Annotated in this window: 51 protein-coding genes (2 of these 51 running past the window's edge); 30 read left to right on the top strand and 21 right to left on the bottom strand. The window is 61.9% G+C overall.

Features of this window, described 5'->3' with window-relative positions:
• Both kdpA and SAZ10_RS14560 read right to left on the bottom strand, forming a co-directional pair.
• Positions 1 to 1,587: the 5' portion of a potassium-transporting ATPase subunit KdpA gene (kdpA, locus tag SAZ10_RS14565; protein ID WP_318609965.1), read on the bottom strand. 126 nt of this gene lie to the left of the window's left edge; only the first 1,587 of its 1,713 coding nucleotides appear in the window; the start codon lies at positions 1,585 to 1,587; the stop codon falls past the left edge of the window.
• Between the two features lie 13 nt (positions 1,588 to 1,600).
• Positions 1,601 to 1,690, bottom strand: a complete 90-nt coding sequence (locus SAZ10_RS14560; RefSeq protein WP_318609964.1) for a K(+)-transporting ATPase subunit F — start codon at positions 1,688 to 1,690, stop codon at positions 1,601 to 1,603.
• 1,159 nt (positions 1,691 to 2,849) lie between these two features.
• Between SAZ10_RS14560 and SAZ10_RS14555 the strand changes: the two genes are divergently transcribed.
• On the top strand, positions 2,850 to 4,070 hold the full coding sequence (locus tag SAZ10_RS14555) for a serine hydrolase domain-containing protein (RefSeq protein ID WP_318609963.1): 1,221 nt from the start codon (positions 2,850 to 2,852) through the stop codon (positions 4,068 to 4,070).
• Between the two features lie 232 nt (positions 4,071 to 4,302).
• Here SAZ10_RS14555 and SAZ10_RS14550 read toward each other — a convergent pair whose 3' ends face one another.
• Positions 4,303 to 5,184: an aldo/keto reductase gene (locus tag SAZ10_RS14550; RefSeq protein ID WP_318609962.1), complete on the bottom strand. Its 882-nt coding sequence runs from the start codon at positions 5,182 to 5,184 to the stop codon at positions 4,303 to 4,305.
• A gap of 258 nt (positions 5,185 to 5,442) precedes the next feature.
• Between SAZ10_RS14550 and SAZ10_RS14545 the strand changes: the two genes are divergently transcribed.
• A complete protein-coding gene (locus SAZ10_RS14545; protein WP_318609961.1) occupies positions 5,443 to 5,700 on the top strand; it encodes a DUF2934 domain-containing protein in 258 nt (85 codons plus the stop codon).
• 25 nt (positions 5,701 to 5,725) lie between these two features.
• Here the strand turns inward: SAZ10_RS14545 and SAZ10_RS14540 are convergent, their stop codons facing one another.
• A complete protein-coding gene (locus SAZ10_RS14540; protein WP_318609960.1) occupies positions 5,726 to 6,427 on the bottom strand; it encodes an LssY C-terminal domain-containing protein in 702 nt (233 codons plus the stop codon).
• A 471-nt stretch (positions 6,428 to 6,898) separates the two neighbouring features.
• Between SAZ10_RS14540 and SAZ10_RS14535 the strand changes: the two genes are divergently transcribed.
• Positions 6,899 to 9,169 carry a PAS domain S-box protein gene (locus tag SAZ10_RS14535; protein ID WP_318609959.1) on the top strand — a complete coding sequence of 757 codons (2,271 nt, stop codon included), beginning with the start codon at positions 6,899 to 6,901 and terminating at the stop codon, positions 9,167 to 9,169.
• Between the two features lie 284 nt (positions 9,170 to 9,453).
• Entirely contained in the window at positions 9,454 to 10,248 is a 795-nt protein-coding gene (locus tag SAZ10_RS14530) for a DUF899 domain-containing protein (protein WP_318610130.1), read from the top strand.
• Between the two features lie 150 nt (positions 10,249 to 10,398).
• Here SAZ10_RS14530 and SAZ10_RS14525 read toward each other — a convergent pair whose 3' ends face one another.
• Together SAZ10_RS14525 and SAZ10_RS14520 are read right to left on the bottom strand one after the other, a co-directional pair.
• Entirely contained in the window at positions 10,399 to 11,049 is a 651-nt protein-coding gene (locus SAZ10_RS14525) for a cysteine hydrolase (protein WP_318609958.1), read from the bottom strand.
• A 167-nt stretch (positions 11,050 to 11,216) separates the two neighbouring features.
• Entirely contained in the window at positions 11,217 to 11,693 is a 477-nt protein-coding gene (locus SAZ10_RS14520) for an Lrp/AsnC family transcriptional regulator (protein WP_318609956.1), read from the bottom strand.
• Between the two features lie 119 nt (positions 11,694 to 11,812).
• Between SAZ10_RS14520 and SAZ10_RS14515 the strand changes: the two genes are divergently transcribed.
• Genes SAZ10_RS14515 through SAZ10_RS14495 form a run of 5 tightly spaced genes read left to right on the top strand, consistent with a single transcriptional unit; the run spans position 11,813 to position 17,956 of the window.
• On the top strand, positions 11,813 to 13,027 hold the full coding sequence (locus SAZ10_RS14515; protein WP_318609955.1) for a diaminopropionate ammonia-lyase: 1,215 nt from the start codon (positions 11,813 to 11,815) through the stop codon (positions 13,025 to 13,027).
• A 46-nt stretch (positions 13,028 to 13,073) separates the two neighbouring features.
• Positions 13,074 to 14,246, top strand: coding sequence for a Xaa-Pro peptidase family protein (locus SAZ10_RS14510; protein WP_318609953.1), 1,173 nt, complete (start codon positions 13,074 to 13,076; stop codon positions 14,244 to 14,246).
• Between the two features lie 56 nt (positions 14,247 to 14,302).
• Positions 14,303 to 15,145, top strand: coding sequence for an ABC transporter substrate-binding protein (locus SAZ10_RS14505; protein ID WP_318609952.1), 843 nt, complete (start codon positions 14,303 to 14,305; stop codon positions 15,143 to 15,145).
• 54 nt (positions 15,146 to 15,199) lie between these two features.
• Entirely contained in the window at positions 15,200 to 16,699 is a 1,500-nt protein-coding gene (locus SAZ10_RS14500; RefSeq protein WP_318609951.1) for an amino acid ABC transporter permease/ATP-binding protein, read from the top strand.
• A gap of 18 nt (positions 16,700 to 16,717) precedes the next feature.
• The gene (locus SAZ10_RS14495) at positions 16,718 to 17,956 is read left to right on the top strand and encodes a Zn-dependent hydrolase (protein WP_318609950.1); all 1,239 of its coding nucleotides are present in this window, start codon (positions 16,718 to 16,720) and stop codon (positions 17,954 to 17,956) included.
• 156 nt (positions 17,957 to 18,112) lie between these two features.
• On the opposite strand, the gene SAZ10_RS14490 is transcribed toward SAZ10_RS14495, so the two are convergent.
• Positions 18,113 to 18,322, bottom strand: coding sequence for a hypothetical protein (locus SAZ10_RS14490; protein WP_318609949.1), 210 nt, complete (start codon positions 18,320 to 18,322; stop codon positions 18,113 to 18,115).
• 351 nt (positions 18,323 to 18,673) lie between these two features.
• Positions 18,674 to 19,081, bottom strand: a complete 408-nt coding sequence (locus SAZ10_RS14485) for a hypothetical protein (RefSeq protein ID WP_318609948.1) — start codon at positions 19,079 to 19,081, stop codon at positions 18,674 to 18,676.
• Between the two features lie 342 nt (positions 19,082 to 19,423).
• Between SAZ10_RS14485 and SAZ10_RS14480 the strand changes: the two genes are divergently transcribed.
• From SAZ10_RS14480 to SAZ10_RS14440, 9 genes are all read left to right on the top strand, one after another.
• Positions 19,424 to 20,692 carry a septal ring lytic transglycosylase RlpA family protein gene (locus SAZ10_RS14480; protein ID WP_318609947.1) on the top strand — a complete coding sequence of 423 codons (1,269 nt, stop codon included), beginning with the start codon at positions 19,424 to 19,426 and terminating at the stop codon, positions 20,690 to 20,692.
• A 192-nt stretch (positions 20,693 to 20,884) separates the two neighbouring features.
• Complete coding sequence (locus tag SAZ10_RS14475; RefSeq protein WP_318609946.1) at positions 20,885 to 22,018, top strand: D-alanyl-D-alanine carboxypeptidase family protein; 1,134 nt, start codon at positions 20,885 to 20,887, stop codon at positions 22,016 to 22,018.
• 81 nt (positions 22,019 to 22,099) lie between these two features.
• The gene (gene tmk, locus SAZ10_RS14470) at positions 22,100 to 22,789 is read left to right on the top strand and encodes a dTMP kinase (protein ID WP_318609945.1); all 690 of its coding nucleotides are present in this window, start codon (positions 22,100 to 22,102) and stop codon (positions 22,787 to 22,789) included.
• Between the two features lie 8 nt (positions 22,790 to 22,797).
• Positions 22,798 to 23,844 carry a DNA polymerase III subunit delta' gene (locus tag SAZ10_RS14465; protein WP_318609944.1) on the top strand — a complete coding sequence of 349 codons (1,047 nt, stop codon included), beginning with the start codon at positions 22,798 to 22,800 and terminating at the stop codon, positions 23,842 to 23,844.
• Positions 23,845 to 23,931: 87 nt separating this feature from the next.
• A complete protein-coding gene (gene metG / locus SAZ10_RS14460) occupies positions 23,932 to 25,479 on the top strand; it encodes a methionine--tRNA ligase (RefSeq protein WP_318609943.1) in 1,548 nt (515 codons plus the stop codon).
• A gap of 7 nt (positions 25,480 to 25,486) precedes the next feature.
• Positions 25,487 to 26,281, top strand: a complete 795-nt coding sequence (locus tag SAZ10_RS14455; protein WP_318609942.1) for a TatD family hydrolase — start codon at positions 25,487 to 25,489, stop codon at positions 26,279 to 26,281.
• 2 nt (positions 26,282 to 26,283) lie between these two features.
• A complete protein-coding gene (locus tag SAZ10_RS14450) occupies positions 26,284 to 27,102 on the top strand; it encodes an MBL fold metallo-hydrolase (protein ID WP_318609941.1) in 819 nt (272 codons plus the stop codon).
• A 4-nt stretch (positions 27,103 to 27,106) separates the two neighbouring features.
• Positions 27,107 to 27,577 (top strand): YbaK/EbsC family protein, encoded by a 471-nt coding sequence (locus SAZ10_RS14445; protein WP_318609940.1) that lies wholly within the window; start codon positions 27,107 to 27,109, stop codon positions 27,575 to 27,577.
• Between the two features lie 68 nt (positions 27,578 to 27,645).
• Complete coding sequence (locus tag SAZ10_RS14440; protein WP_318610129.1) at positions 27,646 to 28,338, top strand: ROK family protein; 693 nt, start codon at positions 27,646 to 27,648, stop codon at positions 28,336 to 28,338.
• A 45-nt stretch (positions 28,339 to 28,383) separates the two neighbouring features.
• Here SAZ10_RS14440 and SAZ10_RS14435 read toward each other — a convergent pair whose 3' ends face one another.
• Positions 28,384 to 29,157: an IclR family transcriptional regulator gene (locus SAZ10_RS14435; RefSeq protein ID WP_318609939.1), complete on the bottom strand. Its 774-nt coding sequence runs from the start codon at positions 29,155 to 29,157 to the stop codon at positions 28,384 to 28,386.
• Between the two features lie 309 nt (positions 29,158 to 29,466).
• Here SAZ10_RS14435 and SAZ10_RS14430 point away from each other — a divergent pair, with 309 nt between their 5' ends.
• The 5 genes from SAZ10_RS14430 to SAZ10_RS14410 all read left to right on the top strand — a co-directional run bounded on the left by SAZ10_RS14430 (position 29,467) and on the right by SAZ10_RS14410 (position 34,329).
• Positions 29,467 to 30,342 carry a sugar ABC transporter permease gene (locus tag SAZ10_RS14430; protein WP_318609938.1) on the top strand — a complete coding sequence of 292 codons (876 nt, stop codon included), beginning with the start codon at positions 29,467 to 29,469 and terminating at the stop codon, positions 30,340 to 30,342.
• 7 nt (positions 30,343 to 30,349) lie between these two features.
• Positions 30,350 to 31,192, top strand: a complete 843-nt coding sequence (locus tag SAZ10_RS14425) for a carbohydrate ABC transporter permease (RefSeq protein WP_318609937.1) — start codon at positions 30,350 to 30,352, stop codon at positions 31,190 to 31,192.
• Positions 31,193 to 31,229: 37 nt separating this feature from the next.
• Positions 31,230 to 32,504 carry a sugar ABC transporter substrate-binding protein gene (locus tag SAZ10_RS14420; protein ID WP_318609936.1) on the top strand — a complete coding sequence of 425 codons (1,275 nt, stop codon included), beginning with the start codon at positions 31,230 to 31,232 and terminating at the stop codon, positions 32,502 to 32,504.
• A 75-nt stretch (positions 32,505 to 32,579) separates the two neighbouring features.
• Complete coding sequence (locus tag SAZ10_RS14415; protein WP_318609935.1) at positions 32,580 to 33,323, top strand: ribonuclease activity regulator RraA; 744 nt, start codon at positions 32,580 to 32,582, stop codon at positions 33,321 to 33,323.
• 46 nt (positions 33,324 to 33,369) lie between these two features.
• Positions 33,370 to 34,329 (top strand): mannonate dehydratase, encoded by a 960-nt coding sequence (locus SAZ10_RS14410; RefSeq protein ID WP_318609934.1) that lies wholly within the window; start codon positions 33,370 to 33,372, stop codon positions 34,327 to 34,329.
• A 586-nt stretch (positions 34,330 to 34,915) separates the two neighbouring features.
• On the opposite strand, the gene SAZ10_RS14405 is transcribed toward SAZ10_RS14410, so the two are convergent.
• Together SAZ10_RS14405 and SAZ10_RS14400 are read right to left on the bottom strand one after the other, a co-directional pair.
• Positions 34,916 to 38,071 (bottom strand): multidrug efflux RND transporter permease subunit, encoded by a 3,156-nt coding sequence (locus tag SAZ10_RS14405; protein WP_318609933.1) that lies wholly within the window; start codon positions 38,069 to 38,071, stop codon positions 34,916 to 34,918.
• On the bottom strand, positions 38,072 to 39,067 hold the full coding sequence (locus SAZ10_RS14400) for an efflux RND transporter periplasmic adaptor subunit (protein WP_318609932.1): 996 nt from the start codon (positions 39,065 to 39,067) through the stop codon (positions 38,072 to 38,074). It lies immediately after the preceding gene.
• Between the two features lie 819 nt (positions 39,068 to 39,886).
• Here SAZ10_RS14400 and SAZ10_RS14395 point away from each other — a divergent pair.
• The 4 genes from SAZ10_RS14395 to SAZ10_RS14380 all read left to right on the top strand — a co-directional run bounded on the left by SAZ10_RS14395 (position 39,887) and on the right by SAZ10_RS14380 (position 42,328).
• On the top strand, positions 39,887 to 40,801 hold the full coding sequence (locus SAZ10_RS14395) for an alpha/beta hydrolase (RefSeq protein WP_318609931.1): 915 nt from the start codon (positions 39,887 to 39,889) through the stop codon (positions 40,799 to 40,801).
• A 140-nt stretch (positions 40,802 to 40,941) separates the two neighbouring features.
• Entirely contained in the window at positions 40,942 to 41,280 is a 339-nt protein-coding gene (locus tag SAZ10_RS14390; protein WP_318609930.1) for a metalloregulator ArsR/SmtB family transcription factor, read from the top strand.
• Entirely contained in the window at positions 41,277 to 41,753 is a 477-nt protein-coding gene (locus SAZ10_RS14385; RefSeq protein ID WP_318609929.1) for an SRPBCC domain-containing protein, read from the top strand. Before SAZ10_RS14390 ends, SAZ10_RS14385 begins: the two co-directional genes overlap by 4 nt.
• 14 nt (positions 41,754 to 41,767) lie before the next feature.
• A complete protein-coding gene (locus tag SAZ10_RS14380) occupies positions 41,768 to 42,328 on the top strand; it encodes a DUF1993 domain-containing protein (protein WP_318609928.1) in 561 nt (186 codons plus the stop codon).
• Here the strand turns inward: SAZ10_RS14380 and SAZ10_RS14375 are convergent.
• The 3 genes from SAZ10_RS14375 to SAZ10_RS14365 form a co-directional block, all read right to left on the bottom strand.
• Positions 42,289 to 43,395 carry an NADH:flavin oxidoreductase/NADH oxidase gene (locus SAZ10_RS14375; protein ID WP_318609927.1) on the bottom strand — a complete coding sequence of 369 codons (1,107 nt, stop codon included), beginning with the start codon at positions 43,393 to 43,395 and terminating at the stop codon, positions 42,289 to 42,291. The genes SAZ10_RS14380 and SAZ10_RS14375 overlap by 40 nt on opposite strands.
• Positions 43,396 to 43,544: 149 nt before the next feature.
• Positions 43,545 to 45,053 carry a winged helix-turn-helix domain-containing tetratricopeptide repeat protein gene (locus SAZ10_RS14370; RefSeq protein WP_412535217.1) on the bottom strand — a complete coding sequence of 503 codons (1,509 nt, stop codon included), beginning with the start codon at positions 45,051 to 45,053 and terminating at the stop codon, positions 43,545 to 43,547.
• A gap of 91 nt (positions 45,054 to 45,144) precedes the next feature.
• Positions 45,145 to 46,056: an agmatinase gene (locus SAZ10_RS14365; RefSeq protein WP_318609925.1), complete on the bottom strand. Its 912-nt coding sequence runs from the start codon at positions 46,054 to 46,056 to the stop codon at positions 45,145 to 45,147.
• A 242-nt stretch (positions 46,057 to 46,298) separates the two neighbouring features.
• On the opposite strand from SAZ10_RS14365, the gene SAZ10_RS14360 reads away from it, so the two are divergent.
• The gene (locus SAZ10_RS14360; protein WP_318609924.1) at positions 46,299 to 47,465 is read left to right on the top strand and encodes an MFS transporter; all 1,167 of its coding nucleotides are present in this window, start codon (positions 46,299 to 46,301) and stop codon (positions 47,463 to 47,465) included.
• Positions 47,466 to 47,571: 106 nt separating this feature from the next.
• On the opposite strand, the gene SAZ10_RS14355 is transcribed toward SAZ10_RS14360, so the two are convergent.
• The 3 genes from SAZ10_RS14355 to SAZ10_RS14345 all read right to left on the bottom strand — a co-directional run bounded on the left by SAZ10_RS14355 (position 47,572) and on the right by SAZ10_RS14345 (position 51,175).
• Positions 47,572 to 48,753 (bottom strand): hypothetical protein, encoded by a 1,182-nt coding sequence (locus SAZ10_RS14355; RefSeq protein WP_318609923.1) that lies wholly within the window; start codon positions 48,751 to 48,753, stop codon positions 47,572 to 47,574.
• A gap of 21 nt (positions 48,754 to 48,774) precedes the next feature.
• The gene (locus SAZ10_RS14350) at positions 48,775 to 49,788 is read right to left on the bottom strand and encodes a succinylglutamate desuccinylase/aspartoacylase family protein (RefSeq protein ID WP_318609922.1); all 1,014 of its coding nucleotides are present in this window, start codon (positions 49,786 to 49,788) and stop codon (positions 48,775 to 48,777) included.
• A gap of 67 nt (positions 49,789 to 49,855) precedes the next feature.
• Positions 49,856 to 51,175, bottom strand: a complete 1,320-nt coding sequence (locus tag SAZ10_RS14345; RefSeq protein ID WP_318609921.1) for an alanine racemase — start codon at positions 51,173 to 51,175, stop codon at positions 49,856 to 49,858.
• Positions 51,176 to 51,225: 50 nt separating this feature from the next.
• On the opposite strand from SAZ10_RS14345, the gene SAZ10_RS14340 reads away from it, so the two are divergent.
• Positions 51,226 to 52,152, top strand: a complete 927-nt coding sequence (locus tag SAZ10_RS14340) for an amidohydrolase family protein (protein ID WP_318609920.1) — start codon at positions 51,226 to 51,228, stop codon at positions 52,150 to 52,152.
• Here the strand turns inward: SAZ10_RS14340 and SAZ10_RS14335 are convergent.
• The 4 genes from SAZ10_RS14335 to SAZ10_RS14320 are packed head-to-tail and all read right to left on the bottom strand — an operon-like array spanning position 52,138 to position 56,648.
• On the bottom strand, positions 52,138 to 53,103 hold the full coding sequence (locus tag SAZ10_RS14335; RefSeq protein ID WP_318609919.1) for an ABC transporter permease: 966 nt from the start codon (positions 53,101 to 53,103) through the stop codon (positions 52,138 to 52,140). The genes SAZ10_RS14340 and SAZ10_RS14335 overlap by 15 nt on opposite strands.
• Entirely contained in the window at positions 53,100 to 54,059 is a 960-nt protein-coding gene (locus SAZ10_RS14330; RefSeq protein ID WP_412535216.1) for an ABC transporter permease, read from the bottom strand. Before SAZ10_RS14330 ends, SAZ10_RS14335 begins: the two co-directional genes overlap by 4 nt.
• 8 nt (positions 54,060 to 54,067) lie before the next feature.
• Positions 54,068 to 55,576 carry a sugar ABC transporter ATP-binding protein gene (locus SAZ10_RS14325; RefSeq protein WP_318609917.1) on the bottom strand — a complete coding sequence of 503 codons (1,509 nt, stop codon included), beginning with the start codon at positions 55,574 to 55,576 and terminating at the stop codon, positions 54,068 to 54,070.
• Positions 55,577 to 55,595: 19 nt separating this feature from the next.
• Complete coding sequence (locus SAZ10_RS14320) at positions 55,596 to 56,648, bottom strand: ABC transporter substrate-binding protein (protein ID WP_318609916.1); 1,053 nt, start codon at positions 56,646 to 56,648, stop codon at positions 55,596 to 55,598.
• Between the two features lie 240 nt (positions 56,649 to 56,888).
• Between SAZ10_RS14320 and SAZ10_RS14315 the strand changes: the two genes are divergently transcribed.
• Positions 56,889 to 56,924: the start of an IclR family transcriptional regulator gene (locus tag SAZ10_RS14315; RefSeq protein WP_318609915.1), read on the top strand. The gene runs 765 nt beyond the window's last position; 36 of the gene's 801 nt are visible here — the first part of the coding sequence; its start codon is at positions 56,889 to 56,891; its stop codon lies off the right edge, out of view.

The raw sequence follows: 56,924 nt of genomic DNA, 5'->3' as shown, positions 1-56,924 counted from the left end.
CAGCCCGCCTGTGGTCGGAAAGGTGCCGACGGACGGCGGGACCGTCTTCTTCTCGGCGAGCGCCCCCGCGATCGCCATGGCCGGAATGATCATCCAGAAGCGGCCGATCAGCATCGAGATTGCGCCTGTGATGTTGTAGAAGGGGATGTTGCCGGTGAGGCCTGCGAAGGCCGAGCCATTGTTGCCGGTCTGCGAGGTATAAGCGTAGAGGATCTCGGAGAAGCCGTGCGGCCCGGGGTTGGCAATCGAGGCAACCGCGGTCGGATAGACGGCCGCCACTGCCGTCCAGCCGAGATACATCAACGGCAGGACAAGGATGGCGAGCATGGCCATCTTCACTTCCTTCGCCTCGATCTTCTTGCCCACATATTCGGGCGTGCGGCCCACCATCAGACCGGCAACGAAGATCGCGATGATCACGAACAGCAGCATGCCGTACAGGCCGGCGCCGACACCCCCGATGATGATCTCGCCGAGCTGCATGTTGATCAGCGGGATCATGCCGCCAAGCGCGGTGAAGGAGTCATGCATGGCGTTGACGGCGCCGCAGGAAGCAGCAGTCGTGATAACAGCAAATAGCGAGGAGCCGACGATGCCGAAGCGGACTTCCTTGCCCTCCATGTTGCCGCCGGTAAGGCCCATTGCCGTGAACGCGTCATTGCCATGCGCCTCTGCCCAATAGGCGACAGTGACGCCTGCGATGAACAGCGCACCCATCACGCCGAGGATCGCCCAGCCCTGGCGCTGGTTGCCGACCATGCGGCCGAAGACGTTTGTCAGCGCTGCACCGATCGCGAAGATCGAGATCATCTGGACGAAGTTCGACAGTTCAGTCGGGTTCTCGAACGGGTGGGCGGCATTGGCGTTGAAGAAGCCGCCGCCATTGGTGCCGAGCATCTTGATGGCGACTTGCGAGGCCACCGGGCCAACCGCAATCGTCTGCTTCCCACCCTCGAGCGTGGTCGCATCGACATACGCGCCGAGTGTCTGCGGCATGCCCTGCCACACGAGGAAAAGTGCGTAGACGACACAGATCGGCAGCAGCACATAAAGCGTGCAGCGCGTGACATCGACCCAAAAATTGCCGACAGTCTTCATCGATGCCCGCGCGAACCCGCGGATCAGCGCGACGGCGAGCGCGATGCCGGTGGCCGCCGACAGAAAGTTCTGGTGCGTGAGGCCGAGCATCTGCACGAGGTAAGACATCGTGCTTTCGCCGCCGTAGTTCTGCCAGTTGGTGTTGGTGATGAAGCTGACCGCGGTGTTGAAGGAGAGGTCTGGCGCAACGGCGGTCATGCCCGCCGGGTTGAACGGCAGCACGCCTTGCAGGCGTATCAGGAAGTAGAGAATGAGGAATCCGCCGACGTGGAAGAACAGCATGGCGACCGTGTAGGTCAGCCAGTGCTGCTCGCGCCCTGCATCAACGCCGCCGGCCCAATAGAGCAGCCTCTCGACCGGCCGAAGCACGGGCGAAAGGAAGGTGCGCTCTCCATTGAAAACGCGCGTCATGTACCAGCCTAGCGGCTTCACGAGCACGACCACGATTGCGCAGAAAAGAACGATCTGAATCCAGCCGATAAGCGTCATTGACGTACGCCTTTCAGAACCGCTCGGGCCGCAGCAGAGCGTAAGTGAGATAGACCAGCAGCCCCAGCGTGATGAGGCCTGCGAGCGAATAGTCGAAGATCATGGCCGCCTCCTCTAGAGCCGGTCGCAAGCGTAGCTGTAGGCGACGGACAGCAGGAAGAAGCCGAGCCCGATGGCCAGAAGGACAAAGTCCAACATTGGATGCTCCTCGCGAGAAAAGAAGTTGAGCAGGATGGGGCCATGTTTGCCGTGGGCCCTTGATACGCGTCAAAAGGCGACGGATTGCCTGCGGCACCTCTGGACTGCGGTATAGCTACCGCCTGAACGCGTATGTTTTCGAGAAGAGTCCGAAAGCGTTGTTATAAAAATCTCATATAGATGCAGGGCAAAATCGGTGCCGTTTCGGCGCATTGTTCGCTGGAATTGTGCCCGGGGCGGCAATCGTTTCCTTCGCACTCGCGAAGTCGGGACCCGTTGTGCGGCGCGTGTTCCCTTGGAATTCCTATGGCGCACATATTCCGCGCACCGTGTTCCATTACGGTTTCAATATAACGTTCCGTGGCGATCCATCTCGCATCTTTATGACGTTGAGGCCCATCTTATCGGGGGTCGAATGAGACCGCCGATTGCGTGAGATGCGACAATGGCTCAACGTTCAAATGGGTACCCACGAGGAAGCCTCCTCTCTTCATCCTTTCCGTCTATCGCTGAACGGATTTGCGGCAATTGCACGCAAGCTCGGGCATTGAGCAACACTGACAGGATTGAGCGAATCCTCCGGTTCATGGACTCCAAAGCCTGGACCGAAGCAGCTCTCGCCCTAGTCGAACTTGAACAGCCGGACTGGAAACTGCGTCGCCTCGCATTTGAGGGCGGCGTGTGGTTCTGCTCGCTGTCTCGGTGCCCCGAGCTGCCCGCGGAGCTGGATGACCCTGCTGACGCATTTGATGAGGCGCTGGCTTTAGCCGTCCTCAAAGCGTGCGCGGAGGTCCGCGCAAGAACGGAAGCGAGGGGTGGGAACGGGTCGGCGAGGGTGCCGCGAGTCCGAGCCGCCAGAGCAAGCCCGACTTGCTGCGACAACTTTGCCTGAGAGACCCTCGCGCAGTCCCTAAAATCCTGCGATGATAGTTCCCCTGCGCCGTCTGAATTCGAAATTCGCTTAAAGTCCGATCTTGAAGTAGGCCAACTCGGAATCACCATACCGGCAGTCCCACTGCGGATTTCGTTCCGAAGCACCGCTCAAAACGATGGGGGCGCGCGAAATGAAGAAGGGGATTTTTTCCGCTCTGCTGGCCGCCGGCTTGACTTTGGTCGCCACCGTCTCGCTGGGCGCCGAGCCAACCCAGGTCGAAAAGGTACAGGCAACGCTTAACGAGTGGCTAGCGGGGCGCGGGCCCATCGAAAAGGTCACTGGCGTCGCTGCCTATATCAGCTTCGGCGACGCCGGCCCGGCAATCGAAAGCTTCGCGGGGAAAGTGGGCCGCGGCTCCGTTGCCGGCCCGGTCGACCAGGATACTCTCTACCAAATGGGGAGCACGTCGAAGTCGTTCACCGCCGCGGTGATCCTCAAGCTCGAAGTCGCGGGAAAGCTGTCGATCGATGACCCGCTCGGGAAATGGTTGCCCGACTATCCGGCTTGGAAGGATGTCACGATCCGCCACCTCCTCGATATGACGGCGCCTATTCCAACCTACTCGGAGACCGAGTGGATGTCTCGCATCTGGGCAGACGAGCCCAGACGGGACCTCACATTCAAGGAGCTTGTCGACGCCGCCTGTCCGAGCGCGACCAACAAGCTGCCGCCGGTCGAGAAGGGCTATTTCTACTCCAATACCGACTACATCCTCGCCGGCATGATCGCCGAGAAAGTTGGCGGCAAGTCGTACCGCGATCTCGTTCATGAGCTCGTCATCGAGCCGAATGGCCTCAACTCGACATTCTACGAAGCCGGGACGTTTCCGGAACCTGTCATCAAGCGTCTGTCGCATGGTTACTTTGCGAACCAGGCGTGTGCCGACTACCAGCCTGGCTGCAAGCAGCCGTGGAGTCTGCCGATCGTCGGGCGGGACATGCGCGAGGCCAGCCTGTCCTGGGCACAAGCTGCCGGTGGCGCGATTTCGAGCGCACGTGACGTCGACCGCTGGATGCGCGCAGTTTTCCGCGGGAAGGTGGTCCCCCCGAAGCAGCAGCACGAGTGGATGCAGCTCGTTTCGACGAAGACAGGCGAGCCGATTGCCGACGTCTCTGCCAACGATCCCACCGGTTTCTCCCTCGGTCTGGCCAAAGGGATGCTCGGGCCCCTGGGCCCACGGTGGTTCTACCAGGGTGAAACCCTCGGCTATCGCACCCTCTACGTCTGGCTCGAGGACGAGGACGTGATGATCACGGTCCAGACCAACAGTCAGCCTCCTGAAGGCACCGATAAGCTCAGCGAGCTGGTCGGCGCGCTATACGACATCGTCAAAAAGCCGGAGGCCAACTAAGGGGGGCGGAGATCAGTCGATGCGGCTGGCCTTGGAGTACCGCACCATCCGACCGCTTCGCGGCCACCTTCTCACATAAGGCAGAAATGTATCAGCAAATCTCCGACGATCGAGATTTGCCGCGAGCTGAATGCCAGGCTCTCCCTTCTCCTCCCGTGGGAGTAGGTGGCTCGGCGCGCACCGCCGAGACGGAGGGGTACTTCGGTGGGCGAGTCCGACGGCGGACCAGCCCTCAAGTGCGGAACGGGCGAGGCGAGGCTATGTCGAGTTTGGCGAATTCATCGGCGGTCAGCGTTAAGGAGGCGCCGGCGACATTCTCTTCGAGATGGGCGACGCGGCTGGTGCCGGGAATGGGCAACATCACCGGGCTGCGCATCAGCATCCATGCCAGCGCAATCTGGCCGGGCGCTGCGCCCTTCGCTTTTGCGAGCTCGTCCACGACGCCGCCCGGCTTGGCGAGGTCGCCTGCCGCGAGCGGGAACCAGGGAATGTAGCCGATCCCGTTCGCCTCGCAGTAGTCGAGCACGTCCTCGTCGGCGCGATCGGCGAGATTGTAGCGGTTCTGCACGGTGGCAACTGGAAACACCTTCCGAGCGGCTTCGATCTCATCTACCGTCACCTGGCTCAGACCAGCGTGACGGATCAAACCCTGGTCGATGAAAGAGCGGATTGCATCGAACTGCTCGTCTTGCGGCACCTTCCGATCGATGCGATGGAGTTGCCATAGGTCGATGCGATTTACCTTGAGGCGGCGCAGGCTCATCCGGACGCACTGACCGAGATAGTTGGGATCCCCGACGGTTGGCCACCCACCTTCCGTGATGCCGGGCCGCACGAGGCCACCTTTTGTGGCGATCAGCAGCCCGTCATAGGGATGTAATGCCTCAGCGATAAGATCCTCGCTGACAAAAGGACCGTAGCTGTCGGCCGTATCGATGAAATTCACGCCGATCTCGGGCAGACGCTTGAGAACGCGGATCGCTTCCGCGCGGTCCTCGGGTTCGCCCCATATGCCGGGGCCGGTGATGCGCATTGCACCGAAACCGAGGCGGTTGATGCGGATATCTCCACCAATCGTGAACTGGCCTGATAGCTTGGCGTCGACCTGCGGCATAGCACGGTTCCTTTCGTGTTGATCGCAGAATGTAACGCTCGCTGGCCGTGTGCCCAGCCTGAGCCGGGAGCTAAGGCGCGGCAAATGTGAGGAGATGTGCCGTGCTGGCGATGTGCATGAACGGCTTCGGCGTGGGGTACCAGCACAAGACGTCGCATGCGCCACTGCAAGCGTACTTCGAACCGGCTGGCTAGATCTCGTTGCATGCGACGACGTTTTAGCGCAAGCTAATTGGATAATCCGTCAGAGGAAGGGAATATGGCCGCCCACAAGGAAGAACGTATTCGGCAGCGGGCACATGCAATCTGGGAACGCGAGGGCAAACCTCACGGCTCCGATGCACGGCACTGGGACCAGGCTACCAGAGAGATTGAACAGGAGGATGCGGCGTCCGTCGCGCCGCCAAAGCCGAAGAAAACCAGGTCGGCCGCTACCAAGGCCACCGAAACCAAAAAGACTGCCGCCGACCCTAAGACTTCCGCAAAGCCGAGGCGAAGGGTTTTGAAGGCGGACTAACGGGGCTGCCTGTCGAATTGCCCGTCTACGGCCGAAGGACACCTATCATTGTCTTTCCGTCGGTGAAATAGGGATCGCCGCCGCCGTTGCGGCCAGTTTTGGTCGGTCCGACGCCCTCGATTTCATACGATGACGCGATCTGACCGGCTGCCGTCAGATCGCGTATGACCAGATCGCGTTCGGCATCGATATCAGGCCCGATGTGATGAGTGATCTGGCCCGTATCGTGGCTAAAGCCAACGCCCCGATCGAATGTGGCCGAACCGAGCCAGAGCGGGCGACCGTCATCGCCGGTCCTATCGGTCAGCCAGAAGCGAACATGATTGCGTCGGTCGGCGCTGTGCCCGACCGGCAGCTCGAACGCCAGGTCCTGCTTCCTGCCATCATAAATCAGCGGGCTGACCGGCGCTTCGAGATCGGGCCGATCAAGAACCACGCTGAGGCCGATCTCGATCGAGGAGCGCAGGGTGATAGCATCGGCCGGATCCCAATGCGCAGCCGCAAAAGCCCGCATTACCTGTTCCTTGCCACCGACCAAGCCGACATTGATCGGATCGCCGGGTATATCATCGACAGTGGTCGTGACCATGCTGCCAAACCGGGATAGGTGGCCGGCGTCGCGAAAGATCCAGACATCCGGAACGATGAAATAGGCGACTATGAGGTACGCCAACAGGAATAGAAGAGCGGCCTGCGCGGCTCCACGAATTCTTGCCCGTTGGTGCATCGAACCGATCCCTCTGCACCGGCACCAGGTCCGGCAAAATGCGCCTGATGCAACTCGATTCCTCCCCTCGAGGGGCGGCACCGAATTTTAGCTCAGCTGCGGGCAAGGTGATACTGGAAAGCACGATCGATTGATTTCCACCTGCACTCTCAGGCCTCTGAATTCATTTTCGTGAAGCTTTCGTCGCTTAGGCGCAGATCGAGGTGAATCCGTGCGGGTTATGTGCCTCCTGTTGGGACGGCGAAGAACCGGATCGGCGGCTGGCACCAGAGCGGCTGACACCCGGATAAATCCGGACTGCCGCTCTATCTGGTTGTTTTTGCCGTATTTGTGTAACGCCAAGTGATTCCCACGTGGCCTCAAAAGGCTTTAGCGCCGGTGCACGCAGCATCTTGCCGGAATTGGCTGTAGTCTCCATCTTTGCGTGTCCGACGGCCTGCGTCCTGGCCGGTCGCCACGGAGAGCCCCGCCTTGCGAGAAGACCACGCCGGAAGCGCATCCCACGAGGCGGTCCTGGCCGCGGTGGTCCGCTCATCACTCGACTGCGTGATTGTGACCGACGAAGCTGGTCTGGTTGTGGAATTCAACGCGGCGGCCGAGGTGGCCTTCGGCTATTCGCGCGCTGAAGCGCTCGGCAGGCAGGTTGCGGAGCTCATCGTCCCGCCGCATCTGCGCAAGGCTCATGCTGACGGGCTTGCAGGTTATCTCTCCGGCGGCGCTCCGGCATTGCTGGGGCGGCGCATGGAGCAGACCGCGGTGCGGGCGGACGGCACCGAGTTTCCGGTCGAACTTACGATTACGGAAGCCTGGAGCGGCGAGCGGCGCTTCTTGACGGCGAGCCTGCGCGACCTGTCGCAGCGCCTCGCCGCCGACGCAGCCCTGCGTGCCAGCGAAGCCCGGTTCGCGGCCTTCATGAAGCACGCGCCGATCGGCATGTATCTGAAGGATACGGACGGGCGCTATCTCATGGCCAATCCGGAAATGGGAAAGGTCTTCGGCCGCCCGGCCGAAAGCGCGATCGGATTGACCGCAGCCGACGTTTTCGGTCCCGAGGCGGCGGCGATGATCGCGGAAAACGATCGCCGCGTCCTCGAATCCGGACAGCCGATCGCGGTCGAGGAGTTTCTGAGCGATGCAGTCGACTACGCCTGGAGCCTCGTCGTCCGCTTTCCCGTTCTGTGGGCCGATCAGCAGCAAGCGCGCATCGGCGGCTTCGATATCGACATCACCGAGCAGAAGCGGGCGGCCGAGCGCCTGCAGGAAAGCGAGCGGCGCTTCCGGGAGGTCACCCACCATCATCCGATTCCCGTCGTGTTCATAGATTCTCGAACCAGGCAGCTGATTGTCGCCAATCCGGCCTTCCGCGAGATCATGGGCGTCGGTCCGCATGACGACGACCGGTTCCGGCAGCACCGCTGGTTCGCCACTCGAGAAGACTACCAGCGCATCAAAGCCCTATCGCTCCAGCAGCAGCGCGCTGACGGCGTGGAGGCACAGCTGCGGCGCCTGGACGGTTCCGTGTTTCCGGTCTCGCTGAGCTGGCGGCACATCGAGATGGATGACCGGCCGGTGATCGTCGGCAGCATGATCGATCTGACGGCAACCAAGGCGGCCGAAGCCGAGCTGGCGCGCTCGCGCGAGGCATTGGCTCAGAGCGAGCGGCTCAACGCACTTGGGTCGCTGCTTGCCGGCGTCTCGCATGAGCTCAACAATCCCCTGGCGGTCGTCGTCGCGCAGACACAGATGCTGGAAGAGCTTCTGGCCGGAACCGTGCACGCGCAGCGGGCAGGCAAGATCAGACGCGCGGCCGAGCGCTGCGCCCGCATCGTGCAGACATTCCTGGCCATGGCGCGGCAGCGTGAGCCTGAGCGCCACAGCACAGACGTCAATGATTTGATCCGTGCGGTGCTCGACATCGCCGGCTACGGCCTTCGTACCGCTGGTATCGAGGTGCGATGCAGGCTCGCCGATGGCCTGCCGCCTTTGGACCTCGACCCAGACCAGATGCATCAGGTGTTCTACAACCTAATCGTGAACGCTCAGCACGCCCTGCAGGAGATACCCGCGCCGCGCTGGATCGAGATCGAAACGTCGCGCGAAGGCAGCGACATTCAGATCGTCATCGCCGACAACGGTCCCGGCATCCCTGCCGAGATCCGGAATCGCATTTTCGATCCGTTCTTCACGACCAAGGCGCAAGGGGCAGGTACCGGGATCGGGCTCGCATTTTCGCTCGGCGTCGTGCAGGCGCACAATGGTCGGCTGGACCTGATTGACAATTCGAAGGGCGCGCACTTCCGGTTGCAGTTGCCCATCGAGGTCGGCGCCTCACCAGCTGCTGTCGAAAGCGTTGCGGCACGCGCGGGCACCGGCATCGGCCGTACCGCTCTTGTGATCGATGACGAGCGGGACGTCGGGGAAACGATGGCGGAGTTCCTCGAGGGTGAAGGTTTTGCCGTCATGACCGTCGAGGATGGCGCCGGCGCCAAGGCGGCGCTTATGGGGAGCCATTTCGATGCGATCTTTTGCGATGTCAGAATGCCCAACACCGACGGGCCCGCTTTGTTCGACTGGGCCTGCAAGGCGATCCCAGGCGTTGCCGAGCGGTTTGTCTTCGTTACCGGCGACACGCTGGGCGCCGCCGCCGCGCGCTTCCTCGAGCAAGCCGGCCGGCCGGTTATCGAGAAGCCGTTCTCGCGCGATTCCATCAGGCAGGCGTTGAGTGCGTTGGTAGGGCAATAAGGCAGTAGGGCAATAGGGCAGTAGGGCAATAGGAAACTGCGACCCTGGTTCAGCTGGTTCGCAAGCACCTGTTTTGGCGATCCGCTCTCCGGCTTCTGTTCCCCTATTGCCCTACTGCCTTATTGCCCTACTGCCCCTTCCTTCCGAATCCCGTCACATTTGTAACTCTCGCCGGCCGACACCCCGACACTAAGTTCGGCTCGTGATCACACGAGCGAAAAGGCAGTGATGGTCACGCTTCGGCCCATGGGCCAGGAGCTCATCCAATGCGGAGTGCAACGACCATGACCAATTTATCTAAGAACGACCGGACAGGCAGGCAGGCGGGCATGCGAACGCCACCAGTCCTATCGCCGCAAGACTGGGAAGCGGCCCGTCAGGAGTTGCTCGTGAAGGAGAAGGCCCAGACTCGCGCCCGTGACGCCCTGGCGGCCGAGCGCAGGCGAATGCCGTGGATGGCCGTCGAGAAGGACTACGAGTTCAACGGACCCGAGGGCAGGGTGAGTCTCCTCGATCTGTTCGAGGGACGCCGACAGCTGATCGTCTACCGCGCCTTCTTCGAGCCCGGTGTGTTCGGCTGGCCCGATCACGCCTGCCGCGGCTGCTCGATGGTTGCCGACCAGGTTGCGCATGTCGCCCACCTCAATGCCCGCGACACCACCCTCGTTTTCGTCTCGCGTGCGCCACAGGCCGACATCGCGCGGCTGAAGGCGCAGATGGGCTGGGAAATCCCGTGGTTCACCGTCACGGACAGCTTCGATGCCGATTTCGGGGTGGACGAGTGGCACGGCACCAATGTCTTCTACCGCGACGGCGATCGCCTGTTTCGCACCTACTTCCTGAACAACCGCGGCGACGAGCAAATGGGAGGCACCTGGAACTACCTCGACATCACGCCGCTCGGCCGACAGGAGGTCTGGGAGGACTCGCCCGAGGGCTATCCTCAGACCCCGACCTATAAATGGTGGAACTGGCACGACAGCTATGTCGAAGGTGCCGCGCCCGACAAGAAGTGGGTCGCGGTGTCGGACGCCGGAGAGGCGGCGTTCCGGAACCAGCAAGGGAGCGCGAAGCCGTGACTCATGCTTGTTGCGGCGACCAGACCGGCACCGACGCTGGATCCGAGAGCCACCGTCAGCCGAACCGCGGCGAGTTGCCAGGAGTGCGGTCGCGAGTGTCGGAAGAGGGTATCTCTACCCTTCACGGACCGAAACTCCCAACCGGACAGCCTATCTCTGCGGAGCCTTGTTCAGAATGCTGCCGAACGTCTCCACATCGCTGATGATGGCATCGCCCGCAAAGCGAAGCGACTCCAGCGAGCGCTGAGCCGCTTCTTCATGGCCGGCACCGCAGGCGTCGGCCAGAATGACCGGAATGAAACCGAGGTCGGCGGCGTGACGAACGGTTGGTTCGATGCCGACCTCCGTGGCGATCCCTGCGATCGCAATGGAGTTTAGCCCGCAATCGCGCAGGGCGGATGCCAGAGGCGTGCCTTCGAAGGCTGACATCGCAATCTTGTCGAAGACTGCGTCATCGGGCTGAGGAGTCAGTTCGGGAACGATCTCGAAGCCCGGCGAGCCGCGCAAAAACCAGGGCGTTACCGCGTCCGGCTCCTCCTTCTTCTGCCACGCCATCGCCATTCGAAACTGCGCAGCACCCATCCAGGCTTTGGGGAGCGACAGGTGCCGCGTGAAGACGATGCGCATGCCCGCCGCTCGCGCAGTAGCAACCGCTTTGAGCGTTGCCGCGACGATTCTGTCGGCGTCCTTGATCTGGCTGCAAATGCCGACCTGCATATCATAGACAAGCAGCGCCATTCGGCTTGGATCGCACACGTCTTTGAGCGTGGTTGGTACGCTCAGGCCATGAATGTGCTTCATCGACGGACAGTCCTTTCGTTAGCTGTGGAATCTGGGTGAACGGGTGAGCAGATCAACCGAGGGCGACGCGCATGGATTTCGGCGCAACTACCTACCGACATGCGGCAATTTCCGGAAGCAGGCACGAACTCGGCACTCTGAAGAGCGGTTGCGATAGAACCAGATATCTAAAGCGGTATAGGGCCGTACGTCTTGACTTTCTCCATTGAAACGCACGTTCGAAAGCTCTTCACATTGCCCCCCTCGAAGAACAGCTGACGGGTCAGGGACGTATACTCGTCCATGTCACTGGCGTTCATGATGAGGATGAAATCGGTTTCGCCGGTCACGTAGTAGCACTGCTGCACCTGCGGACAGCTCATGAAACGTCTTTTCATCTCGTCCAGCAGATCCAGCCTTTCGTTCTCGCTCGTTACCTCAACGACAATGGTCAAAGGACGACCAAGCGCTCCCTCGTTCACGACCGAGATGTCTTTCCTGATTATGCCAGTTGCGCGCAACCTTTGAAGGCGGCGCGCGACGGCTGGCGCCGACAGGCCCACGCGCTCGGAAATTTCGCGATGCGGCATCAGGTTGTCGAGTTGCACCAGTTGCAGAATCTTGCGGTCGAACTCATCGACCTGCGCTGTCCCACTCGGCGCCATGCAAGCGTTCTCCTCATATCTCAGCACGGAAATGCACAGAAATTGCATATCGAACGCTGAATGAGAGCGCAATTATCGCCTTTGCCGAAATATTCTCTTGCGAGATCACGAGGTGAGCAATGAACTTGATACTCAACTCCCTGCCTGGGTTTGCAGAGGCGCTTTCGACGACCGAGCGTAGGTTCGTCGGCAAAGATGCGCCCGATCAAGTGCGGCCGTTCCTGTCCCTCTGGGGCAGGACCGAGCAGACGAGACTTGTTTGCCTGCCCGAAATCGCCAGTGAACTCGGGCTCGCCCGCGTTCTCATCAAGGATGAAGGGCAGAGGCTCGGCCAGGGCAGCTTCAAGTCCCTGGGAGGGGCCTATGCACTCATGGTTCTGTTCAAGCAGCTCCTGGAAAGCCATCTCAATCAGAAAGTGCAGGTGCCGCAACTGCTCTCGCCTACCGCTCGCGACTTCGCGCGTTCGGTCACTGTGTGCTGTGCGACTGATGGCAATCATGGGAAATCAGTGGCGGCCGGTGCGCGGTTGCTGGGCTGCCGATCGGTCATCTTCATTCATGCTGGCGTGAGCCAGACACGGGCCGAGGCTATAGGCGCCAGCGAAATCGTGCGGGTCGACGGGAATTATGACCAGTCTGTCAGAGAGGCTGAGCGTGTGGCCGCCGAACGCGGCTGGTTGCTGGTTTCCGATACGTCGTGGCCGGGATACGAGGAAATCCCCGCCATCGTGGGACAGGGTTACACGATCTTGGCCGAAGAGGCGCTCCGCCAGACAGGGGAGCAGGGACATGGGAATCCTACCCATGTCTTTCTACAGGCCGGCGTAGGCGGATTTGCAAGCAGCATTGCCGGCTATCTCGCCGAAAGATTGGGCAGGGAAAATCTCAAGGTCGTCATCGTCGAGCCGGACCTGGCGGCATGCTTGTTTGAAAGTGCCCGCGCGGGCGAACTCGTTTCCGTTACGCCGACTGAGCCGACGATCATGGCCATGTTGGAATGCTATCAGCCGTCGCTCATTGCCTGGCGTATACTGGAAAAGCTGAGCAGCGGCTTCATGACTGTCACCGAACAGCAGGCGAAGCAGGCCGTGCGCCGCCTGGCCGACCGGGTGGAGGAACCTATTGTCGCTGGCGAAAGCGGTGCGGCCGGGCTCGCCGGCCTCGCAGCGGCCGCATCCGACGGCGATATGCGCGCGGCGCTGGGTCTAAGCTCCGATAGTCGGGTCCTTTTGATCAACACAGAGACCGCGACGGACCCCGCATCCTATACCGACATTGTCGGACGGGCGCCGGCGGAAGTTGCGGCTGGCCGCGCGGAAAACGCGTCCGCCTGATGCAGGCTGCGCCAATCATCGAACCGAATAGGGAACCTGGACCTTGATGAATAACTACGTCGTTCCGAAGCGCGGCTTCACCCCGTCCGAATTCGAAATTCGCGTCGAACGCGCACAGCAGGTCATGCAGCGCCACCAGCTCGATGCGATCTTTGTAACCACGCCGCCGAACGTGCGCTACTTCACCGGCTTCGATTCGCAATTCTGGGAAAGCCCGACCCGGCCCTGGTTTGTTGTGGTGCCGTTGAGCGGGGCGCCGACAGCGGTCATTCCGGAAATCGGCGCGCCGGAAATGGCGCTCACCTGGATGAAGGACATCCGCACCTGGCCGGCACCAGTGCCCGAAGACGACGGTGTGTCGCTGCTGAAGACAACCTTGGAGGCTTTGCCGCGCAGATTCGGCAGGATTGGCGCCGAACTCGGTCGCGAGATGTCGCTGCGTATGCCTGTCGTCGACCTGTTGCGGTTGCGCGAAAGCCTTGGATCCGAAATCGTCGACGGCTCGCCTGCGATCTGGCAGATGCGCATGGTTAAGACCGAAGCCGAAATCGAGCATATTCACTACATCTGCAGCATTGCCTGCGACGCCTACGAGGCGCTGCCCGCGCAACTTTCAATCGGCGAGAGCGAGCGAGAGGCCGTGCGCAAGCTGCGCATCGACATTGCCCGGCGCGGTGCCGACTCCACCCCCTTCATGCCGGCAATCTCGGGACCGGGCGGCGTGCCGCAGATCGTCTGCGGCCCACACGACCGCGCGCTCGAGAAGGGCGACATTCTGTTCATCGACACGGGCTCGACGTTCGACGGCTATTTCTGCGATTTCGACCGCAATTACGCCATAGGCACCATTTCGGCCGAAGCAGCCCGAGTGCATGAGGCGCTGTGGCTGGCGACCGAGGCGGGTATCGCCGCGGCGGTGCCAGGCGCGACCACGGATGACGTATGGCGGGCCATGAACAAGATCATCGAGGACGCAGGCGCGATCGGGAACAATGTCGGCAGGCTCGGCCACGGGCTTGGCCTGCAACTGACCGAACCGCCCTCGCATCGTCCGGGCGACGGCACCGTCGTCACCGAGAACATGGTGCTGACCATCGAGCCGGGAATGGAATATGCGCCCGGAAAGATGATCGTGCACGAGGAGAACATCGCCGTCACGCGCGATGGCCCACGGCTGCTGACCAAGCGCGCTCCGCGCGAAATGCCCGTTATCCGCTGACATCGAGATCAACAACGGCCATCCAAGGATGGCCCATCACACAAAGGGGAACCAATATGTCGTCGATCGGCCAGTATGCCGCGCGAACCCGCCGCCTTCTCGCCTGCACCCTTGTGGCGGGACTTGTCGTCGGTGGAGCGCAGGCAGCGGACGTCCGGACCATCGAGCCGGGAGTGCTCCTCGCCGGTTCCGATCAAGTCTATCCGCCCTATGACTATGTCGAGAACGGGGAGACGAAAGGACTCGACGCCGACGTCATGGCGCTGGTCGCGCCGAAGCTGGGGCTGGAAGTACGCTTCGTTGATACCCGGTTCGCCAATCTCATAGCCGGTTTGCAGGCCAACCGCTTCGACATCATCGCTTCGGCTCTCTACGTGACGCCGGCCCGTGCGCAAGTGGTTGACTATATTCCCTACGCCAAGACCGGTGGCTCTTTGATGGTGCGCAGCGACGACAGCTTCGCGCCGAAAGAGCCGGAAGACTTGTGCGGCAAGCGTGTCGGCAATCTCAAGGGTGCCGCATGGGTTCCCGAGCTGCAGAAGACCTCCGATGCCCACTGCGCTTCCAATCCCATCGGCGTGCAGGAATACGCGACTTCCGCGGAAGCGGCGCAGGCTCTGCTTTCGCGCGGCGTAGATGTGGTGTTCGATGACGCAGGTGTCTCGCAGGCGGCGGTCGCCGCGTCCGGCAATCGGCTCAAGATCACCTCGGAGAAGATCCTGTTTCCGGTGGTGATCGGACTTGGGATCAAAAAGGGCAATGAGCAGCTTCTGGACGCCGTCAAGGCGCAGATGGATGCGCTGATCGCTTCCGGCGAATATGGCGCTCTGCTCAAGAAGTACAATCTGCAGATGCCGACTGCCGAGGAATTTCAGAACGCGCTTTCCGGGAAAGAGTGAGCTTTCGGAGCCGGACGTTCAGCGCCCGGCCCGACAAGACAAGCGGGAGGTAGCATGGTTTTCGATTGGCAGTACGCGATCGGTCTTCTGTGGAGCAGGGATTTTTGGCGGGCGACCCTGACCGTCGTTGAGCTCAGCATCGTGAGCTGGGCGATCAGCGTGGTGATGGGCTTCGGCGTCGCGCTTGCCAGGCAGTCGCCGAATGGCCTGCTGCGCAGGACGGCTGCGACTTATATTTGGTTCTTCCGCAGCCTGCCGCTGTTGGTACTGCTGATCTTCGTCTACAATTTTCCGCAGGCATTCCCCGCCACAGGCCCGTTCCTGTCGCAGCCCTTCATCGCGGGCCTCATCGCCCTGGTGCTTAGCGAGACCGCCTATATCGCCGAGATCCATCGCGGTGCCCTGATGGCCATCGGCAAGGGCCAGTACGAGGCTGGCCACGTGCTTGGTCTTTCCAAACTCGGGCAGCAGCGGCTCATCGTCATCCCGCAGGCACTACGCGTGGCGTTGCCGGCGCTCGGCAACGAATACATCTCCATCGTCAAATTGACTTCGCTTGTGTCGGTGATCTCGCTCGCCGAGATCCTGCTGGTGGGCCAGCGCTACTACACGCAGAATTTCAAAGTCATGGAGACGATGTTGGCCGTGGCATTCTACTACGTGCTGGTCGTCACCCTCTTCGACACCCTGCTCAAGAAGCTGGAAAGCCACCTCGATTTCTCCAAGCGCAAGGCGGCGCTGTCGGACACCGTACGGCCGGACGCGATCTGCCTGAACGAGCGCCGTCATGAGGGTAAGAGCGATGTGCCGGAAATTCACCTCGAACGGGGCGGCAAGCACTTCGGTGGTATGGAAGTGTTCCGCGATCTCGACCTTTCTATTCCGACCGGGCAGGTCGTCTCCATCATCGGTCCTTCCGGTTCGGGAAAGACGACGCTGATCCGCTGTCTCAACGGTCTCGAGACCCTCGATAAGGGCTTGGTGAGTCTGAAGGGCGTGCCGGTCCTGGCCGGCTCGGGAGAGCGCTCCGCGATACTGCCGCACAAGAGCAAGCAACAGCTGCTGGAAGTAGGCATGGTCTTCCAGAGCTTCAATCTCTTCCCGCACAAGACGGTGCTCGAGAACGTGACGCTTGGTCCGATCTACCACAATCGCGCGCCCCAGGCGCAGGTGGAGACCAGCGCGCGCGCAATCCTGGGGCAGGTCGGCATGCTTGCGCATGAGAACAAATATCCGCATCAGCTTTCCGGCGGGCAGCAGCAGCGCGTGGCCATCGCCCGCGCGCTGGCCATGGAGCCATCCATTCTTCTGTTCGACGAGCCGACTTCGGCGCTCGATCCCGAGACCGTCGGAGAGGTGTTGCGTATCATTGCGGATCTTGCGCGGTCCGGCAGGACCATGGTGATCGTCACCCATGAGATGAAGTTCGCGCTGGAGGTTTCCGACCGGATCATCTTCATGGAAAAGGGGCGCATCCAGTTTGACGGCACGCCCGACGTCATGCGCGATCGTCTGCGGCATGGGGACCGCCTCGCCGAATTTGTCCGGCTTTAGCGTACAGGTGGAACGGGAATGACAGTGGTGTCGATAAACGGCGCGCGCTTGCTCGGGCGCATCGGCGCGCTCGGCGCGATCGGGCGCGATGAGGCGGGCCGACTGACGCGGCTCGCCGCCACGGACGCCGACAGGCTCGGCCGCGACGCGTTTGTCTCCTGGGCGCAGCATGCCGGTCTCGAAGTACAAATTGACTGCATCGGCAACCTCTTCGCGATTTGGTCCAACGGGCAAGAACGTGCGCCGCTGATGATCGGATCGCATATCGACACCGTGATCGACGCCGGAACGCTTGACGGCTGCTACGGTGTGCTTGCTGGCCTCGAGATCGTCCAGACATTGAAGGAGAGAGGAGCCGTTCCGGACCGCCCGATCGTCGTCGCCGCCTTCACCAACGAGGAAGGCGTCCGCTTCGCGCCGGATATGATGGGCTCGGCGGTGTTTGCGGGCAGCTATCCGCTGGAGGCTGCGCTGGCGTCGCGGGATAGCGAAGGCGTCACGCTCGGATCTGAATTGCGCCGCATAGGCTATGCGGGCAACGAGCCACTGGGGTTGTTGAAGCCTTGCGCCTATATCGAGCTTCACATCGAGCAGGGGCCAATCCTGGAACGCGAGGGCGTCGAGATCGGCGCGGTCGACAGCCTGCAGGGCATCTCTTGGCAGAGGATCATCATCGGCGGCGAGGCCAATCACGCCGGCACGACGCCGATGACGATGCGTCACGACGCCGGCCATGCGGCCGCTCGGGTGATCGAATTCCTCAATCGGTTGGCCGTCGGCAGCTCACCTCATCTCGTCGCCACGGTCGGAAGTCTCAGCCTTGCGCCAAACGCCATCAATGTGGTCCCGGGAGAAGCGACCTTTACCGTCGATATGCGCAGCCCGGATCTCAGCGTTCTGGCCGAAGCCGAAAAAAGGCTCGCCGCATTTCTTCAAGATATGCGCGACCGCGACGGCTTCTCCATCGCCGAGACCCAGCTAGCCCGCACGCAGCCCGTGCGTTTCGAGGAAGGAATGGTGCGCCTAATCGAAAGGGTGGCACAGGCGCGTGGAATGAGCGTGCGGCGCATGACTTCCGGAGCCGGGCACGACGCTCAGATGCTGGCGGCCATCGCGCCCACGGCCATGATCTTCGTTCCGAGCGCTGGCGGCATTAGCCATAATCCGCGGGAACACACCGCCGGTATCCAATTGGTCGCGGGTGCCAACGTGCTGCTCGATATGGTGAGTGAAATGATTTCGGCACCGCTGGAATGAGCCATTCCTCGACGAGGTCTGCTCGTTCCCAAATGCGCAGTTCGATAATCAGGTTGACGCCTTCGCTGACGCACTGAACGAACTGGCGCTGGGCTCGAGGTGTACGCCTGAAAAACGTGAGACGATGGCCGGTGATCCAGCCACCGTCTCTCTGCGCTACGCCAACGGCGTCTCCGCGAGCTTGGCCAAAAGCTTCCCGCGATCATCCGCGGATTTAAGGCGGATCGTCATCGCCTCACTCTTTACCGGCACCTGAGGGGGAAGGCTTACTTCCACATCGGGTGCATGTTCGGCTGCCCAACGCTTGAAGCGCGGTATTTTGTTTGGGCCGTTGATCGGAAACGTGAAGCTGTACCTGAACGTCATGACGAGACTCCAAGATTGAGCGAGCGTCTGGGGGGCTGCGCAGTCGCGCATCAGCCCGCGCCGTGAGGCACGCCGTAAATCGATAGTGGGGTGGGGGTCTCTATCCTGGCGTCGCTCTTGCTCACGCAGGTAGCGACACCAGGCTCTCAGCCTATGAGAAGGCGGCCTCGGCAGGTCAGAAGTGCTGTGGGCGTCGCTGTCGACATGGCCTTGTTGTCGGCCAACCGAACCAGGAAGTCAAATCCGAGGTAGCTGTGGGCGCTTTGGCTCAGTCGGATAGAGCGCTGCAGCATACCCACGCCGGCCGAGGCGGCTTTTACGCCGCCTCGGATCAATTGTAGCAGGTCGGAACTATTCGGCGGGCGTCAAACTCCGGTCCGCCGCTCTTTCGCTGATGCGGCCCTTCAAGACGATCCAGCCGAACATCAGCATGCCGATCAGCACGATCAGCGACCCGACAGCTGCGATCGGGTCGCCGACTTCGTGGCCTGTATGGACAAGACCGACGCCGATCGTCAGGATCACTGTTCCCACGATCCAAGTATACGCTTGGCCTCGGGCAAGGCCGGTCCGGTCAATCGCTGGATGAAGGTGGTAGAAGATCCCGAACAAGAATAGCGAGACCCAGCCGAGCAGGTTCAGATGGGCGTGCGCGGGCATGGCCGAGTGATCTTGGGAAATTGCCATCTGGATACCCCAGACCATGCCAATGAGAACCAGCAGCACGGCTGCTGGGAAGCATATTGACGAAGCTTTCATGTTCACCCTCCCGTATTTGAGCAATTTAGCATGTTGCTCAAACTGGTGAGATAGACAAGCCGGGGGAAAGCGATCTGGCGCCGCTCCTATTTACTAAACTGTTGCACGTCTGAAGCGAACGTCATGTCGTCAGACGAGGTTACACCTCCTGTGCCTCGCTTTGAATGCCGAGCATCCCCGCCAACTTCGCGCCACATTCTCGCCGGGTTGACGCCGTAGTCGGTTAATAGTGTGATAAATAATTTCTGCGCACATGAAGGGGCTTGGTGCGCACTTATTAACAGGAGAGTGCGGCGCCGGTGCCGTGAGGGAACGGTCCGAGCGTCGGGGGACAATTTGGAAATGCCAGTATCGACGCGTTCGCGTCTCAAGACGACCAGTGCTTTCATTGTGTTCGCCGCTTCGGCAGCGTTTCTGACTGCCTGCAGTACGACACATGAAAACAGCATGCGTAACCCAAAACGCTCGAAGGAATATTTCGCGGAATCCGAATATGGCGTGAAGGCGAGCCCCCGTGTCACGACCAAGCGTTCGCGCCTGCCGCGCGGCGGCGGCCGCGACCAGCTCGGCCAGCCCTACAAGGTCGCGGGGAAGTGGTACTATCCCAAAGAAGACCGGCACTATAAAAAGGTCGGGGCTGCCTCCTGGTATGGCGATGCCTTCCACGGCCGGCTTACCGCCAATGGCGAGATCTATGACCAGACGCACCTCACTGCGGCGCATCCGACCATGCCGCTGCCGAGCTATGCCCGTGTGACGAATCTTTTGAACGGCAGCTCGGTCATCGTGCGAGTCAACGACCGCGGTCCTTATGCGCATGACCGCGTCATCGACCTGTCGCGGCGGGCGGCGGAGATGCTGGACTATTCGAATACCGGTATCGCCAAGGTGAAGGTCGAATATGTCGGCCGCGCGCCCCTCGACGGCGAGGACGATGCCTACCTGCTCGCATCCTACCGGCCGGGCAAGGGCACTCGGCCCGAGCCTTCGGACGGCCTGCCCACCGGCGTCATGGTGGCGATGAACGGGACGACGCCAAGCGCTCCTCGGACTGCGAGCGCGGCAGCGTTTCCGGGCGTAATGAGCGATGCTGCGCCAGCCGCCGAAACGGTGGCCTATACGGCAGCCGCTGCGCCGGCTGAAGCCACTCCCGTCGCGTTCGCACAGGGCTTTCCGGAGCTGCCGGCCTTCGGCCCGATCTTCCCCGACCGGCCTGCGAATGGACTCTGGCCTCAGCAGAACCAGCAGGTGGCGGGCCTGATGTCCTATGCCGACGGCCGCGTGAAGCGGGCTGCCTCGCCCTTCGATGCGATGGGTGCGAGCGCCCTGACTCCCGACAGCGTCGTCGCCTCCTTGAAACGGCAGAATTCCGACGAGGCCGCAGGTGAGGAGAACTACGTCGCGGTCGGAACATTCGCGGACAAGGCCAAGGCCGAGCAAATCGCCACAGCACTGAAGGGGGCAGGGCGGATCGGTATAGAACGCTCCGAGGATTCGACCGGCACCTGGTATTCCGTCACGGTGCGCAGCGACGGCAAGCACTCCATCGACGATATCCTGCAGGCCGCCTGGGACAACGGAGCACCTGACGCACTCGCGGTCCGCAACTAAGGTCCGTCCATGCACCGTAACCCGGCCTGACAAGCGTTTTGGCAAATAGTTCCACCGGTATCGAACTGCTGCTAGCCTTGTCATGATCGCGGCCCAGCCTGGTAGCGACGAATTCCCTGGGGCGGTCTCCTGATGATCGGGCTTCGAACAATCATACGTGCAGCTTTGCTTACGCTTTTGGCAGGGCTGACCATGAGCCATGCAGCAGCGCAGGACGTACGTTTCGACACGAAGGCCCAGCAGGCCTTCATGATCGACGCGGAGACCGGCACGGTGCTCTACTCGAAGGATCCCGACAAACTCATTCCCCCCGCCTCGCTCGCCAAGCTGATGACGGCCGAACTCGTCTTCCAGGCAGTCAAGTCCGGCCAGCGCTCCATGGGTGATACATTCGCGGTCAGCGAGCATGCCTGGCGCACAGGCGGCGCGCCGTCCCGCACAGCGACCATGTTCGCGGCACTGAAGTCGAGCATACGTCTGCAGGACCTGATCCAGGGCATAGTCGTGCAGTCGGCCAATGACGGCTGCATCATCGTCGCGGAAGGCATGGCCGGTTCTGAGGAGAATTTCGCGAAGCTCATGAACGATCGCGCTCGCGAGCTCGGCTTGATGAAGTCGGTATTCAAGAACCCCACTGGCCTGCCTGAGGAGGGGCAGTTCACTACCGTGCGTGAGCTCGTCATGCTCGGCCTGCACATCTGGAAGGAATATCCCGACTTCTACAAATATTATGCGCAGCCTGATTTCACCTGGAACAAGATCACCCAGAGGAATCGCAATCCGTTGCTTGCCATGGATGTCGGCGCCGACGGCATGCAACTCGGCTTTACAGAAGGCATTGGCTACTCGATCGTCGGCTCGGCAGCGCAGAACGGGAGGCGTGTGTTCCTCGCGATGGCTGGCCTTGCGAACGACCGCGAACGTGCGGAAGAGGCGCGCAAGCTGATCGACTGGGGAATGAAGGCCTTCGAGAGAAAGGTGCTGTTTGCCGCTGGCGAGGCAGTCGGTGAAGCGAGCGTCTATGGCGGAGTGAAGGGCCAAGTGACACTCAAGGCGAATGGCCCGATCGCGATCCTCATTCCGAGCGACAACAAAGACAAGGTGATCGCCCGGATCGTGTATGAAGGGCCGGTGCTGGCGCCGGTCGTAGAGGGCATGGCGGTCGGCAGGCTCAAGGTCTGGACAGGCAATGCGCTTACGCTGGAAACGCCGCTCGAGGCCGCCGAGAACATCGGCATCGGCGCGCTTCATCAGCGGGCATTCGACGCGATCTCTGAGCTTCTGACCGGGTGGATTCGAACGAAGTTGACAAGCTTGAAAGGCTGAACGAGCCAATTGTTTGTTTATGCAGCACGATCTTGCCTGAAGAGCCTGCAATTTTTTGCGGTCATGCCCTAAATACCGATTATGCATGGCACGCTCCATAACCGGCATTCCGGCTTTTTCATCACCTTCGAAGGCGGCGAAGGGGCTGGCAAGTCGACGCAGATCACCCGGCTTGCCGGGAAGCTCCGCGCCGAAGGCCACGACGTGGTTGTCACACGCGAACCAGGCGGCTCGCCGGGCGCCGAGGCGGTGCGCCACGTGCTCCTTTCCGGCGCAGCGGAGCCCTTCGGGCCGAAGATGGAGGCGGTGCTGTTCGCTGCGGCGCGTTCCGACCACGTCGAGCAAGTGATCCGGCCGGCCGTCGAACGCGGCGTGATCGTGCTTTGCGACCGGTTTCTCGATTCCTCCCGGGTGTACCAGGGCGTCACCGGGGAGCTCGATCCCGAATTCATGCGTGCGCTGGAAGATGTCACCGTGAACGGCATGGTGCCCGACATGACGCTGATCCTCGACATCGACCCGGAACTCGGCCTGCAGCGGGCAGGGGTGCGGCGAGGAGAGGGGATCGCAGACCGTTTCGAGAAGGAGACCCTCGAAATCCATCAGCGTCGGCGCGCAGCCTATCTTGCCATCGCGGCTGCCGAACCCGAGCGGTGCGTCGTCATCGACGCTTCGGGGTCGCCGCAAGAGGTGGAGACGGCAATCGAAACAGCGGTTTTCGCCGCGCTCGATGCGCAGGGCATTGCGGTCGCACAAGCTGTCGGCGATTGATGCTCGCCATGTACGAACGCATTGCCCCCGAGCAGCATGATTCGCTCGACGAGATCCCTGAGCCGTCCGAGACGGTTCAAGTTTTCGGCCACGATGCGGCGGCCGCGCAGCTTGCCGGCGCGCATCGTGCGGGCAAGTTGCCGCATGGATTGATCTTCGCAGGGCCGCGCGGCATCGGGAAGGCAAGCCTTGCATTTCAGCTCGCGCACTATCTGCTCGCGCATCCGTCCGAAGGAGATGCGCCGCAGATGTTTGTGCCGCGCGATCCCGGTTCGTCGCTTTACCGGCAGGTGGCGAGCGGTGCGCACCCTTCGGTGCTCCACCTGACGCGGCCATTCAACGACAAAACCAAGACCTTCAAGACTGCGCTCACCGTCGACGAAGTGCGGCGGGTCGGCCGCTTTCTGTCGCTGACAGCTCATGACGGGGGCTATCGCGTCGTCATCGTCGATCCGGCTGACGACATGAACACCAACGCAGCCAACGCGTTATTGAAGAATCTTGAAGAGCCACCCGCACGCACGATTTTCATCCTCATCGCGCATTCGCTGGGACGGCTGTTGCCGACGATCCGCTCGCGTTGCCAGATCCTGCGCATGCAGCCGCTCGGCGACGAGGATCTGATCCGTGCGCTTGCGGCAATCGGCAAAGAGCCCGGCCCGGGAGAGCGCGAACAGCTGCTTGGCCGTGCGGGCGGCAGCGTCCGTAACGCCGTCATGCTCACCGAATATGGCGGGGTCGAGATCGCGGAAGCGCTCGATAAGCTCGTGACCGTGTCGAACCTACCCGCCACTGAGACGCACCGGCTTGCGGAAGCCGTTGCCGGCCGTGACCGGGCCATCCAATTCGGCATCTTCAACGATCACGCGCTCGACATATTGGCGCGCGAAGCAAGCGCGGCGGCCGAGCGCGGGGATAATGAGCGGGCAAACAGAATATCGGAGGCCTGGCAGAATTCCCGCATTGCGATATTGGAGACGGACACTTACAATCTGGATCGCAAACAACACGTGCTGAGCATGATAGCCCGTCTAAACGACACATTTCGAATGTGACGCTGTTTTCAGCGCGCGATGGCTTTCGTCGTCGCCGCACGCTATTTCCCCGCGACTCTCTCCATTCCACGGCGGACGGCTACACTCATGGCACGCGAAAAATTCTATATAACGACTCCGATTTTCTACCCGAACGGCAAGCCGCATATCGGCCATGCCTATACGGTGATCGCCACCGACGCGCTGGCCCGCTTCCAGCGGCTCGACGGCAAGGATGTGTTCTTCCTGTCGGGCACCGATGAGCACGGCCTCAAGATGCAGCAGACGGCCGACCTGGAAGGAGTGACGGCCAAAGCGCTCGCAGACCGCAACTCGGCCGTATTCCGCTCGATGATCGAAGCCGTCGGCGGATCGAACGACGAGTTCATCCGCACCACGGAGCCGCGCCACTACAAGGCCTGCAAGGCGATCTGGGAGCGCATGGCAGCAAATGGCGACATCTATCTCGACCGCTACAGCGGCTGGTATTCGGTGCGGCAGGAAGCCTATTTCGACGAGAAGGAAACGACCGTCGGAGAGGACGGCGTGCGCCGCGAACCGCTCGGTTCGCCCGTGACCTGGAACGAGGAGGAGACCTATTTCTTTCGGCTTTCGGCCTATCAGGACAGGTTGCTCGCGCTCTACGCTGAGAATCCGGAATTCATCGGACCAGCGGAAAGGCGCAACGAGGTCATCAGCTTCGTCAAATCCGGGCTGAAGGACCTGTCGATCTCGCGCACGACATTTAGTTGGGGCGTGCCTGTCCCCGGCAACGAGAAGCACGTTATGTATGTCTGGGTTGACGCGCTCACCAACTATATCACCGCCGCAGGCTATCCGGACACGACGGGCGAAAAATGGTCATATTGGCCGGCGACGCACATCATCGGCAAGGACATAGTTCGTTTCCATGCGGTCTATTGGCCGGCCTTCCTGATGTCTGCCGGCATCGAACTGCCGAAGCGCATTTTCGCGCATGGGTTTCTCTTCAATCGCGGGGAGAAAATGTCCAAGTCCGTCGGCAACGTGGTCGACCCGTTTGCGCTCATCGATCACTACGGGCTCGACCAGGTGCGCTATTTCTTCCTGCGCGAGGTGCCGTTCGGACAGGACGGCAGCTACAGCCACGAGGCGATCGTCAATCGCACCAATGCCGACCTTGCCAACGATCTAGGCAATCTGGCACAGCGCTCGCTGTCGATGATCGCCAAGAACTGCGGTGGGCAGGTGCCGAAGCGCAGTGAGCTCAGGGAGGCCGATAGCGCGATCCTCGATCTTGCGGCCTCGGTACTTGGCCAGGCGCGCAAGGCAATGGCCGAACAGGCGATCCATGCAGCGCTCGCGGCGATCTTCAGCGTCGTCGCCGAGGCCAACCGCTATTTTGCCGGGCAGGAGCCCTGGGCGCTGCGCAAGACCGATCCGGAGCGGATGGAGACGGTGCTCTACACGACGGCGGAGACGATCCGGCGCGTGGCGATACTCTGCCAGCCCTATATTCCGGAGTCGGCAGGGAAATTGCTCGATCTCCTGGCGGTACCCGCGGACAAGCGCAACTTCGGCAATCTTCATGCCTCCGACGCGCTCGTCTCCGGTACAAGGCTGCCGGCGCCTGAGCCGATCTTTCCGCGCTATGTCGAGCAGCCGGAACAGGGCTGACCGAGCAATGCTGGTCGACAGCCACTGCCATCTCGATTTCCCGGACTTCGCCGAAGAACGGGCCGCGGTGATCGCTCGCGCGGTCGCCGCCGGCGTCGGACGCATGGTGACCATCTCCACACGCGTGAAGCGCTTTGGCGATATTCTCGCCATAGCCGAGGCATATGACGAAGTATTCTGCTCGGTAGGCACTCATCCGCACAATGCGGCGGAAGAGCCGGACATCACGTCGGACGAGCTGGTCCGGCTTGCGGCGCATCCCAAGGTCGTGGCCATTGGCGAGGCAGGCCTCGATTATCACTACGACAAGTCGCCCCGACCGGCACAAGCGGAAGGCTTCCGCAGGCACATAGAGGCTGCGCGCCAAACCGGCTTGCCGCTGGTCGTCCATGCGCGCAGCGCGGACGACGACATCGCGGCCATACTGGAGGAGGAGAGCGGGAAGGGGGCTTTCCCTTTCATCCTGCACTGCTTCTCCTCCGGCCGAAGGCTTGCCGAGGTCGGCGTTGCGCTCGGCGGCTACATTTCCTTCTCCGGCATCCTCACCTTCAAGAATTCGGACGAGCTGCGCGCGATCGCAGCCGATGTGCCGCAAGATCGCCTGCTGGTCGAAACCGACGCGCCGTATCTTGCGCCAGTGCCGCATCGAGGCAAACGGAACGAACCTGCCTACGTGGCCGAGACAGCGCGCGTGCTCGCCGAAACGATGGGCGTCAGCACTGACGAGGTCGCGCGGATAGCGACGGGAAATTTCTTTCGTCTTTTCAAAAAGATGCCGAGACCGGCTGAAGTGGTTTCCTGATTGTGAGGGATATCTTCCGCCTCACCATACTCGGCTGCGGCTCATCGCCGGGAACGCCGCGCATTACCGGCGACTGGGGGAATTGCGATCCCTCCAATCCGAGAAATCGCAGGACGCGCTGCGCTGCGCTTGCCGAGCGCATCCGCCCGGACGGCGCGACCACGCGGGTCGTGATAGACACCGGGCCCGACTTCCGCGAGCAGATGCTGGCGGCTGGGGTGAGCAGGCTTGACGCGGCGCTTTACACCCACCCGCATGCCGACCACATTCATGGCATCGACGATCTGCGTGGTTACGTGCTCGAGCAGAAGCGGCTGATGGACGTCTATTGCGACCAGCCGACACTGGCCCGCCTCATGGACGCGTTCAGCTACTGCTTCACCACGCCGCTTGGCAGCTCGTATCCGCCAATCCTGAAGGCACGGCTTTTTGAGCACGACAGGCCGGTGGTCATAGAAGGAGAGGGGGGGGCCCTCACCTTCGAGCCGTTGCCGCAAGTTCATGGCGACATCATCTCGCTCGGCTTCAGGATCGGCTCGCTGGCCTACTGTCCGGATGTCAGCGATTTCCCTCCGGAGACGGCCCAACGGCTGACAGGCCTCGACGTGCTCGTCATCGATGCCCTGCAGTACAGGCGGCATCCGAGCCATTTGTCGATCGGCGAAGCGCTGGAATGGATAGACCGCGTTGCGCCGAAGAAAGCCTATCTCACGCATATGCACATTCCGCTCGACTATGCGACTGTGATGGCTGAGACGCCGGATTTCGTCGAGCCGGCTTATGACGGACTGAGAATAGAACTGCCTCTCGAAGAGGATTGAAGTGATGGCCGGTAGCATCGAGCGCGTCGAACAGGCAGCAACCGCGGCCGGACTTCAGATCGCGGTCAGGCGCATGGGCGCCTCGACGCGCACGGCCGAGGAGGCTGCGGCGCAATGCGGCTGCACGGTTGGCCAGATCGTCAAGTCGCTGGTATTCCAAGGTGAGCGCAGCAGCAGGCTCTACCTGTTTCTGGTATCGGGTGCGAACCAGCTCGATCTCGCCAAGGCCGCCGCGCTTACCGGCGAGCCTCTGGTACGCGCAGATCCGCGCCACGTGCGCGACGAAACCGGCTTTGCCATCGGAGGGGTCGCGCCGATCGGTCACCGGATTGCGATCGCTGCATTCGCCGACGACGCTCTGCTGCAATATGATCGCGTCTGGGCCGCGGCCGGGGCGCATGATGCCGTGTTCGCAGCAGAGCCCGCGGCGCTGTTCAAGGCAGCCAATGCCAGCACGGCAGACCTCGCGCGGTAACTCTGCCTATAGCTTTCGATGCGAGGCTGCAGACCGGAAATGACGGGATCGACCGTCGGAGAGGAATGATGTCGAAGGCGCGGAAGGCAAGCGGCAAGAAGATTGTGCTCGCCATCGACATCGGAGGCTCTCATGTGAAAATCCTCACCAGCACGGGCGGTGAGGAACGCAAGGCCGAATCCGGGCCGAACATGACCGGAAGCGAGATGGTGGCCGCGGTCAAAGCCCTGGCAGAGGGCCTGAGCTTCGACGTGATCTCGATGGGCTATCCGGGGCCGGTGCACCACAACCGGCCGCTGGCCGACCCGAAGAATTTGGGTCCAGGCTGGGTCGGATTCGATTTTGCGAAGAGCTTCGGTAAGCCGACCAAGGTCATCAACGATGCGCTGATGCAGGCGATCGGCAGCTACGAGGGCGGACGCATGCTGTTCCTCGGGCTCGGTACCGGCTTGGGCGCTGCGATGATCGTCGACAATGTGGCGCAGCCAATGGAGCTTGCGCACCTGCCTTACCGCAAGAAGACCTTCGAGGACTATGTAGGCGAACGCGGGCTAGAAAAGCGCGGGCTCAAGAAATGGCGAAAGAGCGTCTTCGATGTGGTGGAGCGCCTGCGCGCCGCCATGCTGCCCGAGTATATCGTCATCGGCGGCGGCAATGTCGAGAAGCTCGACGAGTTGCCGCCGGACTGCCGGCGCGGCGACAATACGCGCGCCTTCGAGGGCGGGTTCAGATTGTGGTGGGACAAAAAGCTGGTGGTTTAGTCCCCAAGATGGCCGGCGGTAGCCAATATGAAGGTCTGATGTAGCCTAGCCAATGGCAGCGGAGATCTTCTGTGCTGTCGCAAGCGCGGCATCGAGAACGATCGATTCATAGGCTGCGTCGCGTCCGGCAAGGAAGGGCACGCTGATGGCCGCAACCACCTCGTCCGCACGATTGCGGATCGGCGCGGCGTAAGAGTTTATGGAAATATTGAACTCGCCGTGGTCGCGAGCCCAGCCCTGATCCCGAACCTGTTTGAGCTCCCTTCGAAGCTCGTCCTGATTGCAGATCGTTTGTTCAGTAAATCGGGTCAGGGTTCGTTCAAGCAACCTGTCGACTTCCGGAGCGGGAAGATTGGCGAGAAGCACCTTGCTCGCCCCTCCCGCATGGATCGGTAGATACTCGCCGACCTGGGCGTGCAGAGCGTGGGCCTTGCGACCCGGAGCAACCGCGACAACGACTACGAATCCTCGATCGTAAACTGACGCCTTGCACGTCTCGCCAAGCGAGAAGCTGAGCCCATCCAGAAGTGGCTGCGCGGTTATGGCGACCTTGCTGCTCAAAGAGCTGACGGTGACGGCGTCGGCGAGAGACAAGAGACGGCTTCCCAACACGTAATCCGAACTGTCGAGCTGCCGCACTATGTCGTGCGCCACAAGCGAATTCAGGATTCTGTACACGGTCGAGCGCGTCACGCCGGTGCTTTCGGCAAGCCGCTTGAGCCCGAGCCCATTGGGACGCCTTTCGAGCTCGGAAAGAATGGCCATCATCCGCTCGATCGCGGGATTTCGATTCTGGCGCGCGATCTCCTCGTCCTGCATCCCTTGACATTTCCCCTGCCAGCCACTTTAGTTGCGTTATCATATGAACTTATGAGTTTCAAATAATAAACTCATGAGCGGCTGGAGGGCCGGGGAGGGATGGCTGTCATGGACGTCTGCCAGACGTTCTGCCAACGATCATTTGGGTGCCAGGGCAGGCCGATTGTGTCTTCTGCGTGGCCCGTTACTGGTGCGGCCCGTCGCCCGCGCCAACTGCCGCCGAAGCGCTGCTGAGCGATGGGGGCGGCACCCGCACGGAACCGTCTGCCGGACGGCTTTATGACGCCGCCATCGCCGCAGCGACGGCATATGAGGCGGCCAGCACCTGACTGGCTCGCGGCCTACATGTTTCTCGCACCGGCCGCGGCGGTATTTGCCGCCTTCATCGCTTATCCGCTGGCTGACGGAGTCTCGACGGCTTTCTCGAACCAGATGGTTGGCAGGGAAGGCCAGTTCACTGGCCTTGCCAATTTCTCCAGCCTGCTTGCCGATGCCCATTTCCAGCGTGCGATGTGGAATTCCCTGGTGCTCACGCTGGGTGTCGTGGCTGTCAAGCTCGTGGTCGGGCTGGGCAGTGCCGCCCTTTTGTCGCAGCGCATGCCCGCGCGCGGCCTTATCCGGGCTCTCGTTTTTTTGCCTTGGGCGGTACCCGGGCTGATTGCCGGCCTGTCCTGGAAATGGATCTTCGACGAGCAGGCCGGGGTGCTCAGCTACCTTGCCATGACCCTCGGCTTCACTAATCGTCCGGTCTACTGGCTGTCCGATGCAAACCTGGGACTCTGGTCGATTGGAATTGCCATGGTGTGGCACGGACTTCCGTTCTTCACCATGATGTTCCTGGCGGGGCTCACCTCCATTCCTTCCGATCTCAACGAAGCTGCCGCAATCGACGGGGCCGGGCCTGTCCGCCGCTTTTTCTCTGTGACGCTGCCGCAGATGCGCGAGGTAATTTTCGTCACCGTCATGCTGTCCAGCATCTGGACATTCAACTCGTTCCACATGGTCTTCATTCTGACGGGCGGCGGGCCCGCCATGCGCACGCACATACTTCCCACGCTCGCCTACGAGTACGGCATCATCCAAAGCCAGCTCGGCCTGGGGTCGGCTGTGCTCGTTTCGGTGATTCCCGTCTTCCTGGTGCTTATCGTGCTGCTAACGCGGCGCATGCTGAAGAACGAGGGCTAGGCCGCAAATGGTTCAAGGCCGGACAGAAAGGCTCATCCGTCCAATCGCCACCGCGATCGGTGTGGTGCTTGCTCTCTTATGGGCTCTGGCGCCGATCTACTGGATCGTCGTTACATCCTTGAAGACGTCGCGCGAGGTCTATTCCTCGCCGCCCACGCTCTATCCGATGCGGCCTACGTTCTCGAACTTCGAGGCGGCCCTCTTCAAGTCCAACTTTCTTCAGTTCGTCTGGAACAGCGCGCAGGTCGCGATCGCCGTGACCTTGATTTCGGCAGCGATCGGCGCGCTTGCCGCCTATCCCGTCGCTCGAATGAGATTCCGGGGCCGCAGCGTCGCTGCCCGCACCATCGTCACGGCTTATCTGCTGCCGCCGTCGCTCCTGTTCATCCCGCTCTTCCTGGTGCTGCAGTCGCTTGGCCTGATGAATACCAAGCTCGGCCTCATCATTGCCTACCTGACCTTCACCGTGCCCTTCTGCACATGGATGCTGATCGGCTATTTCCGCACCATCCCCATCGAACTGGACGAGGCGGCGGTAATGGACGGCGCGAGCCGCTTTCAGACTCTGACCCGTGTCGTGCTGCCGATCGCCATACCCGGCCTTGCAGTCGTTGCGCTCTTCGCCTTCACCCACGCATGGAACGAGTTCCTCTATGCGTTGGTGTTCGTCCATTCCAACGACACCAAGACATTCACCGCCGGACTGACCGGGCTGATCATGGGCGACACCTTCATCTGGGGGCAGCTCATGGCCAGTTCCGTCATCGCCATCGTTCCCATCCTGATCATCTACATCGTGGCGCAAAAATACATCGTCGAAGGATTGGCTGCGGGCAGCGTGAAGGGATGACGAACTGTCTGGACGCTTCAACCTCGGAGGAGACGTGATGAAGAAGCTTGTAATTGCCCTCTTGGCAACGGCGGCATTCATGCTGCCGCATGGCGTTCAGGCAGCAGATCTGACGATCTGGGCGCTGCAGGCCTTCAATCAGAAGGCTGACGACCGCATAACGGAGATGGCTCAGGAGTTTGGCCGCGAGCGCGGTATCTCGGTAGAGTACACCATCGTTCCGGCAAATGTGCTCAACGAGCGGCTCGCCGCCGCGATCCAGGGCGGCGCGTTGCCCGACGTGTTCATGCAGGTCAGCCCCCAGGTGCAGTACTACGCCAATCTCGGCGTCACGATGCCGCTAGGTGACATCCTCGCACAGATGCGGTCGGTGGAGGGTGGCGTCTACGAGAGCACGGTTTCGGCCGTGATGTACGACGGCAAGGCGCTCGGTATTCCTCTAGAGGTAGATGTCGTGCCGATGTTCGCACGCAAGGATCTCCTGCAGGAGGTCGGAATGAATTTGCCGACCACCCTGGAAGAGCTGCGAGCCGCCTCCAAGGCCATCCTGGAGAAGGATCCGACCATCACGGCGTTCGGGCATCCCACCGGCACGGCCAACGATTCCGAGACGCTGACGCGCATGATCGTCTGGTCCTTCGGTGGCGCGATGTTCAATCCGGATGGCACCCAGGTGACCTGGAATTCCGCCGAGACAGTGGCTGGCTACCAGTTCATCGCCGACATGTTCGCCGAAGGCACGATCCCGCGCAGCACCTTGAGTTGGGACGATGCCGGCAACAATACCGCCTACCAGACGGGCCGCGCCGCATTCATCATGAACCCGCCGAGCGTCTATCAGTGGATGGTCGACAACGATCCCGACCTCCTCGCCGACACCGCCCTTATCCCCATTCCCCGCGGCCCGGGCGAGAAGGGGCGCTCCGCGACGATGATCTCCTCGTTCGCCTGGATGGTGAGCAAGGACACGAAGCGCCCGGATGATGCAAAGGCCTGGCTGACATACTTTTTCGAGCCGAAGCGCTACGAAGAGGTCATCAACACGGTTGGCGGGCGCTGGCTACCCATCTATCCGGCACTCTACACGAGCATGCCCTTGTTCAAGGACAATCCCGACTTTGCTCAGCTCGGCGAGATGGCAAAGAACGGTGTGGTCGACGGTTACGCCGGCCCTCCGACAGCCTGGGCGTCGGCCGTCTTCAACGCCAAGGTCGTGACGCAGTCGATTCAGCGGATGCTGGTGGACGGCGAGAGCGCCGACGCAGCGGTCGCGTGGGCGACTGCGGAAATCGAAAAGCTAAAGATCAAGTAGCCATTGTTCCGGCCCGGACTTCCATGGCCGGGCCGGACAGCGCCCCGGCTGCCCCGCTTCTCAGGATTCTATCCAGTGACTCACACACCCGACATCAAACGTCCCTCGCGTGCCCTCGTAGAGGCACTTGGCACCATCGGCAGCGCGACCGCTGCCGGAGAATTGAACCTCATGGGAATCCGCGACACCCAAATCCGCGGACCGGTCGCGCATTCAAAGGGGCGCTCGATCGCCGGCCCCGCGCTGACGTTGCAATTCATGCCCAAGCGTGAGGATATCTACGGGGCGAGCGAATACGACGACCCGGAAAAGCAATTGCATCGGCATGTGCTCTATCACGCACAGGCCGGCGACGTGGTTGTCGTGGACGCGCGCGGTGACATGGCCAGCGGTGTCTTCGGCGAGATGATGTTGACCTACTTCGCCGGACGTGGCGGAGCAGGCGTGGTCATCGACGGCTGCATCCGCGATTCCGCCGAGGCCTTCAAGCTCGACCTGGGCTACTGGATCCGCGGCGTCACCCCGAACTACCACACCCAGACCAACATCATTCCCTTCGCCGTCAACGTCCCGATCGCCTGCGGCAACGCACTCGTTTTTCCGGGCGACATCATCATTGCCGACGATGACGGTGCGGTCGTCGTGCCGATCGCGAAGGCGGAGGAGTTGCTGGAGCGGGCAAGCCAGCACGTGGAGTGGGAAGAGTTCTCCAAGCTCAGGCTCTCCCAAGGTGCCGATCTGCGCAAATATTATCCGCTGAGCCCAGAGGCACAGGGTGAATACGAGACCTGGCGCGCTGCCCAGAAGCATCGCCGCTGATCTGAACCAACTCAACGGTCACACTTTCTGCTCGAGGAATCCGTCAATGCTTGAGATCGCCGAGTTCATCCCTCCGACCCCCAGCCGTTTGTGGAAGCTGGCCAAGCAGGCGGGTGTAGACCTTGCGGTAGGCGGCCTGCCATTCGAAATACTGCAGCCGGGAGAGCGTGTATGCGACCTCGCTCCGCTCAAGCGCATGGTCGACCTCTATGAGCAGGGCGGCTTCGCGCTCAAGGTGATCGAAGCGCGGCCGCCGCTCAACAGGACCAAGCGCGGCCTGCCGGGCCGTGACGAGGAGATCGAGGTCGTGCTCGAACTCCTGACCAATATGGGTAAGCTCGGCATCCCCGTCTGGTGCTACGAGTGGATGACCGACTTCAACTGGGTGCGAACCAACCTCGCAACGCCTAGCCGCGGCGGTTCGGTCGTGACCAGCTTCAATATCGACGAAGTGCCCGACGACATCACGTCCAACCCTCCGATCAGTGAAGAAGAACTCTGGGCCAATCTGGAGTACTTTCTGAAGAAGACTCTTCCAGTGGCGGAAAGGGCAGGGGTGAAATTGTCGATGCACCCTGACGATCCTCCGATCACGCCGATCAAGGGCGTCAGCCGTATCATGCGGAGCGTCGACAACTATCAGCGGCTTGTGGATATGTTGCCTTCAGCCAGCAACACGATCACCCTTTGCCAAGGCAACTTCACACTGATGACGGACGACCTGCCTTCGGTCATCCGCAGGTTCGGCGACAAGATCAGCTTCGTGCATTTCCGTGATGTGAACGGTACTCCCACGCGCTTCGAGGAGACCTGGCACGATGCCGGCAAGACGGACATGCTCGCCTGCATGAAGGCCTACAGGGATATCGGGTTCGACGGCGTCTTGCGGCCAGATCACGTTCCGACGGTTGAAGGCGACAGCAACGAAGATGCTGGTTACTCGGCGTTCGGTCGCCTTTACGCCATCGGATACATCCGCGGCCTGCATGAGGCGGTCTATCAGTGATCCTTGCGGTCAGGCAGCTGAGAAGCGGAAGCGTCCTGGCGGCGTTGCGCGGCCAACCTCGGGAAGTTCCATAATCTATCTTATGCGACTTATGTCCGTAGCCGCGCCATCGCCGAGATCCCTATCCGTGACCCCCATAACCTGCGGTTTGACTCGCGCCTCTCTCCCAAATCGGCTGCGAGCGAGTTCGGATGCCCTTCGATGCCAACAGGAAAATCGGCAATCCGCTTGGCGAGCGGGCTTCATACCGGAAGCCTCCTCGGGCAGTCCTCTGAGCCGTCGGCTGCCACGAGGGCATCCAACGGGAAAGCCCCGTGCCCTCCAACGACCAGGAATCTGAAACGTGGCTGTCCGGGCCCTGCCCCAGGACAAGCGGACGGCAGGACTATTCGAATACCGTCGATCCGACATCCAAGGTCGCGAGCAGCTCGGAGCGATCCCTGGTCATGATGCTGTGAACAAATGTAGAACAAAGTTGTCGATGATACAGGGGTCGAGGGCAAGGAATGGCTTTGCGACGGGTCAGATACTCGCCTTCGGCAAGGTCGTATTCGCGCCACGGGTGCCCCAGCCAAACTCGTTCGCTTCACGATCCGACTGAAGAATCCGAGCTGGTCCCGGTTTTTGATGAGCGACTTCGATGGATCGAATGTTCCCGAAGCCACTGAAACACCGCGTAAAGCATCGGGATGACAAAAACCCCGACAAGAGCCGCAGCAAGCATGCCGCCGAACACCGGGGTACCCACAGCCCGCCGGCTGAGCGCTCCGGCGCCTTGGGCAATGACGAGCGGCAAAAGGCCGAATATGAAGGCGAAGCTCGTCATCATCACCGGCCGGAATCGGAGGCGTGCACCTTCGACCGCCGAGTCCAGGATCGACTTACCTTGACGCCGTTGCTGGACCGCGAATTCGACGATCAGAATCCCATTTTTGGCAGCGAGCGCCACTAGCACCACGAGACCTATCTGAGCATAGACATCGAATGCGAGTCCCGACCACTCGACAGCAAATATTGCCCCGAGGACAGCGACTGTGACTGACAGAAGCACCGGTATCGGGATATTCCAGCTTTCGTAGAGGGCGACGAGAAAGAGATAAGCGAAGAACACGGCGAGGCCGAGTACGATCCCGGTCTGGCCGCTTGCGACCTTTTCCTGCAGTGCCGTACCCGTCCATTCGAAGCTGTAGCCGGCAGGAAGAGTGGCGGCTGAAATTCGCTCCATCGCCGTCAATGCCTGGCCAGAACTGTAGCCGGGCTTGGGCGCGCCATTGATGAGCGAGGCACGGAAACCATTGTACCGGACCAGTGCCGGCGGGCCCTGGATAAGCTGCGCCTGAGCCAGCGCCCGGAGCGGGACCATTGCTCCGGTTTTGCTGCGCACGTAGACGCGATAGATGTCTGTGATGGCATCGCGAAACGGCGCTTCAGCCTGAACATTCACCTGCCAGGTGCGGCCGAAGAGGTTGAAGTCGTTGACGTAGAAGCCGCCGAACGTGGACTGGAGCGCGTTGAAGATATCGCTGATCTTGACGCCCAACACTTGCGCCTTGTCGCGATCGACGTCGAGATGGACCTGCGGCGTGTCGGCGGCGAAGGTGCTGAAGACGCCAGCAAGTTCGGGCTGCTGATTGGCGCCAACCAGCAGGCCTCGAGTCACGGCCGCGAGATCGCGCGGCGTCTGGCCTTGCAACGCCTCAAGCACGTATTGGAACCCCCCGGTGTTGCCCAGGCCGAGGATTGGCGGCAGGTTGAAGGGGAACACGATGGCGCCTTGGATCGAGGCCAACTGTGGTCGCAAGCGTGCGATGATCGCATCGACGGTTTGCGATTTGTCAGTGCGCTCGTCATAAGGCTTCAGCCGAACGACAAAGAAGGCTTGGTTCGAGGCGGCGACATAGTCGATGAAATTGAGACCGACGACTGACAAGACACCCTGCACGCCCGGAATCGGTCTAATCATGTCTTCTACTTGCGCGACGAGCTGTTCGGTTCGATTGGTCGAGGCGCCCTCCGGCAGCCGCACGGCGGCAAAGAAAGCGCCCTGATCCTCGGCCGGCAGAAATCCTTGCGGAGTGATCCTTAGCAAGCCCCACGAAGCGGCTGCGAACGCGGCCACTGCCACCAGGCCAACCACCGCCACCCGCACGAGGCGGCGAACGACGGACACGTAGCCGTCGCGCCCCCGATCAATCCAGTTCAAGACATGGCGCATGGGACCACGTTGCGTTTCCCCGCGCTTCAGCAGCACGGAGCAAAGCGCCGGGCTCAAACTCAGAGCGTTGACCGCCGAGATGACCATTGAAACCGAGACGGCCACTGCGAATTGGCGAAAGAGCTGACCGCTTATCCCGGGAATAAACGCCACGGGCACAAACACTGATAGGAGTACGAGCGAGATAGCGATGATCGGGCCGGTTATCTCCGCCATGGCCTTCTTGGTTGCCTCTGGAATCGACAGCTCGGGATTTTCTTCGATCGTCCGTTCGACATTCTCAATCACGACGATCGCGTCGTCCACGACAATGCCGATGGCGAGGACAAGAGCGAGCAGCGACACCGTATTGGCGGAATAGCCGATCACAAGCATGACCGCGAACGTGCCGATGATCGACACGGGGACGGCGATAAGCGGAATCAAGGTCGTCCGCAGTTTGCCGAGGGACAGAAACACGACGAGCCCCACCAGCACGAATGCTATCACAAGCGTGCGAATGACCTCTGCGACGGTGGCGGTCACGAAGACCGTCGTGTCGAAAAAGACATCATATGCAAGGTCGTCGGGAAAGGCCTGCTTCAACCTGTCCATTGTTTCGCGCACTTGGCGAGCGACCTCGACGGCGTTGGCGCCGGGTGACTGATAGATGCCGATCGCCGCCGCGGGCGCACCATTGTAGCGGCTATAACGCTCCTGGGTTTTGGCACCCAGATCGACTCGAGCCACGTCCTTCACGCGTACGAACGACCCATCGGGATTGGCGCGAACGACAATGTTGTCGAATTGATCGGTTCGCGTTAGGCGCCCCAGCGTCGTAATAGTCAGTTGAAATTGCTGGAATTGCGGGCTCGGAGCCGCACCGATCCGACCCAGCGCGGCCTGAATGTTTTGGCTCTGCACAGCCGTGACCACATCTGCCGGCGTCAGCTGGAAGGCTGCGAGGCGATCGGGGTCGAGCCACAGACGCAGGGAATAGTCGAGCGGGCCAAACAAGGTCGCCTGCCCGACGCCGTGGATACGCGACAGGGCATCGATAATATTGATCGTCGCATAATTGTTGAGGAACAGAGCGTCGTGGGTGTTTTTCGGCGAATAGATGTTGATGACCTGAAGCAGGGCCGCCGATTTTTTCCTGATGGTCAGGCCACCGCGCTGCACCACCTCGGGCAGGAGCGGGGTTGCGAGCTGAGCACGGTTCTGAACATTGACCGTATTGATGTCCGGATCGGTGCCGAGCGCGAAAGTGACAGTCAGGGAGTAGCTGCCATCGGCACCGCTCACCGATTGGTAATACAGTGCATTGTCGACACCGTTGATCTGTTGCTCGATCGGTTGGGCGACGGTTGCTTCGACGACCTCGGCGTCGGCGCCGGGGTAAAGTGTGTTCAACGACACTTGCGGCGGCACGATTTCGGGAAATTGCGCGACGGGAATTTCCGACATCGCGATCAAACCGGCAAAGGTGATGACGATCGCTACGACAAACGCAAGCCTCGGCCGATCAACGAAAATATCGGAGATCATCTATCCGCCCGCGATCGCTGTTTCCTGTACCTCTTGGCCCGGCCGCACTTTTTGAATACCGTCGACGATCACGTTTTCTCCTTCGCGCAGGCCTGAAGTAATCACCACGTCAGTATCCTCGTTTGGCCCCGTCTGGATTGGCCGCTGTCCCACTTTGTGCTGATTGTCGACCACCAGGACGTAATAGCCCGATTGGTCGACCTGCAGGGCCGCCTGCGGAACTACCAGCCGCGGCTCCTCCTGCCGTTCCTGAATCACGGCGGTTACCAACTCGCCGTCGATGAGTTGCCCTTCCGGGTTGGGGATTATGGCTCGCATGATGAGAGTGTCGGTCTGCTGGTCGACTTGCGGATCAGTCAGATTCCAAACGCCCCGCTGGGGATAGTCGCTGCCATTTGAGAGGCGGATCAGGATCTCGATCTTGGCAAGGCCGCCACCCTCCTTGCGGCGTGCTTCACGCAGAATCTCAAGATCGCGCACGCTGACCGGGAACAGGACATAGATCGGGTCTTGGCTGACGATGGTGGCCAGGATCCCGCTGGCCGGATTGACCAGATTGCCTACTGTGTAAGTCGTGCGGCCGACACGGCCGTCGATCGGTGAATGAATGTCGGTGTACTGGAGATTCACCTCCGCCTGCTTCAACGCAGCCTGCATCTGCAGGACCTTTGCTCTGCTGCTGTCGAGAGTAGCCTTATTCTGGTCAACAACGGACTGCGCGCTGAACTCCTTTTTCGAGAGCTCCAAGCTGCGGTTGTATTGAAGCTCGGCGTTTGTGGTCTCTGCCTCGGCGGAGGCCAAGTTTGCGTTGGCCTGGTCCACCTGCGCCTGGAACTGCACTTTTTCGATCTGGTAGAGCAAGTCGCCGGCCTTCACATCCTGGCCCTCCCGGAAGAGAGCCTTTTCGAGAAAGCCCTCCACGCGTGCGCGAACTTCCACCTTGTTGACCGCCTGGATCCGTCCAACAAATACGAAGGATTGCTTGACCCCTTTCATGACGGCCGGACGGACCCCTACCGCTGGCTTCGTTGGTTGTATCGCCGCCTGCTTCGGTTCCCCACAGCCCTCCAACAACAATAAAACACTACAAGCAGCAAAGCACATTCGGCAGTTGAGTACGTTCCTTGTGCAGGACCTCATCGCAACACTCCGCCATAACCTGCGATTTCGAAGGGCAGAACCGGAGGCTGACGATTCGACGGACCAAGAATACTGGATTGGCCGTCCACTTGTCGTACGCGAGCCTCCATTTCGCCGGACTTGCCCGACACCAAGATCGAACGCCCGCGTTCGAGCAGGTGGGCAGACCGTCGGGGTTGATCGCGGCCTGCCAGTCCCAACAACGAGCTTCGTGGAGGCTGACACCGACCAGTACCAGCGTTGATTTCGATGTGCCCGTCATGCGGCAGAGCCCGCACCACAGCCCGTCCTTTCGCATGTTCTCATGCGGGGCGAGTATGCGCCGAGCCAATGTAGACGTCTATTGTGCCTTGGAGTCGGTCCTGCTCATGTAGTCAACCGTCAGTACAGCCCGCCCGCCTACTTACGCGCCGGGCGCCCGCTTTCGGCCGATTCATTGATTTTGCGCGCACGCCATGTACGAATGGCGCGGACGCAGCTGGGGGCTGCGGAATTGTTCAGGCGAGTAATGCGGCTTGACTTCGGGATCGATTGGTTCCGGATTCTTGTCTGTATTCGCGTGCACAGCCGTAGCTGCCTTGCCAATCGGGTTGCTGCTGATACTGGGTCGAACCATTGATGCCGCGTTGCGCAGCGCGCAGCTCGGTTCAATGCTCAACATTTCAGGAGGATGACATGCGCAAGGTAATGATGGCTGCGTTAGGTGTGATGCTCTTCACCTTGCCGGCAACAGCCCGCATCGTCCCCTTCCCGCCGGAATTCAAGCGGCAGTCCATCGAGACCAATGGAACGAGCCTTTACGTCCGCGTTGGCGGCAAGGGGCCTGCCGTGCTCCTGCTGCATGGCTTCGGCGACAGCGGCGATATGTGGGCACCGCTCGCCGCAAAGCTGATGAAAGACCATACAGTAATCGTGCCGGACCTGCGCGGCATGGGGCTCTCGGCCCATCCAGATACCGGCTACACCAAGAAGAACCAGGCGGTCGACATTGCCGGCATCCTGGATCATCTGAAGATCGACAAGGTCGACCTCGTCACCCACGATATCGGCAACATGGTGGGCTACGCCTTTGTCGCCCAGTATCGCGACCGAGTCACACGCTGGGCCGTGATCGATGCTCCGCTGCCTGGTATCGGCGATTGGGACAACATCATCCGCCTGCCGCTCTTGTGGCACTTCAACTTCCGCGGCCCCGACATGGAGCGATTGGTTGCAGGCCGCGAGCGCATCTATCTTGACCGGTTCTGGAATGAGCTGTCGGCCAATCCCAAGGCGATCGATGAAGCGACGCGAGTGCATTATTCCAAGCTCTACGCTCGACCCCACGCCATGCACGATGCCTTCGAGCAGTTCGCCGCCTTCTCCCAGGACGCCTCCGACAACAAGGAGCTCCTTGCCAAGGGCGGCAAGGTCGCCATGCCGGTGCTGGCGCTAGGTGCCGAAAAATCCTTCGGCACGGCCCAGGCGGACGATCTACGCTATGTCGCGACAGACGTGACCGCCGGGATTGTACCTGCCTCCGGACATTGGATCATGGAGGAAAACCCGGACGCTACGATCAAGCTCGTCACGGATTTCCTCGCGCAATAGTCCGCCTGCTTCCCAGACCGAGCGCAAAACTACCCCTCAAGGATTCGCCATCGAACTTTGACGAGGCTGGCGGCCATTGACGGTACAGCCTGATCCGGTGTATTCAACCGAATGGTTGTCAACTAGTCGGTTGAATACATATGGCAAGCGATCCTTTGAGCGCCACGCTCTTTGCTGTGGCAGACCCAACTCGGCGGGGCCTTCTCGCCCGCTTGGCGCGAGGCGACTCGACAGTCGGCGAACTGGCGGAACCTTACGACATGAGTGTCGCCGCCATCTCCAAGCACCTGAAAGTGCTTGAGAACGCGGGGCTGATTTCGCGCGGACGGGAGGCGCAATGGCGGCCTTGCCATCTCGAGGCCGAGCCACTCAAGGCTGTGGCGGCTTGGCTCACCGACTTCAAGGAATTCTGGGAACGCAACCTGGACAGCCTCGGCGACTACCTCGACGCGGTCCAGCAAAACGAGAGGTCAGAATGAACACGCGAACGGAAATTCCCGAAAACGAGCCAGTGATCGTCATGAAGCGAACTTATGAGGCGCCGCGTGACCTGGTATGGCAGGCGATCACAGATGCTCGACATGTACGGAAATGGTGGGGCGGCGCAGGGGTCTCCAACCCGGTTTGCGAAATGGACGTGCGCCCTGGTGGTCTCTGGACGCATGTAATGCGGTTTCCGGATGGGCGTGAGCTGCATATGAGCTTCGTCTTTATCGAGGTAGAGAAGCCCGCACGGCTCGCATGGCGGTCAACAGATAGCGGAACGGTTCAAAAAGGTCCGCCCGGTGCCGCCGTCACCGTTATGCTCGAGGCACTGGGGAGTCAGACCGAGTGGACGATGGTCGCGCGTTTTCAAAGCTTCTCGGATCGCGAAGCTGCGTTGGCCATCGGCTTCACCAAGCCGATTGAAGCCAGCTCTGATCGACTCGTGGAATATTTGAAAACGATGTGACGGAGGCAAGCATCATGAAGATCTCGATGCACACCATGGCCGTCGACAGCTTCGCGCCGATGCTCGAAAGCCTGTCGTCGATTTTCGGCAAAGCCGTCAACTTCGCAGAAAAAGAGAAGTTGGATCTCGTGAATGCTCGGCTTGCCCCCGACATGTACACGTTGGCCCAACAGGTCCAGCAGGCGGCCTATTACGCACGCGACGGCGTTTCGCGCCTGGCGGGTCGTCCGGCTGCGCCCATGCCCGAAACCGAAACGACACTGATCGGCTGCGAGACGCAGATTGATGAGACTATCAGACTGGTTCGCGCCATTCCTGCAGACGACTTTGAGGGAGCCGAGACGCGGGATTGCAGCATCGAGATCTCCGACAACAAGATCATCGAAATGGACGGCCTTCGCTTCCTGAGGTCGTGGGCCCTCCCCCATTTCTACTTTCATATCGTGACCGCCTACGACATTCTCCGTCACACAGGCATGTCGATCGGCAAGATGGACTATCTGAGCCAGGTCGGTGGCTTTCTTTGCTCAAAGAGTCACTCTCGTCCGAACAGGTCCTTGAATCGTCGCGGCTGAGAGCGGAGATACTGCTTGGGCGGCCGGACCTTGGCGCCGAGTTCCGCCGCAGCGTGCCATGGCCAGCGCGGGTCATAGAGGATCGCTCGGGCCAAGGCTATCATGTCGGCATCGCCAGTTGCGACGATTGCCTCGGCCTGCTCGAACCCGGTGATCAATCCGACTGCGATCACCGGCATGCGGACGGCAGATTTGACCGCGCGAGCAAGCGGCACCTGATAGCTCGGTCCTACTGGGATGGCTTGCGCGGGATGCAGACCTCCGCTCGAGACATGAAGCGCGTCGCAGCCTCGTTCTTCGAGCTTTTCAGCGAAAGCGATCGTCTGCTCGATGTCCCAGCCACCCTTCACCCAATCCGTGGCAGATACTCTCACAGAAACCGGCTTCTGCGCGGGAAACGCGGCACGCACCGCGTCGAAGACCTCAAGCGGAAAGCGCATCCGGTTCTCGAGCGAGCCGCCATATTCGTCGGTCCGCTGATTGGAAAGCGGCGACAGGAACTGGTGCATCAGGTAGCCGTGGGCCACGTGGAGCTGGACCACGTCAAGTCCTAGTCGGGCGGCACGGACCGCTGATGCGGCAAACGCATCTCGCACCCGCCGAATGCCTTCCCGATCCAGTTCAGTTGGCGCGACTTCACGTTCGGCAAAAGGAATCGCCGATGGAGCCACGGCCTGCCAGCCCCGCGGATCTGAAGGCGGATATTGTCCACCGCCTTCCCAAGGTACCACGCTCGAGGCTTTTCGCCCGGCATGGGCGAGCTGGATCCCGATCGGCATGTCCGAGCAGCGCCGCACGCCTTCCAGTGTGCGACCCATTGCAGCCTCCGTCTTGTCGTCCCACAGCCCGACATCAGCCCAGCTTATGCGGCCTTCGGGGAGAACCGCCGTCGCTTCGATGGTCAGCAGCGCCGCACCAGAGAGCGCTAGGTGACCGAGATGAACGAGATGCCAGTCGTTCATGCATCCGTCCTCCGCGGAATACTGGCACATCGGAGCGATCACGATCCGATTGGAGAGATGAAGGTCGCGAATGCTTATCGGTTGGAAAAGTGCAGGCTGCGCCATGATCATCTCCTGGATTGCCAGCGCGAACCGAAGACATTGCGGCAGCGCATACGAGCGTCGGGTTTGTGCAGCAGATCGCGGCTGCATGACATCATATAAGACTTGGGCCGACTCCGGCGAGCCTCGGCCTATGGGCACGGCTAAGCGCTTCATTCCGGAAGACCGGCCTTGCGGTAGCCGTCGATGAAATGCTCGAGCGTCGCAGCGTCGCGGAATGGTTCCGTCGCGGCCCAGTGGCGGGTTGTGAAATGCGGGTTGCTGACGAGGAACAATTCGACCTCTGTCCGCGCCTCGTCGAGCCGGCCGAGCTTGGCAAGGCTTGCCGCCAGGAAACGGCGTGAGCTTGTACGATAAGTCTCGTCCCGGCGCAGTGTCTCGACAGCGGCTTCGTATTCGCCGGCCGCGTATTGCGCCTGGCCGAGCGTCAGATAGTACCAGCTTGCCGGAAAGGGGTTCAGCCGAAACGCCTTGCGAATGTGCTCAATCCCCTCCCCGATCCGCCCGGCCAGGATCGTGATGTCGGACAACGCCGCCCATGTATCGGCCTCATGTGGGTCGAGTTCGATCGCCTTGGCGAATTCAGCATCCGCCTCGGCGAAGCTGCGCTCATATGCAAGCAGGTAAGCCAGGACCCAGCGGCAGCCGGGATCGTCGGGGTCGATCGCCACGGCTTTGCGCGCCAGATCCAGAGCAATGCTACGGCTGGATTCGGTTGGTCCGCCGGAATGCACCCATCCCATCCAGTGGTTCAAGGCAAGCCAGCGATAGGGTTCGGCATATTCCGGGTCGAGCGAGATCGCGCGCGTGAGCATCAGATGCGCTTCCTGCGCCGACTGTGGGGTATCATCCATCAGCTTGCGTGCCCGCAGGCAGAGTTCGTAAGCCTCGAGATCTTTGGGCCGATTGCGCGGCGTCGGTGTGCGCAGCCGGCCGAGCAGCGCCTCCACGATCTTGCCGGCGACCTCGTCCTGAACGGCAAAAATGTCCTGCAGGCTGCGATCGAAGCGTTCCGCCCATAGATGATCGCCGCTTACCGTGTCCACCAGCTGTGCATTGATGCGCACGCGTCCCGCGGCGCGTCTTGCGCTGCCTTCCAGCAGGTAGCGCACGCCAAGTTCCTGGGCGGCCCCGAGCACATCCGTCGCCTTTCCCTTGCAGGCGAAGGCTGGGTTGCGCGCGATGACGAACAGGCTGGAGATCCTGGACAGGTCGGTGATCAGGTCCTCGGTCAGCCCATCCGCGAAGGACTGCTGCTCGGGATCATTGCTGACATTGACGAAGGGCAGCACGGCTATCGATGGTTTGCCGGGCGGCTGCAATGGTTCCCGTTTTCCGCTGCCGAGCTGTTCGACGGCCGCCGTGAAGCGATAGCCGACGCGAGGGATCGTGGCGATCCATTCGCCGCCCTCGGCGTTCGGGCCAAGCAGCCTTCGCAGTAGCGCGATCTGGACGGTGAGATTGCCTTCCTCGACTGCCCTGCCCTGCCACACCTCATCTATCAATTCGGCCTTGCCCAGGATTTCGCCGGCCCGTCCAACCAGCGCCGCAAGCAGCCTGAGTCCGCGGTAGCCAACGGCGACGGGGGCATCGTTCCGAAGAAGCGTGCCCGCAGCGAAATCAAGCACGAACGGACCAAAGGCGAAGCGCGATCCCTGCATGCGCATCCTATAGCCCGTTTCATTTTCTCACGGAAACATTCTGCCGCTGATAGTCTGGAACAGTATCGCGGGTGAGGTGGGAAGCAGGATTTCAAACCTGCCGGACGATGGCGCCGACTGCATTGACGATAAGGCGCGCGGCGGTCAGGGCCGACAGGCCGTCAATGTCGGCGGGAGGATAGAGCTCGACAAGGTCGAATCCTGCAATCCTGGCCCGCCGGCCGAGACCCGCGATGAGGTCGATCACCTGCGTATAAGTGAGGCCGCCAGGCGTGCGCGCCGCTACGCCCGGCATGATGCCGGGGTCGATGCCGTCGCAGTCGAGCGTGACGACCACCCGCGCTCCTTCCGGGATATGCCGGAGAACGGCTTCGACCCCCTGGGAGTGAATCTCGCGGGCGGTCACGAACCGGCTGCCATATCGCCGCGCCGCTTCGATTTCGGTGAGGCGTGCGCTGCCGACGCTACGCAGGCCGGCCTGCACGATGCCGGCGACATGCGGCATCTCGCTCGCTCGGCGCATCGGGTTCGAATAGCCATAGCGTTCGCCATGCAACTCATCGCGCCAGTCGATGTGGGCGTCGATCTGCAGGATCCAGACTGGCCCGTGATCCGCAAATCCAGCGAGAAAGGGAATGGGCACGGAATCATCGCCGCCGAGCAGGATTGGTACGGCCGGCAACGCCAGGACCTCGCGCGTCTTCGCCTCGATCAGGGCCCGGTTGGCGGCATTGTCATGCATGATGGTTGGGATGTTGCCGGCGTCGATGCAGCAAACCGGTTTGCCGTCAAACAACGGGCCGCCGAGATCGAAATCCCAGTGCCCGACGAGCGCCGCATCGGCCTGGCTTGCAGCACGGATGGCGTCGGCGGCCAAGGCATAGCCGCTGCTGTCCTTGCCGGGATACGTGCTGCCGTGACCGGCTCCGAAGATCACCGCTCGGGGTATGCGGCCATCAGCGAGGCGATGTGGAAAGTCGAGAAAGGAAGGTGAGTCGGTCATTCCTGTGGTCTTGAGATGATGGCTGAAATTCGGTGTTACGTGCGGGATGGGGTCGTCGGGGCAGCGGACGAAATCCTACGCTAAGCAGGCAAGGCCGCAAGATCAGCCTGTTTGGAAGTTTTTGGAATTCTTTGGCAAGGCTTAATTACTGCGCTGTTCGGATCAAGCAGAGTTTCCGCAGGTTGCAGTGGTTCGCCGGCGCCTGCACCTGTCGGAATTTGCCGGTCTGGTTCGAAGTCCGCATGATTGCCGAAAGCACGACACTGCCGCGAGATGACCGGATCCGGTGGGCTGCGATGGCGGGCATCATCGCCACCGTCACGGTGTTCGCCCTGGCACAGGGGCTGACCTATCCCCTGCTCAGCTTCATCCTGGAGCGGCATGGCGTCACGGCCGGCCTTATCGGCCTGTCGGCGGCCATGACGCCGCTGGGTTTCATCGTATCTGCGCCCTTCATTCCGGCGCTGGCGCGGCGCGTGGGCGGGGCGCGCCTCGCGGTGCTGTGTTCGATCCTCGCCGCGCTTACCTTGATCATGATTGCCTTGACCCAGGAAGTCTGGATCTGGATGCCGCTGCGCTTCCTGCTCGGCTTCTTCGCCAATCCGCTTTACGTGATCAGCGAAACCTGGCTGATCTCGATCGCACCCGCGCCCCGCAGGGGCCGCATCATGGGCCTCTATTCATCGGTCGTTTCGGGTGGCTTCGCCATCGGCCCGCTGTCGCTCGGCCTGGTCGGCACCGAGGGGTGGCCGCCCTTCACGATCGGTATCGCGGCATTCCTTCTGTGCGGTCTGGTCGTGCTTACGGTCGTGCCGCGCCTGCCGAAGATGCCACATGAAGGCGAGGCAATATCGGTTGGCGGCTTCTTTGCATTGGCCCCTCTCCTATTGTTCGCGGTGTTCGCCGCTGCCGCCTTCGAGCAGGTCGTGATTTCCTTATTCGCAGTCTATGGCGCGGCGCTCGACAGTGCCGAGCCACGCATCGCTTCGCTCATCACCTGTTTCACCGCAGGCAACGCCGTGCTGCAAATTGTGCTAGGGCGCGTCGCCGAACAGCTTGGCTCGACACGAACCATGATATTCTGCGTTCTGGCTTCTCTGGCCGGCTGCCTGGTGCTGTCGTCGATCTTCAATTCGTGGCTCGTCTGGCCGCTCGTTTTCGTCTGGGGTGGAGTCTCGTTCGGGATCTACACCACGTCACTGATCCAGCTCGGCGAGCGTTTCACTGGTCAATCTTTGATTGCCGGCAACGCGGCCTTTGCGTTCGTATGGGGCGTCGGCGGCATGGTGGGCTCGCCCGCGACAGGACTGGCAATGCAACTGATCGGACATCAGGGGTTGCCATTTTCGCTTGGCCTGCTGTGCCTTGTACTGGCGGTGTCTCTTATGGCGGAGAGGCGTCTGGCCTGATCGAGGCACTTGCCTCTCATGTCCGCGCTGACGGTCAGCCTGGGTAGTTGGGATTGGGGGATCTCACTCGGTGCGCTGACGCGAGCTCGATCTCCCCTTCCCTTTTTCAAAGGCGCCGCAGTGCTGCCGCGATCCAGTCCAGTCTGGCACCTGGCACCAGGCCATAGTTATAGAAATTGACGCCATCGACCTCGCCGCCGAGCGCTGGCGCGACTTTTGCGGTCAGTGTCTCGGGGCCTGACATCTCGGGAAAGAAGAGTCTGTAGCCCGTTCCGAGGAACTTATCGTGGCCCAGGGCCGATCGACCCAAGGCCACCAGCTTTGCCACATCTCCGGCCTGCATGTCATAGGCGCACAGTATCGCGCCGTCGCAGACCTTGCCGAGCGCTGTGAGATCGCATCCTCCGAGCCAGCCGTCCTTCAGATCGATTACGACCACCTTCGTCGCGGGATTTGCCGCCATCCGCATTTCCTCGACCAGGCTGGTGACAGGCTCGGCACGCCACATCAGATAGGCGTGCAGTTCCGGCCAAGGACGGAAGGTGTCGAGTCCGCTTGCAGGGAAGTCAGGGAAGCGTCGCGAGGGCACCGCCTGCTCGCATGTCTCGACGATCCACTGCCGGACGAGCTTGCGCGCGGGCTCGCCGTCGACCCCGGCCTTTGCCGCGCGTGCGAGACATGAGGGGCAGAAGCAGAGCGACAGCAGGAAATCATCTTCGGGCGTCAGTCCGACGCCGTCCTTCTCATGATGATATTCATGCGCGAAGCCCATGAAGCCCGGGCTCTCCAGCTCGATCTGGTCTGGCCTGTAGGTCCAGCTGATATCCTCTACAAGCGTGCGGACATAGGCGCGCGCGTCGGGATTGGACGGGCAGAGATTATAGAAGTTCGGATCGCCGAATGCGTTTCGGGTGACGGCCTCAGGATGCAGCATGCCGAGCCGCGTATTGTGCAGGCAGACCGTCCAGCAGGAAATGGCGAGCCCGTCGTCATCGCGACGCCGCATCAGTTCGGCCAATACATCACCTCCTTCCTCGATCACGTCGGCCACTTTCGGCTGGATCGTGAGATCCGCCCAGCGTGCGGCCGTCGGCCGGAAATAGATCGTGCCGTCCTCGGGAAAGTATGCCTTGCGGCGCGGGCTGCGCGGCTGCAGGAAGCGGCCGGCGTGGTAGGAGGTGGCGAGGCTGACCATGTTCAGACCAGCGCGCTCCCGCAGCTCGCGCTCCACTGTCTCGGAGCCGAGATCCTGGACGTCCCAGGGATAAGTCCACATCGAAAGTTGCATGAGCGTATCCGCACCCATTGGTCACGCCTCCCCGACCAGCTCGGCTGCCTGCACGAGACAGTCGCCGGCCTCGCACATGGTGTGCAGCCGCCGCGAGATCACGATCCCCGCTTCGGCGAAGCGCAGTTCCTCCGCTTCCGCTTCGAGCCGTTCAAGGTCGTGATACCAGCCGGCGATCTGCCCCTCCGTAACTTTGTCGCCCAGCCGCACCGCAGGCTCGAACCAACCGCGACGCGAGGCGTAGATGCCCTGGCTGTGGCGCGTGAGTGACATTAGCCGCATCGGCTCGGGCGCCGCTGCTTGCCCGCCGAGCACCGGCGTTTGAACCACGCCCAGCGCAACAAGCAGATTGTCGATGGCGCGCGCGGTGATCGCCATGCTGTCCACCGTCGCCGTGCCGCCGCCGCCGAACTCGCCGCTCAAGCCGACGACACCTGCGCGACGGGCGGCACCGAGCGAGGTCGGGGCGGCGGCGCCGTTGTCGGCGATAAAGCCGTGCGGCATGCCGAGGGCCTTCATCAAAGCAATAGTGTGCCGATGACGGTCGGCATCGTCGTCGCGCTCGATCAACGCTACGGGCAGGTGCTCCATCGCGGTGCCGCCGGAATGAATGTCGAAGACGACATCATGGCGCGGAAACAGCTCCTTCTCGAGGAAATGCGCCAGCCGGCTCGTCGGCGTTCCCTTGGGATCGCCCGGGAAGGCGCGGTTCAAATTGCCGCCGTCGAGCGGCGAGCAGCGCTTGCCAGCCATCACCGCCGGCGCGTTCGCCATCGGAAGGATGGTGACGCGTCCCCTCACCTGCGCCGGATCCAACCTGCGGATCAGCCGGGCAAGCGACAATTCGCCTTCATACTCGTCGCCATGGTTGCCGGCCATCAGCAGCACCGACGGACCGGTGCCATTGCGGATCACGCAGACCGGCACTTTCAACTGGAAGTACGGCGACCGGTCGATCGAGAACGGCATGCTCAGATAGTCGAGCACCTTGCCGTCGCGCTCGAGGTCGAGGGAATGCACGAGCCCGGTATGCATCAGACCGCCGCGACCTCGATTGCGAGGTAATATTTGACCATGGAAGGTCCTCTCAATTGATCTGCGATCAGCCGAAATAGGTCGGGAAGGCGTGCTGGACGTAACCGTCCCGGTCCGTGCCGAAAATGACGCGATAGCGGTCCAGGCAGGTACAGGGATGCGAGATACCGAACTCGACGACGTCTCCCACCGCAATGCCATCCTCCGGGGCCACCGACAGGAATGCGTGCTGGTCGTTCAGTTTGAACAACTCGGGCGCTTTCGCAGTTGCCGGCAAGCGCTCCCCGTTGCGATGGATGGCTAACACCTTGGCAAAGCCCTGGTCGAAAGACACGTCGCGCATACCCATGCCGCAGATGGCGAGCCCCGGTTCCGGGCGCGACAGCACTTCGGCCCACAGGCGCAAGGCCGGGCGAAACGCGGCTTGCGCCGAGACGCCGGCGCCACCGACGACAAAGCCGTTGCGCTGATCGAGCGCGGCGAGAGCTCGGTCGTAGAGGCCATGGTCATGGAAATAGATCGCGCCGCTGCGTAGCAAGAGCGGCGCCTTGGCTTCCCGAGCAAACGGCAAGAGCTTCGCAACGACCTTGTCGAAGAAGGTCGAGCCGCCCGCGGTGAGGATCAGCGGTGCGTCGGGACCGACGCGGGCACGCAGCCTCAGGATCAAGTCGCCTGTCATGGCAAGAAGAGAGCCGATTATCTCGTCCGTGCGCACCGGATCCGCCACTGCTGCGGCGCCCTCGTAGGTTGCGACGCCGGCCAGCCGGAGCCGTCCGCCTGTCGCCTGAACAGCATCGGCCACGCCTTCCGCGTCGGAGGTCGTGCGCGCGCCGGCGCGTCCCGCACCGGTTTCGATCAGTACGCCGAGCGGGGGCAGCGCAGGGCTCTCCCCCCACGCCGACGCCAATGCATTTGCCGCTGCAACCGAATCCGCGAAGGCGTAAAGCTCGGCTTCCGGAAATTTCTCAATCAACGCCGCCAGCCGTCTCGCGCCTCCGATGCCGCCGACCTCGTTGGCAAGGATCAGCCGGTTCAGACCGGCGCGCAGCATCACCGAAGCCTGCCTGATGTCGGCCACCGTCGTGCCCCAGGCCCCCACTGCGACCAGCGCATACGCGAGATCGGGCGCCATCGGCGTCTTCGCGTGCGGCGCCACCTGAACGCCCTGCTCGCGCGCATATCGCAGGAATAGGTCGCGGTTTGCCGTGAAGGCCGCCTCGTCGAGAGTGAGCACCGGCAGCGACATGCGCCCGTTGGCGGGATGCCACCGCTCAGCCGCCACGCTGCCGCTGGCAAGCCCTTCTGTTCCGGGAGGCACGCCGCGGATGCGGTCGTCGAGCGGGAAATTTTCGCGTGCTGCGAGCGGGGCGAGTGTGTTTGAATTCATGACATGCTACCTCTCCGAGCGCCTCCCAGATCAACTTCCGAAGGTCTCGCGTGAAAAACTACTCCGGCCCGATCATCGATGCCCATCATCACCTTTGGGATCTTCGGCTCGGTCGGCACCCATGGCTGAGCTCGGCCGCTGCCGAACGTGGCGGGCTGGGCGACCTTGGACCGCTCAGGCAAAACTACCTGCCCGAGGACTATCGGCGCGACGCCACCCGCCACAACATCGTCGCAACGGTGCATATCGAGGCGGGATGGGCGAGCGACGACTGCGTCGGGGAAACCCGCTGGCTCGAAACGCTCGACAACCGGCAGGGCGTCGCCGCGCGCTATGTCGTGCACGTACCGCTTTCGGCCCCCGATGCATCCGATCTTATCGATGCCCAGGCGGCGTTCGGCCGTGTTGTCGGCGTGCGCGACATATTGAGCTGGGATCCCGATCCCGCCCGGCGCTTCGCTTTGCGCGACGGCATCATGGACGAGCCGCGCTGGCGTGCCGCCCTTGCGCATCTCAAGCGGCACGACCTGGTCTTCGACCTGATGGTGTTTCCGCGACAGCTTGGCGATGCCGCGCGGCTCGCGGCAGATTTCCCAGACCAGCGTTTCGTGCTGAACCATTGCGGCAGCCCGATCGACCGCGATGCCGAGGGCATGCGTCGCTGGCGTGACGGACTGAGGGAACTGGCGCGGCGGGAGAACGTCGCGGTGAAAATCTCGGACCTCGTCGCCTACGATCATGATTGGAGCCTTGAATCGCTGAGGCCGGTCGTCATGCATTGCATCGACTGCTTCGGTCCGGAGCGCGCGATGTTCGCCAGCGACTTTCCGGTCGCCGGCCTGCATGCCTCGTTCGACCAGGTATATGACAGCTTCCTCACCATCACGTCCTCGCTCTCCGAAGCCGAGCAGCACGCGCTGTTCTTCGGCACGGCGAAACGGATTTATCGTCTCGACGAGCTCTCATCGCCGAGCTGACTCCCTGCCGGAGAGGAGCAACAGCCCAAGGATCAGCGAGCCAAACAGGATGCTGCGCCAACCCGGCGACGCGTTGACCACGGTGATCAGCGCAGTAATCGTCACCAGGAGCAGCGCTCCGGGGATGGTCCCGGCATAGGTACCCATCCCGCCCAGGATGGAGGTGCCGCCGAGCACGACCGCTGCAATCGAGGCAAGCAGGTAGGGATCGCCGATCCCGACGTAACCCTGACCATTCATCCCAAGCACAAGGACGCCGGCGAGCCCTGCGGTGAAGCCGCTGATGCCGTAGACCACGATCGTCGTGGCATTGACCGGCACACCGGAAAGCGTGGCGGCAAGCGGGTTGGCACCCAAGGCGAACACCCGCGCCCCGAACGGTGTCGCATGCATGATGACCAGCACCGCCGCCGACACGACCAGCCACAGCATAATGCCGACCGGAATGCCGATCGGTCTCGCATTGCCGAGCCAGGTCACCAGCGGGTTGTCCAGTGAGATCGCCGTGCCGCCGGCAATGAGGATGAGCAGGCCCTGCAGGAAGGTTGCCATCGCCAGCGTCATGATCATCGGGTGAACGCGCAAGAAAGCGACGCCAAGCCCGTTGAAGAGACCTATAGCGGTGGCCAGTGCCAGTGTCGCGATAATCGCGGACAGCCCGGTCGGATCGCCAGGCACAGACAGGAGCGGCAGACCGACGGCGCTTACCGTGACGATCGCGGCCACCGACAGATCGATGCCGCCTGCAACCACGACGAAAGTCTGGCCCGCTGCGACGAGGCCGATGACGGCAGCGAGCTCGACCAGGTAGCGTAAATGGCCGAACGCGCCGAAGCCGCGCATGGTGAGGCCGGCTACGAGCCAAACCGCCGCGACCACCGCAAAGGTGAGAAACGGCCTGCTGCGCAGGATGGCGGTGCCCCGCGGCGCGACGGAACCGGTGGCGCTCATCGCTTCAACCTCCGCAGTTGCGGCAGCGCGACCGCGCCGATGATGATCAGTCCCTGCGCGACATATTGTGCGACCGGAGTGAAGCCGAGAAAGAACATGACGCTGATCATCAGGCTGAGCAGCAGGCTGCCGGCAAGCGCGCCGCGCATAGTCCCCTGCCCTCCGAGGAAGCCGATGCCGCCGAGCACGGCCGCCGCGATCGAGTTCAGGGTGAATGCCGTGCCGATGACGGGATCGCCCGAGCCAGTCTGGGCAGCGACGAACAGTCCTGCGCCGGTGGATAAGAGTCCGCTGATTGCATAAGCCGCGATGCGCGCGGCATCGACCGGCACGCCGGAACGATACGCTCCGACCGGATTGTCGCCCGCGGCGTAGAGGCTGAGGCCGACGGGCGTCGCCATGTAGAGCTTCCACAGCAGCGCGACGAGAACGAGGATGACGAAGGCGGTCGGCGTATTGCCGGCAAGCAGGTTGGACAGCCAGTCGGGAACCGCGCCGCCTGGCCGGGGCAGGATGAGCAGTGCGGCGCCGCTCACGATGAAGGAACCGGCAAGCGTAACCACGATCGCCGGCAATCTCAGTTTCACGACGATCAGCCCGGTGGCAGCGCCGATTGCCAATCCGGCGAGCGCGACTGCCGCGCCGCCGCCTGCCACTCCGAGTGGACCCGACATGGTGGTCGCGGCAATCACTGCGCCGAGGCTGACCGTGGCTCCGATCGCCAGGTTGATGCCACCCGTCAGCATCATCAGGGCCTGAGCCATCGCGACCAGCGCCAGCGGGAACCAGCTTTGCGTGAACTTGGCGAAGCCCGACAGCGTGAACAGGCCGGGAAAGAGGACGCCGTAGGCGATGACGAACAGCAGCACCACCGCGAACAGTCCGACGAGCCCGTTGTTGCGGTTCACCTGCACGGGCCAATAGAGCGCGGCACTCTGTTCGGGCGATCTATTCATGATCGAACTCATGCGGCTTGCTTCTGCCTTCCGGCGCCGACGGCAGCAGCAACTATTCGCTCTTCGCTGAGCTCGTCGTGGCTGAGCATCGCAACCAGGCGGCCCTCGCGCATGACTGCGACGCGGTCGCAGACATGCACGAGTTCCGGTGTATCGGAGCTGAGCAGCACCACGGCCTTTCCGGCCGCCGCGAATTTGCGGAGCATAATGTAGATTTCACGCTTGGTCTCGACGTCGACGCCGCGGGTCGGATCGTTGAGCAGGAGCACCAGCGGGTCGTGCGGCATCCACTTGGCCAGCGCCACTTTCTGCTGATTGCCGCCCGACAGTGCCTGCGCCTGCCGCGCCGGATCGCCCTTGATGGCAAATCGTGACGCGAGGTCGCGCACGGTCGCGCGCTCCGCCGAGCGGCGCCGGATCCTCAGCGCCGGAACCCGCGCGAGGTCTGGCAGCATCAGATTTGTCGCGATCGAATGGATGAGATGGAGCCCCTCGCGCTTGCGGTCGGCCGGCACATAGGCAAGTCCCAGCGCGTTGGCTTGAGGCACACCCGCCGGCAAGGCCGACGTGCCATTGACCTTTGCTGCGGCGGCGACGGCGGGGATGGCGCCGTAGAGGCCGAGCAGCAGATCTTCCTGGCCCTGCCCTACGAGGCCGCCGATGCCCAGCACCTCGCCGGTACGGATCTCGAGGTCGATGTCGCGCGCCAGCCCGGCGGAGAAATCCTTGACCGAGACGACCGGATTGGTCGATGCGGAAGGCTGCCAGCGTGGAAACAGGTCGCCGGGGTCGCGCCCCACCATGAGGCGAACCAACCCGGCCGCGTCAGTCCCGGCGAGAGGCTGGTCCGCGGTGACCCTGCCGTCCTTGAGCACCGTCACATGCTCGCAGAGCGCCATCACCTCGTTCAGCCGGTGCGATATGTAGAGGATCGCCACGCCTTGCGCCCGCAACCGCTCGAGCAGCTTCGTAAGGATCGCGGTCTCGGTCGCAGACAGCGAGGAGGTCGGCTCGTCGAGGATGAGCACGCGCGGCTCGCGGTAAAGCGCCTTGGCGATCTCGACCATCTGCCTCCGCCCGAGCGGAAGTGCACCGACCGGCGTGGAAAGTGGTTCGTCGAGGCCAACCAGAGCACAGACAGACCTCGCCCGCGCCGCCAGCGCCCTGTAATCGACCATGCCGAACCGGCGCGGATAGGCGCCGAGCCCGATATTCTCTGCGATCGACAAGCTCGCGGTGAGGCTGAGCTCCTGCTGGACTACCGCAATACCCCCCTGCCGAGCCTCCGACGGGGTCATGCGCGCCACGGGCCGGCCGTCGATCTCGACGGCGCCGTCGTCCGCAGGCAAGGCGCCCGACAGTATGTTGATGAGGGTCGATTTGCCTGCGCCGTTCTCGCCGAGCAGCGCATGCACGCGGCCCGGCAGAAGGGCGATCGAAACATCCCGCAGCACGGGGTTGCCGAAAAACGACTTCGACACCCCGCGCGCGGCCAGGAGCGGTGCCGCTTCCGTCACTTGCGTCAGGCCTTCCGGCTCATTTCCCGGCGAGGAGCTTGTCGAACAGTGCCTGATCGTAGGGCGAATAGATGTAGCCGTCAGCCGGGAAATCCTTGGCGCGGGCCAGATATTCGTCGAGATTGGAGTTGTCGATGATCGGCAGCGGGATCTTGATGAAGGCCGGCACGTCCTTGCCCTCGAGTGCCTGAACGGCAACGTAGGTGGCGAAGGCGCCGAGCCAGTTCGGCTGCATCGTCGCCCAGGACTTCAGCCCCTTCTCCTTCCACAGCTCGAGGAACTGCCGAGCGTTTTCACCGGTGATCGGCACCTGGTCGCGGCCTTGCTTGTCGAGCGCCAGAACCGCGCCTGCCGAAAGCGCGCCGCCGAGCGACAGGATGCCGTCTATCTCGGGGTTCGCGAAGAGCAGGCTGGTGACAGCCTCCTGCGCGGGCGCGACGTTGTAAGGCGTATTGGTCTCCGCGAGGATCGTCACATCCTTGTTGGCGTCCAGAACGGGCTGCGCGCCCTTGCGGCGGTCGTCGCTCACCGAAATGCCGGCAGGGCCGTTGAGGACGAGGATCTTGCCCTTGCCGCCCATCGCATCAATCAGGAATTTCGCGGCCTGCTCGCCCCATTGCGCGGAGTCCGTATTCACCTTGGCGGTGACCTGATCCGTGTCGACCAGGCTGTCGAAATTGATGATCGCGATGCCCTTCGCGCAGGCATCTGCCACCACGCGTGCAGGCGCGGTCGAGGACCCCGCGATCAGGATGATGGCGTCGACATTCGAATCGATCATCGACTGGATTTGCTGGATCTGCGTGTTGGCGTCACCTTGCGCATCGGTGACGACCAGCTTGTCGACCAGCCCCTTCTTCTTCAGCTCTTCGACCTCGGCCTCGATCGTGCCCTGGGTCTGCTTCATCCAGGTCGGCACGGAATAGATGTTGGCCCAGCCGATCGTATAGGGCGCCTTGCGGTCGCCCTTGATGCACTTGGCCGCAGCTTGCGCTTGGGATGCCGCGCCGATGCTGAGCAGAAGCCCGAGGCATAGGGCGCTTGCGGATGCGAAGATGGATGCTCTGGTCATGACTTGTTCCCCTGTTCGTTTGCGTCGCGGCGCGAGTGGTCGCGACGAGAGGCCCCTACGGCTTCCGCACTGCGGAAGGCGCCAGCCCCTCGTCTGGCCTGCATGCGCCAAGACTTGTGTGTGTCCGGTATTTCAGACAGTATGTCTATATATCGGACAGAGGGATGCTAGACGCGGCCTTGACAGTTTTCAAGCGTCTTGAGACGAGGACCCGCAAACGACCATCGCGGGCGGGAAACCATGACCAACGAAGCAATTGAGGTCCTTGGAGCGGAC

The sequence above is a fragment of the Mesorhizobium sp. BAC0120 genome (assembly GCF_033542235.1).
In the GTDB taxonomy this organism is placed as follows: domain Bacteria; phylum Pseudomonadota; class Alphaproteobacteria; order Rhizobiales; family Rhizobiaceae; genus JAWRCU01.
This window is presented reverse-complemented; position numbering and strand designations above follow the sequence as displayed.

Excerpts from the sequence above, each read along its gene's own strand:
- SAZ10_RS14560 (WP_318609964.1), bottom strand. The coding sequence starts at position 1,690 with ATGATCTTCGACTATTCGCTCGCAGGCCTCATCACGCTGGGGCTGCTG.
- SAZ10_RS14555 (WP_318609963.1), top strand. The coding sequence starts at position 2,850 with ATGAAGAAGGGGATTTTTTCCGCTCTGCTGGCCGCCGGCTTGACTTTG.
- SAZ10_RS14550 (WP_318609962.1), bottom strand. The coding sequence starts at position 5,184 with ATGCCGCAGGTCGACGCCAAGCTATCAGGCCAGTTCACGATTGGTGGA.
- SAZ10_RS14545 (WP_318609961.1), top strand. The coding sequence starts at position 5,443 with ATGGCCGCCCACAAGGAAGAACGTATTCGGCAGCGGGCACATGCAATC.
- SAZ10_RS14540 (WP_318609960.1), bottom strand. The coding sequence starts at position 6,427 with ATGCACCAACGGGCAAGAATTCGTGGAGCCGCGCAGGCCGCTCTTCTA.
- SAZ10_RS14530 (WP_318610130.1), top strand. The coding sequence starts at position 9,454 with ATGACCAATTTATCTAAGAACGACCGGACAGGCAGGCAGGCGGGCATG.
- SAZ10_RS14525 (WP_318609958.1), bottom strand. The coding sequence starts at position 11,049 with ATGAAGCACATTCATGGCCTGAGCGTACCAACCACGCTCAAAGACGTG.
- SAZ10_RS14520 (WP_318609956.1), bottom strand. The coding sequence starts at position 11,693 with ATGGCGCCGAGTGGGACAGCGCAGGTCGATGAGTTCGACCGCAAGATT.
- SAZ10_RS14515 (WP_318609955.1), top strand. The coding sequence starts at position 11,813 with ATGAACTTGATACTCAACTCCCTGCCTGGGTTTGCAGAGGCGCTTTCG.
- SAZ10_RS14510 (WP_318609953.1), top strand. The coding sequence starts at position 13,074 with ATGAATAACTACGTCGTTCCGAAGCGCGGCTTCACCCCGTCCGAATTC.
- SAZ10_RS14505 (WP_318609952.1), top strand. The coding sequence starts at position 14,303 with ATGTCGTCGATCGGCCAGTATGCCGCGCGAACCCGCCGCCTTCTCGCC.
- SAZ10_RS14500 (WP_318609951.1), top strand. The coding sequence starts at position 15,200 with ATGGTTTTCGATTGGCAGTACGCGATCGGTCTTCTGTGGAGCAGGGAT.
- SAZ10_RS14495 (WP_318609950.1), top strand. The coding sequence starts at position 16,718 with ATGACAGTGGTGTCGATAAACGGCGCGCGCTTGCTCGGGCGCATCGGC.
- SAZ10_RS14490 (WP_318609949.1), bottom strand. The coding sequence starts at position 18,322 with ATGACGTTCAGGTACAGCTTCACGTTTCCGATCAACGGCCCAAACAAA.
- SAZ10_RS14485 (WP_318609948.1), bottom strand. The coding sequence starts at position 19,081 with ATGAAAGCTTCGTCAATATGCTTCCCAGCAGCCGTGCTGCTGGTTCTC.
- SAZ10_RS14480 (WP_318609947.1), top strand. The coding sequence starts at position 19,424 with ATGCCAGTATCGACGCGTTCGCGTCTCAAGACGACCAGTGCTTTCATT.
- SAZ10_RS14475 (WP_318609946.1), top strand. The coding sequence starts at position 20,885 with ATGAGCCATGCAGCAGCGCAGGACGTACGTTTCGACACGAAGGCCCAG.
- tmk (WP_318609945.1), top strand. The coding sequence starts at position 22,100 with ATGCATGGCACGCTCCATAACCGGCATTCCGGCTTTTTCATCACCTTC.
- SAZ10_RS14465 (WP_318609944.1), top strand. The coding sequence starts at position 22,798 with ATGTACGAACGCATTGCCCCCGAGCAGCATGATTCGCTCGACGAGATC.
- metG (WP_318609943.1), top strand. The coding sequence starts at position 23,932 with ATGGCACGCGAAAAATTCTATATAACGACTCCGATTTTCTACCCGAAC.
- SAZ10_RS14455 (WP_318609942.1), top strand. The coding sequence starts at position 25,487 with ATGCTGGTCGACAGCCACTGCCATCTCGATTTCCCGGACTTCGCCGAA.
- SAZ10_RS14445 (WP_318609940.1), top strand. The coding sequence starts at position 27,107 with ATGGCCGGTAGCATCGAGCGCGTCGAACAGGCAGCAACCGCGGCCGGA.
- SAZ10_RS14440 (WP_318610129.1), top strand. The coding sequence starts at position 27,646 with ATGTCGAAGGCGCGGAAGGCAAGCGGCAAGAAGATTGTGCTCGCCATC.
- SAZ10_RS14435 (WP_318609939.1), bottom strand. The coding sequence starts at position 29,157 with ATGCAGGACGAGGAGATCGCGCGCCAGAATCGAAATCCCGCGATCGAG.
- SAZ10_RS14430 (WP_318609938.1), top strand. The coding sequence starts at position 29,467 with ATGAGGCGGCCAGCACCTGACTGGCTCGCGGCCTACATGTTTCTCGCA.
- SAZ10_RS14425 (WP_318609937.1), top strand. The coding sequence starts at position 30,350 with ATGGTTCAAGGCCGGACAGAAAGGCTCATCCGTCCAATCGCCACCGCG.
- SAZ10_RS14420 (WP_318609936.1), top strand. The coding sequence starts at position 31,230 with ATGAAGAAGCTTGTAATTGCCCTCTTGGCAACGGCGGCATTCATGCTG.
- SAZ10_RS14410 (WP_318609934.1), top strand. The coding sequence starts at position 33,370 with ATGCTTGAGATCGCCGAGTTCATCCCTCCGACCCCCAGCCGTTTGTGG.
- SAZ10_RS14405 (WP_318609933.1), bottom strand. The coding sequence starts at position 38,071 with ATGATCTCCGATATTTTCGTTGATCGGCCGAGGCTTGCGTTTGTCGTA.
- SAZ10_RS14400 (WP_318609932.1), bottom strand. The coding sequence starts at position 39,067 with ATGAAAGGGGTCAAGCAATCCTTCGTATTTGTTGGACGGATCCAGGCG.
- SAZ10_RS14395 (WP_318609931.1), top strand. The coding sequence starts at position 39,887 with ATGCGCAAGGTAATGATGGCTGCGTTAGGTGTGATGCTCTTCACCTTG.
- SAZ10_RS14390 (WP_318609930.1), top strand. The coding sequence starts at position 40,942 with ATGGCAAGCGATCCTTTGAGCGCCACGCTCTTTGCTGTGGCAGACCCA.
- SAZ10_RS14385 (WP_318609929.1), top strand. The coding sequence starts at position 41,277 with ATGAACACGCGAACGGAAATTCCCGAAAACGAGCCAGTGATCGTCATG.
- SAZ10_RS14380 (WP_318609928.1), top strand. The coding sequence starts at position 41,768 with ATGAAGATCTCGATGCACACCATGGCCGTCGACAGCTTCGCGCCGATG.
- SAZ10_RS14375 (WP_318609927.1), bottom strand. The coding sequence starts at position 43,395 with ATGGCGCAGCCTGCACTTTTCCAACCGATAAGCATTCGCGACCTTCAT.
- SAZ10_RS14370 (WP_412535217.1), bottom strand. The coding sequence starts at position 45,053 with ATGCAGGGATCGCGCTTCGCCTTTGGTCCGTTCGTGCTTGATTTCGCT.
- SAZ10_RS14365 (WP_318609925.1), bottom strand. The coding sequence starts at position 46,056 with ATGACCGACTCACCTTCCTTTCTCGACTTTCCACATCGCCTCGCTGAT.
- SAZ10_RS14360 (WP_318609924.1), top strand. The coding sequence starts at position 46,299 with ATGATTGCCGAAAGCACGACACTGCCGCGAGATGACCGGATCCGGTGG.
- SAZ10_RS14355 (WP_318609923.1), bottom strand. The coding sequence starts at position 48,753 with ATGCAACTTTCGATGTGGACTTATCCCTGGGACGTCCAGGATCTCGGC.
- SAZ10_RS14350 (WP_318609922.1), bottom strand. The coding sequence starts at position 49,788 with ATGCATACCGGGCTCGTGCATTCCCTCGACCTCGAGCGCGACGGCAAG.
- SAZ10_RS14345 (WP_318609921.1), bottom strand. The coding sequence starts at position 51,175 with ATGAATTCAAACACACTCGCCCCGCTCGCAGCACGCGAAAATTTCCCG.
- SAZ10_RS14335 (WP_318609919.1), bottom strand. The coding sequence starts at position 53,103 with ATGAGCGCCACCGGTTCCGTCGCGCCGCGGGGCACCGCCATCCTGCGC.
- SAZ10_RS14330 (WP_412535216.1), bottom strand. The coding sequence starts at position 54,059 with ATGAATAGATCGCCCGAACAGAGTGCCGCGCTCTATTGGCCCGTGCAG.
- SAZ10_RS14320 (WP_318609916.1), bottom strand. The coding sequence starts at position 56,648 with ATGACCAGAGCATCCATCTTCGCATCCGCAAGCGCCCTATGCCTCGGG.